Raw genomic sequence first — 57671 nt, 5'->3', positions numbered from 1 at the left:
TGCGTTTTACCTAACCCGGTACCGCCATATAAAAACAATGGATTATACGCCGCTCCCGGATTATCAGATACCTGACGACACGCCGCTAAACCTAACTGGTTAGATTTACCTTCAACAAAATTATTGAAATTATGTTTTGGGTTGACGTTAGAACGGTAACCACCTGGCGATTCATTCTGCACCGGAGAAGAAGGTGCAGGCTCAGAGTGGACTGCTGGTTGAGGTTCTACTGCAGGTTTTGACTTTGGCAAAGTAAAAACAGGTGGCGCAACAGGCTGCGGCGGTGCTGCAACGGGTTTGCTCCCCACTTCAAAATGCAGGCTCGGTGCATCTGCACCACAAAACTCATTAAGTAGACGATTGATGCTATTAAGATATTTATCGCGAACCCAATCTAATACAAATCGATTAGGAGCAAATAATGTCAAAGTATGATCATTTAATTCAGCCTGAAGCGGACGTAGCCACATACTGAATTCTGTCGCAGGGAGTTCTTCTTGAAGGCGTTGAAGGCACTGCAACCATAGCGAAGATGACAAGGTAGACTCCACACTGAATAAACAAAACATAAAAGGAAGATAATTTTATACTCGCTGAACAAGGATCACCAGTAAAGAGATCGCAGATCCAGTGAATAAGATCGAACTTATGCACATAGATCGCACTACAAGATGTAAGATCAGCACAAATTAACCCACCATTACCCACAGCTATATTAACACAGCTAGCACAAAGATAAGTCTTTCATTCCCCGTTAAATGGTATTTTTACTTAAGAATGACCATTTTATCATCGTCAATTATCATCCACAGGGAAAAGTTTTCATTGTGGGTAACCTTTTCTATCAATTTCCTCGCTCATACCATGCAGAAAAGACATGATGACACACGGTAATATGCTAGCAATTAAACAAATAGTTATTTCAAATAACTGTAAATTATTATCTTTATCATTTAATGCCAAGGTAGGATTTATTACACACATAAAACACTACGAATAAAAGGTAAATACCGAATGAAAAACTGGATTAAACCCGCAGTTGTTGCCACAACACTGCTTGCATGTTCTACCACCAGCGTTATGGCAGCAACTACGGTAAAAGTCGGTATGTCTGGACGTTATTTCCCTTTTACATTTGTTAGTAACGACAAATTACAGGGATTTGAAGTCGACCTTTGGCATGAGATTGGTAAACGTAATGACTATAAGGTTGAATTTGTCACCGCAAGTTTCTCAGGGTTGTTTGGACAATTAGAGACTGGACGTATTGATACCATTTCAAACCAAATTACCATTACACCAGAACGCCAAGCCAAATTCTTATTTAGCCAACCTTATGTCATTGATGGTGCGCAATTAGTGGTAAGAAAAGGCAATAATACAATCCACTCGACAGCCGATTTAGATAGCAAAACCGTTGGTGTTAATCTCGGTTCAAACTACGAGCAATTATTACGAGATCTACCTAACGCTAAACAAATCAACATCAAGACGTATGACAGTGGTATTGAACAAGATGTCGCATTAGGACGAACAGATGCCTTTGTTATGGATCGTTTATCTTCCGTTGCAATTATCAAAGATAAACCCTTACCGCTTCAGTTAGCTGGTCAACCGTTTGCAACCATTGAAAATGCGTGGCCGTTTTTAAATACCTCCCACGGTAAATTGCTTCAACAGCAAGTGAATACGGCATTAGCAGCAATGCGCAAAGACGGCACTCTAACGGCTATTTCAACCAAATGGTTCGATAACGATATTACCCAATAAAAATCACGCTCCCACCATTGGCATTTTAGCCCAATGGTGGCTATTTCTAGCTTCCATACCTTCAGTACAACGGATCATCATTATGGGTTTTGATTTTAATTACATGCTGTCGTTGATGCCTATATTGTTGAAATACCTACCAACAACATTATTAATGGCAACCATTGGCGCAATATTCGCCCTCGTAGTCGGCCTTATTCTCGCGTTAATACGGATTTACCAATTACCACTACTCAATACACTGACTCAGCTTTATATAAGTTTCTTTCGCGCTACCCCATTACTGGTACAGCTCTTTTTACTTTATTACGGCTTACCACAGATCATACCAAGCTTAGTCGGGCTAGATGCATTTAGCGCAGCCGTGATTGGTCTTAGTCTGCATTTTGCCGCGTACATGGCTGAAAGTATTCGTGCTGCAATTACAGGGGTTGATCGAAGCCAACGTGAAGCGAGTTTGGCGATTGGTATGACAGAGTGGCAAACAATGCGGCGTATTATTTTACCGCAAGCCACCCGTATCGCCTTACCGTCGTTGATGAATTACTTTATCGATATGATCAAATCCACATCACTCGCGTTTACGCTTGGCGTACCAGAGATTATGGCCAAAGCACAAATGGAAGCCTCATCAAGCTTTAAATTTTTTGAAGCATTCTTGGCTGTTGCAATGATTTATTGGGCTGTTGTGGTAGTGCTTACTCGCTTACAACAACTGGCTGAAACCCGTTTAGACAGGGCATATGTACGATGATAAAGATCAAACAACTTACCAAACAGTTTGGTGAACATACTGTCTTTAGTAACCTTGATTTAGAGATAAAAAAAGGCGAAATCGTAGCAATTATTGGCCCATCAGGTACTGGGAAATCGACTTTTTTACGCTGCCTTAATTATCTTGATAGTGCTAATAGCGGTTCGATCACTATCAATACCACCACGATTGACTGCACACAGCCGAAAAAAAATGAGATTTTAGCTCTTCGCCGCCAAACCGGGTTTGTGTTTCAAAATTACGCCTTGTTTAATCATCTCACAGCGCAACAAAATATCAGTGAAGGATTAGAAGTCGTTAAAGGCCAGAGTAAACAACAAGCTAAAGCACGTGCTTTAGAAATTTTGAGCGATATTGGTTTATCCGATAAAGCCAACGCTTATCCAGCAGCACTCTCAGGCGGTCAACAACAACGTATTGGTATTGGTCGAGCAATGGCATTAGATGCTGAATTATTGTTACTTGATGAGCCAACATCAGCCCTGGATCCCCTATGGGTCAATGAGGTATTAAGCTTGATCAAACAATTAGCGCAACAACAGCAAACCATGTTGATCGTCACCCACGAATTACAGTTTGCCCGAGAAGTCGCCGATAGAGTGATCTTCATGGCTGACGGCGAGTTTGTCGAGCAAGGGCCACCACAACAGATCTTCACTCAACCTAAGGATCCACGGCTACAAGCGTTCTTAACACAAATTGAGATCCAATAAGGATCCTTGAAGTTCGCCTAATAAAAAGTATAATGCAGCGCCCGTTGCCAGTTACACGTATATTTATTGACTCTTTGTTAGTCAGTGATTACAATTCCGCCTCTTTGTTAGAGGTGTTTGACTAATTTAAGTCGAAGACTGGTAACGAACTTAAAAACTGATCAGTTAATTTAAGGTAACAAAATGTCTAAACGTACTTTCCAACCAACTGTTCTTAAGCGTAAGCGTACTCACGGTTTCCGTGCTCGCATGGCTACTAAGAACGGTCGTGCAACAATCAATGCACGTCGCGCTAAAGGCCGTAAGCGTCTTTCTAAGTAATCATCGACGATTATTTTGAAGAACTACGCTTTTTCTCGGGAGTTACGCTTGTTAACTCCCGAACATTATAAAACTGTCTTCCAGCAAGCTCATCGTGCTGGCTCTCCTCACTTAACTATTCTTGCCCGTTCTAACGAACTAAACTGCCCCCGTCTTGGTCTGGCTGTTCCAAAAAAACAGATTAAAACTGCTGTAGATAGAAATCGCTTTAAACGTATTGTGCGTGAAAGTTTTCGTCTGAAACAACATCAGCTTCCAGCAAAAGACTTCGTAGTGATTGCAAAGAAATCAGCTAACGAGTTGAGTAACGAAGAACTCTTCAAGTTGTTAGATAAGTTATGGCATCGCCTGTCTCGCCCTTCGCGTGGCTAGTCGTAGGACTAGTCCGCTTTTACCAACTGGCAATCAGTCCTCTCCTTGGGCCACGCTGTCGTTTCACTCCGACCTGCTCCCAATATGCGATCGAAGCTGTAAAAACGCATGGAGCGTTAAAAGGTTGTTGGTTAGCGGCGAAACGTCTATTAAAATGTCACCCTTTAAATGACGGTGGTTACGACCCCGTTCCGCCAACTAAGCATAACGACAGAGAACATTAACTATGGGTTCCCAACGTAATATTCTGTTAATTGCCCTACTTTTTGTCTCATTCTTATTATTTCAACAATGGAATGCTGACAAAACTCCTAAGCCTCAAAGCCAAGGTGTAGCGCAACAATCGACACAAAGCAGTGATATCCCGTCACATTCTGCTGAAGGTCAGCCACTAACTGATCAAACTAGCTCACAAAACTTAATTACCATTAAAACGGATGTACTGGAATTAACAGTCGATACGCTTGGTGGTGATGTAGTTGATGCTAAACTTCTAAAATACAACAACACACTAGATTCAAAAGACCCGTTTGTACTGCTTAACGATACAGATGGTCATGACTATATTGCACAATCAGGTTTAATCGGCCCGAATGGTGCTGATTCTCAACAAGGTGGCCGTGCGCAATACAGCGTAACAGCAAAAGACTTTGTAATGGGTCCTGAGCAAAATGAATTACGTGTACCGATGACATTCACTAAAGATGGCATCAATTACACCAAAACATTTGTTCTTAAGCGTAATGATTACGCTGTTAACGTTGATTACACTGTTGCGAACAACACTGATAAAGCAGCAAGCGTGCAAATGTATGCTCAGCTTCGCCATAAGCTAAGTGATTCAGGCGGTAGCCTAACTATGCCTACTTACCTAGGTGGCGCATACTCAGCGAACGATACTAAGTACAAGAAATACAGTTTCGACGACATGAAGGATAAGAACCTTGATGTTGCTGCGAACGAAGGTTGGGTTGCTATCATGCAACACTACTTTGTTTCTGCTTGGATCCCACGCGATGGCGCAGATCAAACGTCTCAAGTTTACTCGACCACAAGTAATGGTAACGGCTACATTGGTGTTCGTATGCCAATCGAAACGGTAGCACCGGGTCAAAGTAAAGAAATCAAAGCAACGCTTTGGGTTGGTCCTAAACTTCAGAACGAAATGGCTGCAACGGCGAAGAACCTTAACCTAACAGTTGATTACGGTTGGCTATGGTTTATCGCAAACCCACTACACAAGCTTTTGTCATTTATCCATGGCCTTGTGGGTAACTGGGGTATTGCAATCATCATCCTAACGTTCATTGTTCGTGGTGCAATGTACCCACTAACAAAAGCGCAATACACGTCTATGGCTAAAATGCGTATGCTACAGCCAAAGATCCAAGCAATGCGTGAGCGTTTAGGCGACGACCGTCAACGTCAAAGCCAAGAGATGATGGAACTTTACAAGAAAGAGAAAGTTAACCCACTGGGTGGCTGTCTTCCTATCTTGCTACAGATGCCAATCTTCATTGCACTGTACTGGGCATTAATGGAATCAGTTGAATTGCGTCACGCGCCATTCTTCGGTTGGATCCATGACTTGTCAGCACAAGACCCGTACTACGTGCTACCTATCTTAATGGGTATCACTATGTTCTTTATCCAGAAGATGAGTCCGTCAACAGTGACAGACCCTATGCAGCAGAAGATCATGACCTTTATGCCGGTTATGTTTACTTTCTTCTTCCTGTTCTTCCCTTCAGGTCTAGTACTTTACTGGTTAGTGTCAAACATCGTGACGTTAATCCAGCAAACTATTATTTTCCGTGCCCTTGAGAAAAAAGGCTTACACAGCAGTAAAAAAGCGAAGTAATCTTCTCTAGCACTAAAAGGCGACCCTCGGGTCGCCTTTTTTATTTGCATTACTCGGACTTTAATACGATTATTGTTGGTTAAAATTTAATCTTTATATGGTAGAGCTCAGCACAACATTATGAATCCAGATTTAAATACAGCAGCACTCCCTGATTACGGTTGGTCATCCTTTATCGCCAGTCCTTTACATGAACTTCTTGCCTTCATTCATGGCATCGTGGGTAACTGGGGCGTCGCCATCATTATTCTAACGCTGATCGTCCGTGGCTTAATGTATCCGCTAACTAAAGCGCAATACACATCAATGGCTAAGATGCGTATGCTACAACCGAAAATCCAAGCGATGCGTGAGCGTTGTGGCGACGACCGTCAACGTCAAAGCCAAGAGATGATGGAGTTGTACAAGAAAGAGAAAGTTAACCCATTGGGTGGTTGCTTGCCTTTGCTAATACAAATGCCCATTTTTATTGCGCTTTATACCGTATTGAATCTATCTACAGAGCTGCGTAACGCGCCCTTTTTTGGTTGGATCCAAAACTTATCAGCGCAAGACCCGTACTACGTGCTACCGATTTTAATGGGGATCTCAATGTTCTTTATCCAAAAGAATAGTCCCTCTACTGTCACCGATCCCATGCAACAGAAAATAATGACGTTCATGCCGGTAATATTCACGGTTTTCTTCTTGTACTTCCCAGCCGGACTTGTGTTGTATTGGTTAACCTCCAATATTGTCACCTTGATCCAGCAAACCATTATTTTCCGTAAATTAGAACAACAAGGCTTACACAGTAGAAAAAAGACGAAGTAAGAGAATATTTGCACTGAGGTGGCTTTTTAGTCACCTTTTTTATTTGCCTAATTAGGTGTTACACGCAACACTAGTTTACAATTCCCCTGTTTTTATCAAGCAAAGCCAAGGTTATGAATCAACACATCGATACTATTGTCGCTCAAGCGACACCGCCGGGTCGTGGTGGCGTCGGCATCATCCGCGTTTCAGGCCCTAAAGCCAAAGAGGTTGCGCTTGCTGTTGCAGGTCGCGAGCTGAAGACGCGTTACGCTGAATACCTTCCTTTTAAAAATGAAGATGGCACCGCACTGGATCAAGGCATCGCCCTCTTTTTTAAAGGCCCTAACTCATTTACTGGCGAAGATGTGTTGGAACTCCAAGGTCATGGTGGCCCTGTACTGATGGATATGATGATCCGTCGTATCTTAAAAATTGACGGGATCCGTGCAGCACGCCCAGGTGAGTTCTCAGAGCGCGCCTTTATGAACGATAAGCTCGATTTAGCGCAAGCAGAAGCCATTGCCGACTTAATTGATGCAAGCTCTGAAGAAGCGGCAAAGAGTGCGTTTAAATCACTGCAAGGTGCATTCTCAACCAAAGTCAATGAACTGGTTGAAGCCTTGATCCATTTACGTATCTTTGTAGAAGCAGCAATTGATTTCCCAGAAGAAGAAATTGATTTTCTTTCTGACGGTAAAGTCGGTGGTGATTTAAATGGCATTATCGATCGCTTAAATGCAGTACGTAAAGAAGCCAACCAAGGCGCGATTATGCGTGAAGGCATGAAAGTCGTCATTGCTGGCCGCCCTAATGCAGGTAAATCTAGCCTGTTAAATGCCCTATCGGGTAAAGACAGCGCGATTGTGACAGATATCGCGGGTACGACTCGTGACGTATTGCGTGAGCATATCCACATTGATGGTATGCCACTGCACATTATTGATACCGCAGGTTTACGTGAAGCCTCTGATGAAGTAGAGCGCATTGGTATTGAGCGTGCGTGGGATGAAATTGCACATGCTGATCGCGTTCTGTTTATGGTTGATAGCACCACGACAGATGCGACTGATCCCAAAGAGATCTGGCCTGACTTCATTGAGCGTCTGCCGGCTGATATGGGCTTAACTGTCATTCGTAACAAAGCAGAACTTACCGGTGAACAAGCGGGTATCTGTCATGCCAATAATCCAACTTTAATTCGATTATCAGCACGTACGGGGGATGGTGTAGATGCACTGCGTGAACACCTAAAACAATGTATGGGGTTCTCTGGTACCACTGAAGGCGGCTTTATGGCACGCCGTCGTCACTTAGATGCTCTAGAGCGTGCCGCTGAGCACCTTGCTATAGGTAAAGAGCAACTTGAAGGCTTTATGGCAGGTGAAATCCTTGCCGAAGAGTTACGTCTTGCTCAACAACACTTAAGTGAGATCACCGGCGAATTTACATCGGATGATTTACTCGGTCGTATCTTTACCTCGTTCTGTATTGGTAAGTAAATACTAACCATTAATAACAGAAACAAAAAAGCCTCATATTACTTTGATATATGAGGCTTTTTATTGTTTTTTATCTTAGCTTTTCGGCGCTTTCGGATAATTAATACTGATGTATTCCGGCTCTTCTATTCCCGCTTGCTGGTTCAATACCCGCGTTAACGCAAAGTAGTAGTTCACTAACAAATTAGCAAAGCGTGGTAAGGCTTCAGGTACCTTTTTTCCCGAAGCATCCACTAACACTAATTGGCGTACCACTTTCTTTGCTAAGCTTCGACACTGATGTAACAGCACAACCGAACCTACTCCACGAGGCAAAACAAAGCGTTTATTGTTATCTGTTACCTGATCTCGGAAATGATGGTAATCAGATTTTAGTTTCTCGATATCAGCTTCAAAAATCCCGCATTTACCCCGAATAGAGCCATTAAGATGGAAGATATATGGCTGTAGCCATGCTAATGATTGGCGGATCTCCCCCTCTTCAAGTTGAGATAATGCCAGCCCTGTATAAGTGCATAACTCATCGGTTAGAATTTCAAAATCACACAGGGGGGAGTCTTCAAAGATAAAGGGATAAGCCAGCTCATCAATATCACCTGAGAACTTTAATGTCATTGGTACCACCTAAAGATAACGAATACGGCGATATTAACAGAGTGATACACGACTGTAATTGACAGCATAATCAAAATCGCTAACTATGAGCGCCATCTTTTGTTCGCCCAAGGAAGAGCGACAAGCAGCCTTTATCATGCTTTTCGATGACTATTATGCGCCAATTTTTTCATGCTTTTTCACTGTGCACCGCTTTACTATTCAGCAGCCTAAGTTATGCTGAACAAGCAACAACCTACCCGCTTACAGTAATGGATGCGAGCCAAAAAATGGTCTCTCTAGACCATCCACCATTGCGCGTATCATCAAAAAGTATGTTCAGTGATCAGGTATTAATTGAATTACTGCCACCAGATCATATCAGCAGCTTAAGTCGATTAAGTAACGATCCGACTTACTCTTTGATCGCCAATAAATTACCGACAACGATCCCACTGCTCGATCTCAATGTTGAACGTACTATTGCCAACCAACCAGATTTACTGATTGCAGCCAATTGGAGCGACCCACAAAAAGTGAATATCCTGCGTCAAGCAGGTATCAATGTTTATGTGTTTAATACCGTGTATACATTAGCTGATATTGAAAAAAATATTCTCATGTTAGGTAAATTAGTTAATCAAAACCAACGCGCTCAGCAGTTAGTCGAGACAATGGATCGTAAATTAAAACAACACGTCATCATTCCCAAACATCGACTTACCGCCGTTGAATACACCCCATGGGGCGCATCAAGCAACCGCCAATCAACCATTAATACCATTTTTGAGCAGGCTGGCTTAATCAATGCCATTGCTGCAACCCAAGGGGATAAATACGGTCAAGTACCACTGGCAAAAGAGCAGTTATTACTTATCAATCCTGATGTCATTATTGTTCCTGGAACCTGTGGTAGAGATACCAATGATAGCAGTAACACCTTTCGTCAGGAGTTATTAAACGATCCTTCACTGCAACAATTAAACGCCATTAAACACCATAAAGTGATCTGTTTGCCTCAAGCACTACGTTCAACAGATAGCCAGTATATTGTTGATGCCATTATCTATTTAAACCATCACGTTTATGGCAAACCTCATGCATAAATTAGCAACCTCCTATCAATGGTTACTGACGAGCGTTATCTTTATTGTTACCGTTATAGCCTATCTCAGCTTAGGCTCTGTCTCTATCCCAATAACAGATATCACAGGTCTGCTGTATACTTATCTCGTCCAAGGTAGCCACGCTGCTGCGGAGCAATATCCACTCGCCAATGCTATCGTGCTTCATATTCGCCTCCCTCGAGCTTGTGCCGCCATATTAGCTGGTGGTGCATTAGCCCTTGCTGGTGCTTGTAGCCAAGGACTATTTAAAAACCCTTTAGCTAGTCCTGATATTTTAGGGATCAGTGCAGGTAGCAGTTTTGCTGCTGTTATCGCCATCGTCACTGGGATCAGTGCCACAGCTATAGGTTGGCTACCTCTTTTCACTACCATTGGCGCACTTACTAGCGCTTTATTGGTGTATATGCTCGCGGTTAAATCTCACCAACAAGGGCTATTTATTATCTTGGCAGGTCTCGCAGTATCAAGCTTGCTAGGAGGCTTAACCATGGGCGTATTGTTGACTGCGCAGCAATATGAGATCAGCGAGTTTGTCTTCTGGACAATGGGAGGATTAGACTCTCGCATCTGGCAACAGTTGCTATGGCCCACGCCAATCATTGTTATTGCAGCAATCGTGCTGTTACGGCATGGCCAAGTTTTAAACTTGCTGGCTTTAGGTGAACAAAATGCCCATGGTATGGGCGTTAATGTCAGGCGCAGCCGATTCACATTACTTGTATTAACCACCGTACTCACCGCAATGGCAATTGCGGTAGCAGGCCCAATTGGCTTTATCGGTTTAATCGTACCGCATTTGGTTCGCCTTATTTTAGGGCCAGATAATCGACGTTTATTGCCATTTTCAGCTATTTTCGGCGCCTTATTTTTATTACTGTGCGATCTTCTTGCACGGACCGTGATCGCTCCCAATGAATTAAAAACAGGGATCATTACCGCCGTTATTGGTGGCATTTATTTTATTGCCCTATTGATCCGTAGTCAGTACAAAGGGATAGCTCAATGAGTACGATCATTCAAGCCAAACACCTTTCTTTTAAGCAAGGAAACAAGCCGTTATTAACGGATATCAATTTCACAATTGGCGCAGGTGAACTGGTTGGGATTATTGGTCCAAATGGTGCAGGAAAAAGTACATTATTAAAGTGTTTAGCAGGATATTTGACGCCGTCATCTGGCGAGATATTTCTCAAAGAAGAACGACTTTCCTGTTATCGTCACCAACAACGTGCACAGCACATGAGTTATCTCCCCCAACATACAGAGCCAGCGTTCGCTTTTTTAGTCAAAGATGTAATTGGTTACGGCCGCTATAGCCACAGCAACCCAATAAGCGACAAAGAATTTAATAGAATCATCCATCAATTAAATATTGAAAAGCTATTAAATCAACCACTTAACCAGCTATCAGGAGGAGAACAACAACGAGTACACTTTGCTCGTTTATTACTTCAAAACGCTGATTGTATGTTACTGGACGAACCCACAGCCAGCCTAGATATCGGCCATGAATCTGAGCTAATGAATATCCTCGCAGCGCAATGCCAACAAGGAAAAACGGCGCTGGTGGCAATTCACAACCTCAATACTGCACTTGAGTTCTGCGATCAGTTATTACTTTTGCAGCAAGGTGAATTAATTGCCTTTGATACCCCAGATAACGTATTGACCCCTTCTCGATTACATCAGCTATACCAAAATAACATCACTATTTGCCGCCATCCGGAATCAAATAAACTTTATCTAACGCCACGAAGAAAATAGATCCTTCCTTTTTATAATAAAACGACAGGATCGGCCTTTTTATTTCGATCATAAGCCTGTGATTAAAATATCAAGATCATGTGGGTAAGATCATCAGCGTTATGTTACCCACAGCAATATGATCCCTAGCCTAAGATCTTCTATCTACTTTATAACTCGACTTTTTCTTATAAAATACCCACATTTTTTCCTCTTAATTAAGAGTTAATTTGCTGGTGGATATCAGTTAGCCATAGATAAGTGAATAAAATGGCGATAACCTACAGCAAAGAGTGTCTAATTGATGATAAAAATCATCGAAACTAACGATCAACACGAGCTAGATCTTTGCTAATTCAAAGGCTCTAGCTTTTTCTATCTATATAAAGGATAACTATGAGCTCACTTAGCCTTATTACCGGTAGTACTTTAGGTGGTGCAGAATATGTCGCCGATCATTTAGCAGAATTGCTCGAAGATAATGGCCACCAAGTTGAAGTCATCAACCAAGCAGAGTTTTCAGAGCTCGATCAAAACACTATCTGGCTAATCATTTGCTCTACTCACGGTGCTGGCGACTATCCTGATAACTTTTTGCCATTTGTAGAACAACTCACTCAACAACAACCCACACTTAACGGTGTTAAATTTGCGGTTATTGGGCTTGGTGATAGTAATTACGATACCTTCTGCGCGGCAGGTAAGAAAATAGAAGGATTATTACTTTCTTTAGGTGCAAACCAGATCGGTGAACGTCTTGATATTGATATTTCAGAGACACCAGTGCCTGAAGAGCCTGCTGAAGCATGGTTTGATAACTGGAAAAACTTAATTACTGATTAAAAAACCATCAACAGTTACTCAATTTCCAGCTTATTTCGATCTTTTTTCTGTGGATAACTATAGATCTAAACGGTGATCAACCCATAGTTATCCATTTAATAACTTATATGCCTTCCTCCCCCTGTGCATAAGTGGCTTTTTTGATCCCAGCCTATCCCCGATCAGATCCAAGCTCCTGCACAAGAAATGATCCTCCTTAAATGCATGATCATTAGGATCATTTGTCGGTTATCCACACGATCGTACGATCCTAATAGTAGATCTAACAGAAGATCTCTTTAAAAAGATCTTATATATATTTAAAGAGCGTAATTAAACTGATCAAATGATCTTGATGAAAGATTCTCTCTTGCACAGAAAAAGGATAGAATGTCCGCCCTTTGCTCGAGTTAACTCACTGGCTATTTAAATACCTGAGGAAGTTCCATGTTTTACCAGGAAAAATTTGATGTCATCGTTGTGGGTGGTGGTCATGCAGGCACAGAAGCCGCATTGGCAGCAGCCCGAATGGGACAAAAAACCTTACTGTTGACCCATAATATCGATACGTTGGGCCAAATGTCGTGCAACCCAGCTATCGGCGGGATCGGGAAAGGACACCTGGTTAAAGAAGTTGATGCCCTTGGTGGATTAATGGCGCAAGCCATTGATAAAGGTGGTATTCAATTCCGTACACTGAACTCATCGAAAGGTCCTGCAGTACGTGCTACTCGCGCCCAAGCTGATCGTGCATTATACAAAGCTGCTGTTCGTAACGTTCTAGAAAACCAAGAAAATCTAATGATTTTCCAACAAGCCGTTACTGATTTAATTGTTGAAAATCATCGTGCTGTTGGTGTTGTAACGGAAATGGGCCTAAAGTTCCATGCCAAAGCCGTTGTGTTAACTGTTGGTACTTTCCTTGGTGGTAAGATCCACATTGGTATGGAAAACTACAGTGGCGGTCGTACCGGTGATCCTGCCTCGAATGCTCTAGCGGATCGTCTACGTGAATTACCGTTACGTGTTGATCGCTTAAAAACGGGTACTCCTCCACGTATTGATGCACGCAGTGTTGATTTCAGTGTGCTTGAAGAGCAGCACGGTGATAACCCAACTCCAACATTTTCATTCATGGGTAAGTCGTCGGATCATCCACGTCAAATCCCATGTTTTATTACTTACACAAATGAACGCACACATGAAGTGATCCGTAATAATTTAGATCGTAGCCCAATGTATGCGGGTGTTATTGAAGGAATTGGTCCACGTTACTGTCCTTCGATTGAAGATAAAGTGATGCGTTTTGCGGATAAAAATAGTCACCAGATCTTCATTGAGCCAGAAGGCTTAACGACCAATGAATTATATCCAAACGGGATCTCCACCAGCTTACCGTTTGATGTACAAATGCAAATTGTTCGTTCAATGCAAGGCTTTGAAAACGCAACTATTATGCGTCCAGGTTATGCGATTGAATATGATTTCTTCGACCCTCGCGATCTAAAACAAACTTTCGAAAACAAATATATCGATGGTCTGTTCTTTGCTGGACAAATTAACGGTACGACAGGTTACGAAGAAGCGGCAGCACAAGGCTTAATGGCGGGTATGAACGCCGCGCTTCAAGTTCAAGATAAAGAAGGCTGGAGTCCTCGTCGTGATCAAGCGTACATGGGCGTATTGATTGATGATCTATCAACGATTGGTACTAAAGAACCATACCGTATGTTTACTTCTCGTGCCGAATACCGCTTATTGCTTCGTGAAGACAATGCCGATTTACGTTTAACCCCAATGGGTCGTGAGTTTGGCTTAGTTGATGATGCACGCTGGTCTCGTTTCAATCAAAAAATTGAAAACATGGAACTTGAACGTCAACGCCTGAAAGATATTTGGATCAATCCTAAGTCGGATCATGTTGATGAATTAAATAAAATCCTTAAAGCACCGATCGCTCGTGAAGCGAGTGGTGAGGATCTTCTTCGTCGTCCTGAAGTGACTTACGAACAACTGACAAGCATCGAAACATTTGCACCAGCGCTTGACGATATTGAAGCGCGTGAGCAAGTTGAAATTCAGGTGAAATACCAAGGTTATATTGATCGCCAGCGTGATGAAGTTGAAAAATCACTGCGTCATGAAACCACTAAGCTGCCATTTGATATTGATTACAGCAATGTTAAAGGTTTATCGAATGAAGTCGTGGTAAAACTGAATGATGCAAAACCTGAATCAATTGGTATGGCATCACGTATTTCAGGTATTACCCCTGCTGCGATTTCGCTGTTATTGGTTTATTTGAAAAAACACGGCTTATTAAAAAAAGGCGAATAAGGACTAAACAATGAAACAACGATTAGTACAACTTATCGCCCAAACTGAACTGCAGGTCACAGAACAGCAACTTGACCAGCTGATCGGTTATGTAGAACTGCTGCACAAATGGAATAAAGCGTATAATCTGACATCAGTCCGTGATCCTAACGAAATGTTAGTTAAACATATTATGGATAGTATTGTAGTCAGCCAATATTTAGATGGCGCTAGTTATATTGATGTCGGTACAGGACCGGGACTGCCAGGTATTCCGTTGGCTATCATGTGTCCTGATAAATCATTTACCTTGTTAGATAGCTTAGGTAAACGCATTCGTTTTATTCGCCAAGTGATCCATGAGCTAAAAATTACCAATGTGACGCCGGTACAAAGTCGCGTTGAAGAGTTTGAAGCTGGTGATGGCTTTGATGCAGTGTTAAGTCGAGCGTTTGCTTCAATGGCTGATATGGTTAACTGGTGCCACCATCTACCAAAATCAGGTGGTCAGTTCCTCGCATTGAAAGGCCAATATAACGAGCAAGAAGCGGCAGATTTGCCTGAATGGTGCTCAGTTATAGAAGTGAAATCTTTACAGGTTCCTGATTTAGAAGGTGAGCGTCATCTAGTAGTCTTGACGGCAAAGGATTAATTGTTGAGGTTTTCTTGTGGGAAGAATCATAGCGGTAGCAAATCAAAAAGGTGGTGTGGGTAAAACTACCACCTGTGTAAATTTAGCAGCATCCTTGGCTGCAACCCAACGTAAAGTGTTAGTGGTTGATCTTGATCCGCAAGGTAATGCAACCATGGCCAGTGGGGTTGATAAATACCAAGTTGATGCCACCGCTTATGATCTTTTGGTCGAGGAAACACCATTTAATGTCGTTGTTATAAAAGAAACGACGGGAGGCTATCATTTGATAGCCGCCAATGGTGACGTCACTGCCGCTGAAATAAAATTGATGGAAGTGTTTGCGCGTGAAGTACGTCTACGTACTGCACTTGCTAAGGTTCGTGATGACTACGACTATATTTTTATCGACTGTCCCCCTTCGCTAAACTTACTCACCATTAATGCCATGACAGCTTCTGACTCCGTATTAGTGCCGATGCAATGTGAGTATTTTGCTCTTGAAGGCTTAACGGCATTAATGGATACCATTAGTAAGTTAACAGCGGTTGTTAATAGTGAACTGAAAATTGAAGGTTTACTGCGCACCATGTTTGATCCTCGCAACAGGTTAGCTAACGAAGTTTCTCAACAATTGAAAAAACACTTTGGCGACAAAGTGTATCGTACCGTTATTCCCCGTAATGTCCGTTTAGCAGAAGCACCAAGTCATGGTCGTCCTGCGATGTATTACGATAAGTACTCTAGTGGTGCGAAAGCTTATTTAGCACTGGCGGGTGAAATGATCCGTCGTGATGAATTAGCATTACAAACGGTGACTTCTGAGGACGCATAAGGCTTTTCATGAATTTTAATAAACGTGGTCTAGGCAAAGGTCTTGATGCCTTGCTTTCTACCAGTGCTGTCGCACAAGCCAAGCAACAAAACCAACAACAAGTAGCACTTTCGACTTCAAACATTGATAGTGAATTACGTGAACTTTCGATAGAACTACTGCAATCAGGTCAGTTTCAGCCTCGTAAGTCGATGGCTGATGATACGCTTGCGGAGCTTGCAGAATCTATTCGAGCTCAAGGGATCATTCAACCTATTGTTGTTCGTCGTTTAGCTGATCAAAGTTTTGAAATTATTGCAGGTGAGCGTCGTTGGCAAGCGGCTAAAATCGCGGGATTAACGACGGTACCTTGCCTAGTTAAAAGCGTTGATGATCGCGCGACAATTGCTATTGCATTAATTGAAAATATTCAACGTGAAGATCTCAATGTAATAGAAGAAGCCGTTGCTTTAGCACGACTACAGCAAGAGTTTTCACTGACTCACCAGCAAATTGCTGAAGCAGTGGGTAAATCACGTGCTGCAGTATCTAACTTATTGCGTTTAAACCAATTAAGCGAGCCTGTAAAACAATTAGTCGAACAGAAAAAACTCGAAATGGGTCATGCAAGGGCTTTATTATCCTTAGATGAAGCGCAACAGTTAGCTGCTGCACAAAAAATTATCACTAATTTGTTAACTGTACGCGAAGCTGAAAAACTGGTTAAAACACTTTTACATCCAACTGAACCCAAAGAGCCTACACCAAAAAGTGAGCAAGTTACTTTGCTACAAAATAGGCTTACTGAGCAATTGGGTACTAAAGTGGCGATTAATCAAACAAAAAGTGGCAAAGGCAAAATTGTTATAAATTTCGATCAGCAAGAAAAGTTAGATCAGATACTCCAAATGTTAGAGCAAAAACTGTGATTCTAACGATGTAAACGATGAAAAAATACAATATCTGAGTGATCAAGTTAGAGTGTTGTAAAATCTGCAGACTTTTTTACTTTTATTTGATTGCAATCAATTTTATGAGCCGTATAATTTTCGCTGTTTTCCCAAGCACGGATCGTGTAAAGGAATGGACTCGAGGAACGAATACATGGTATCGACGCTAGCTAAACCGGGACGCCAATTGGCAAAACGGTTGTTGTTACTACAATCTGGCGTCGTGATAGCAACGGCATTAACGGCAGTTTTTGCTGTCAATGTTGACTGGGGGATCTCTGCATTAATTGGTGGCGGTATCTTTGTGATAGCCAATACCGTCTTTGCAATATTTGCCTTCATGTTTAGCGGTGCCAGGAATGCACGGCTAGTCATGGCGTCATTTTATGGCGGAGAAGTGCTTAAAATTCTAATCACAGTCATCCTTTTTGCCATTGCTTACCTGTATATGGGAGTGGAACTTGTTCCCCTCAAACTAACCTATTTGCTGGCCCTTGGTATTAATATTTTTGGACCGGTTTTATTCATTAACAACAACAAATAGGATGAGTTATGGCTGCGCCAGGTGAAGCGCTAACGTCTGCAAGTTATATCACTCACCACTTGACCAACTTATCGACTGATAAATTGGGCTTGGCGAGTGAAGGTAGCTTCTGGGCGGTAAACATAGATAGCCTTATATTCTCTGTTTTGACCGGTTTAGCTTTTTTATGGCTATTTCGTTCAGTAGCGAAAAAGGCATCATCAGGAGTTCCAAGTAAAGTTCAATGTTTTGTTGAAATGGTGGTTGAATTCGTTGATACCAACGTAAAAGATACTTTCCATGGACGCAATCCACTTGTTGCTCCATTAGCACTAACTATTTTCTGCTGGATTTTACTGATGAATATCATGGACCTTGTGCCAATTGATTTCATTCCGTATGCCGCACAAAGCGTGGGTATCCCTTATATGAAGGTGGTACCAAGTGCTGACGTTAACATCACCATGGCAATGGCGCTGGGCGTATTCGCATTAATGATTTACTACAGCATTAAAGTGAAAGGTCTTGGCGGTTTTGCTAAAGAACTGGCTCTTCACCCGTTCAATCACCCTATCATGATTCCGTTTAACCTACTTCTTGAAGTGGTATCGCTACTAGCGAAGCCTATCTCACTAGGTATGCGTCTATTCGGTAACATGTTTGCAGGTGAGGTGGTGTTTATCCTAATCGCGGCGTTAATGCCGTGGTGGGCTCAATGGCTAGGCTCGGTACCGTGGGCAATTTTCCACATCCTAGTCATTACAATTCAAGCATTCGTATTCATGATGTTAACTATCGTGTACCTATCTCAGGCACATGAAGACAATCATTAACGATTATTTGTAACATTTTTATTATTTTGGCACTTTAGCCGACAACTATAAACTGGAGATAGTGATGGAAACTTTACTAAGCTTTTCTGCAATTGCCGTGGGCATTATTGTAGGTCTTGCTTCCCTTGGTACAGCGATCGGCTTCGCACTTCTAGGTGGTAAGTTCCTTGAAGGTGCTGCACGTCAACCTGAAATGGCTCCAATGCTTCAAGTTAAGATGTTCATCATCGCTGGTCTACTTGATGCGGTACCAATGATCGGTATCGTAATCGCGCTGCTATTCACATTCGCAAACCCATTTGTTGGTCAGCTAGCTGGTTAATAAATCGTAATGTCAGCTTGTCTCAAGCTGACATTAAGTAGCAAATGGACTCTAGCAACCCTTTTAAAGGAGATGCGTTGTGAATATGAATGCAACTTTGCTGGGTCAAGCTATCGCTTTCTTCCTCTTCGTGGTGTTCTGCATGAAATATGTATGGCCACCGATTATGGAAGCGATTGAAGAACGTCAGAAAAAAATTGCTGACGGCTTGGCTGCCGCAGATCGCGCAGCTAAAGACCTTGACCTTGCACAAGCGAATGCTTCTGATCAACTAAAAGAAGCGAAACGTGCTGCGAGCGAGTTGATCGAGCAAGCAAACAAGCGTAAAGCTCAAATTATCGATGAAGCGAAAACGGAAGCACAAACTGAGCGTGAGAAAATCCTTGCGCAAGGTATGGCTGAAATTGAAGCGGAACGTAATCGTGCTCGTGATGAGTTAAGAAAACAAGTTGCAACTCTAGCTGTGATTGGTGCTGAGAAGATCATTGAGCGCTCCATTGATGTGGATGCTCAAGCCGATATTCTTAACAAAGTCACTGCAGAACTGTAATTAAAGGGGCAAGCATATGTCACAAATGACTACAATCGCACGCCCCTACGCTAAAGCAGCTTTTGACTTTGCGGTCGAGACGAACCAACTAGCACAGTGGGCAGAAATGCTGAACTTTGCTAGTGAAGTAGCAAAAAATGACACTATGCAGGATGTACTGGATAGCGGATTTGCTGCGGATAAGCTAACTGAAATTTTTGTTTCAGTATGCGGTGAGCAACTCGATGAATTCGGTCAAAACCTTCTAAAGGTGATGGCTGAAAATGGACGCCTTAAGGCGCTACCTGATGTCTGTGATGAATTCATGCTGATGAAACATGAGCATGAGCACACCATCGAAGCGACAGTAATTTCTGCTATTGCTTTAGATGATAATCAACTAGATGCCATTAGCGTGAAACTTGAGCAGCGTTTAGCGCGTAAAGTGATGCTGACTTGCAGTGTAGACGAGACCCTGATTGCCGGGGTTGTAATTAGAGCTGGAGACCTTGTTATCGATAACTCTGTACGGGGCAAATTGAACCGTCTGAGCGATACTTTGCAGTCTTGATTTGGGGAATTGGAGCATGCAACTTAATTCCACGGAAATTAGCGCACTGATCAAACAACGTATTGAAAACTTCAACGTTGTAAGTGAAGCGCGTAACGAAGGTACTATCGTTTCTGTAAGCGACGGTATTATTCGTATCCATGGCCTTGCTGACGTAATGCAAGGTGAAATGATTGAACTACCAGGCGGACTATTCGCACTAGCACTTAACCTTGAGCGTGACTCGGTAGGTGCAGTTGTAATGGGCCCTTATGCTTCTCTACAGGAAGGCATGAAGGTAACCGGTACTGGTCGTATTCTTGAAGTACCTGTAGGTCCTGCGCTACTTGGTCGTGTTGTAAACACACTAGGTCAGCCTATCGATGGTAAAGGTCCAATTGAAACAGAGACATTCTCTCCTGTTGAAGTAATTGCACCGGGTGTAATCGATCGTAAATCTGTTGATCAACCAGTACAAACTGGTTACAAAGCAGTTGACTCAATGATCCCAATCGGCCGTGGTCAGCGTGAGCTTATCATCGGTGACCGTCAGACTGGTAAAACAGCGATGGCTATCGATGCCATCATCAACCAGAAAAACTCTGGTATCTACTCTGTGTATGTGGCTATTGGCCAGAAAGCTTCAACTATCGCTAACGTAGTTCGTAAGCTGGAAGAGCACGGCGCACTGGAAAACACTATCGTAGTTGTAGCATCAGCATCAGAAGCTGCTGCGCTACAATACCTAGCACCATACTCTGGTTGTGCGATGGGTGAATACTTCCGTGACCGCGGCGAAGATGCACTGATCGTATACGATGACCTGTCTAAGCAGGCTGTTGCTTACCGTCAAATCTCACTATTGCTTAAGCGTCCACCTGGCCGTGAAGCATTCCCTGGTGATGTTTTCTACCTTCACTCACGTCTTCTAGAGCGTGCTTCTCGTGTAAGCGAGCACTACGTTGAGAAATTCACTAATGGTGAAGTGAAAGGTCAAACAGGATCGCTAACGGCACTACCGATTATCGAAACCCAAGCGGGTGACGTATCGGCATTCGTACCGACTAACGTTATCTCTATCACCGATGGTCAGATCTTCCTACAAACAGAGCTATTCAACGCTGGTATTCGTCCTGCTGTTGACCCAGGTATCTCTGTATCGCGTGTAGGTGGTGCTGCCCAAACCAAGATCATCAAGAAACTGTCGGGTGGTATTCGTACCGCACTTGCACAGTACCGTGAACTTGCAGCGTTTGCACAGTTCTCGTCTGACCTTGATGACGCAACTAAGAAACAGCTAGATCATGGTCAGAAAGTAACTGAACTGATGAAGCAAAAACAATACGCGCCAATGTCTGTATTTGAGCAAGCGGTTGTTATCTTTGCAGCTGAAAAAGGCTACTTGAATGATGTTGAGCTAACTAAGCTTGCTGATTTCGAAGCAGCTTTACTTTCTTACGCGAAAGGTCAGTTTGCTGAGCTTGTAGCTCAGATAGATGAAACGGGTGCTTACAACGATGAAATCGCTGCGCAGTTTGCAAAACTGCTAGAAGATTTCAAAGCGACCCAGACTTGGTAATTGGTTGGTGATCGCTTGCGATCACCTTCTAACGGAGAGTAACGATGGCCGGCGCAAAAGAGATTCGTAACAAGATCGGTAGTGTTAAAAACACGCAAAAGATCACTAAAGCGATGGAAATGGTGGCTGCTTCTAAAATGCGTAAAACGCAGGAAGCAATGGAGTCATCACGTCCATACGCACAAACTATGCGCAAAGTGATCGGTCATATCGCCCTTGGTAGCCTCGAGTATAAGCATCCTTATCTTGAAGAGCGTGAAGCCAAGCGCGTTGGTTACATCATTGTTTCAACTGACCGTGGTTTGTGTGGTGGCTTGAACATTAACTTGTTCAAAAAAGCGATCACCGATATTAAAACATGGTCAGATAAAGGTGCCGATGTTGATTTAGCGCTAATTGGTGCTAAAGCAACAGCATTCTTTAATAGCTACGGCGGTAACGTAGCAGCTCAAGTATCAGGCCTTGGTGACACACCAAGTGTTGATGAGTTGATCGGTACCGTTGGCGTTATGCTGAAGAAATATGATGAAGGCCAACTGGATCGCCTGTACGTGGTTTACAACCAGTTTGTAAATACCATGGTACAGCAACCAGTGATTGATCAATTGTTGCCTTTGCCTAAGTCAGAAGACGAAGAAATGCAGCGCAACCATTCTTGGGATTATATTTATGAGCCCGAGCCTAAACCGCTACTGGATACCTTATTGGTTCGCTATGCCGAATCACAAGTGTACCAAGGTGTGGTTGAGAACCTTGCAAGTGAGCAAGCGGCACGAATGGTAGCGATGAAAGCTGCAACAGATAATGCAGGGGATCTGATTGATGAACTGCAACTTGTGTACAACAAAGCCCGTCAGGCTGCGATCACACAAGAACTGTCAGAAATCGTTTCTGGCGCATCTGCTGTTTAAGGCAAAGAATTAATAAGTTTAGAGGATTAACGATGGCTACAGGTAAGATCGTACAGATCATCGGTGCGGTAGTCGACGTAGAGTTTCCACAGGACTCTGTACCACAGGTATACGATGCCCTTCATGTTGATGCGAAAGAGAACGGTACACTAGTACTGGAAGTTCAGCAGCAACTTGGTGGCGGTGTTGTTCGTGGTATCGCTATGGGTACTTCTGATGGCTTACGTCGTGGTTTGTCTGTTGAAAACACAGGCCGCCCAATTGAAGTGCCAGTAGGTACAGCGACTTTAGGACGTATCATGAACGTTCTTGGTCAACCTATTGATGAGTGTGGTGAGATCGGTGAGCAAGAGCGTTACGCTATTCACCGTGAAGCACCAAGCTATGAAGATCAGTCAAACGTAACTGAACTCCTAGAAACAGGTGTTAAAGTTATCGACTTAATCTGTCCATTCGCTAAGGGTGGTAAGATCGGTCTGTTTGGTGGTGCGGGTGTTGGTAAGACCGTTAACATGATGGAACTTATCAACAACATCGCCCTAAAACACTCAGGTTTATCTGTGTTTGCAGGTGTTGGTGAGCGTACTCGTGAAGGTAACGATTTCTACTACGAGATGCAGGAAGCAGGTGTTGTAAACATCGAAAAGCCTGAAGAATCAAAAGTAGCAATGGTTTACGGTCAGATGAACGAGCCACCAGGTAACCGTCTACGTGTTGCATTGACTGGCCTTACAATGGCTGAGCGTTTCCGTGACGAAGGTCGTGACGTACTGTTATTTATCGATAACATCTACCGTTACACCCTTGCAGGTACTGAAGTATCAGCACTACTAGGTCGTATGCCATCTGCAGTAGGTTACCAGCCTACTCTTGCAGAAGAGATGGGTGTACTTCAGGAGCGTATCACGTCAACGAAGTCTGGCTCTATCACGTCAGTTCAGGCGGTATACGTACCTGCCGATGACTTGACTGACCCATCACCAGCAACAACCTTTGCTCACTTAGATGCAACAGTTGTACTTTCGCGTCAGATCGCATCGCTAGGTCTATACCCTGCGATCGACCCATTGGATTCAACATCACGTATGCTTGATCCATTGGTAGTAGGTCAAGAGCACTACGACATTGCACGTGGCGTTCAGAGTCTACTTCAACGTTATAAAGAGCTAAAAGACATCATCGCTATTCTTGGTATGGACGAGCTATCTGAAGAAGATAAGCAAGCTGTATCACGTGCACGTAAGATTGAACGTTTCCTAACTCAGCCTTACCACGTAGCAGAAGTCTTTACTGGTGACCCAGGTATCTACGTAACGTTGAAAGACACACTACGTAGCTTCAAAGGCTTATTAGCGGGTGAATACGACGATATCCCAGAGCAGGCATTTATGTACTGTGGTGCGATTGAAGACGTATTAGAAAACGCGAAGAAGCTGTAAGCTAATTAGGAGGCGACATGGCAGCGATAACTTTCCATTTGGAAGTAGTCAGTGCTGAGAAACGTCTGTTCTCTGGTCGTGCTGAAAATATTCAAGTAACGGGTAGTGAGGGTGAGCTAGGTATTCATGCCGGTCACACGCCACTACTTACTGCTATCACCCCTGGCATGGTACGTATTACCAAACAAGGCGGTGAGGAAGATGTGATTTATCTTTCTGGCGGTATGCTTGAAGTTCAGCCTTCTGCAGTGACGGTATTAGCCGATACAGCTATTCGTGGTGTTGATTTAGATGCCGCGAAAGCAGAAGAAGCTAAGCGTCAAGCTGAGGAGCGTATCCATAATCAGCATGGCGATATTGACTTCGCACAGGCAGCCAGTGATTTAGCGAAAGCCATTGCTCAGCTTCGAGTGATTGAATTAACTAAACGCGCACGCTAGTCTGACGCTAAAGTAATATAAAAAGCGACCATTAAGGTCGCTTTTTTTATGGCTAAAAATCTTACTAATTGATGTTGTTCGGGGATATTTATTTTTACAAAAATGATTTTCTATTAAGACTTTTGCGAGGTATACCTGTTATTTCTTAGTGAGAATTAAACAATTACGCTTAAATCCAGTAAAACTTGACGGTACAATACCAATTAAATAACAAATTTATGCATCAAGAAGGACATCCCATCATGAGCTTCAGTGCTGTGATTTTAGCTGCGGGAAAAGGCACCCGCATGTATTCTAACTTGCCAAAAGTACTTCATACTTTAGCTGGAAAGCCGATGGTCAAACATGTGATTGACACATGTAATGATCTTGGTGCGAAAAATATTAATTTAGTTTATGGCCATGGTGGTGACACCATGCAACAAGTATTGGCTCAAGAGTCAGTAAATTGGGTACTACAAGCCGAGCAATTAGGAACAGGACACGCGGTTAATCAAGCGACCCCGAATCTTGCTGATGATGAAAAAGCATTGATTTTATACGGTGATGTGCCACTGATTAGTGCACAAACGTTAGAAAATCTACTTGATGCTCAGCCTGATGGTGGCATTGCCTTACTAACTGTTGTTCTTGATGATCCAAGTGGTTACGGTCGTATTGTGCGTCGTAATGGTCCCGTTGTTGCGATCGTAGAGCAAAAAGATGCCACTGAAGAGCAAAAGCTTATTAAAGAAATCAACACTGGTGTCATGGTTGCTAATGGCGGCGATCTTAAGCGTTGGTTAGCAGCGCTTAAAAATGATAATGCGCAAGGTGAATATTACCTAACAGATATTATTGAGATTGCCCATGATGAAGGTCGTGCCGTCGAAGCGGTCCACCCTGTTAGCCCTATTGAGGTTGAAGGTGTAAATAACCGTATTCAACTTGCACGCCTTGAGCGAGCTTTCCAAGCTCAACAAGCTGAGCGTTTATTAGAGCAAGGCGTAATGTTGCGCGATCCTGCTCGTTTTGATTTACGTGGCGAATTACAATGCGGTACCGATGTTGAAATTGATGTTAACGTGGTGATTGAAGGTAGCGTGAGCATTGGTGATAACGTCGTTATTGGCGCAGGTTGTGTGCTTAAAGATTGTGAGATTGATGATAACTCAATTATCAGCCCATACAGTGTGATTGATGGTGCAACGGTTGGTGAAGCCTGTACAGTCGGTCCATTTGCTCGCTTACGCCCAGGTACGGAACTTCAAGCTCAAGCACATGTGGGTAACTTTGTAGAAATTAAGCAAACACGTTTAGGTGAAGGCTCTAAAGCGGGCCATTTAACTTACCTTGGTGATGCTGAGATTGGTGCCAACGTCAATATCGGTGCTGGTACCATTACTTGCAACTACGATGGCGCGAACAAATTTAAAACTGAAATTGGCGATGATGTATTTGTTGGCTCTGATACTCAACTTATCGCCCCAGTTAAAGTTGCAAGCGGTGCAACCATTGGTGCCGGTGCAACGATTAATCGTAATGTCGGAGAAGGTGAGTTAGTGATCACTCGCGCACCCGCACGAACGATTCAAGGCTGGAAACGTCCAACTAAGAAGTAATGTTCAATTACGTTATCATTTTTAAAGCAGGAGTTTTCCTGCTTTTTTTATTCTTTATCTCCTATATCCATCCCTATATTCCTCTAGCTTTTTCCATTCCTATAGTTATTTCGAGAGAAAAATTATACCGAATCTGCATATTTGTTATTGATCGATTAATTTTTAAAACGCTATACTAAGTTTCAAATCGAAACTTAAAGTGTCATTTCAAAATTTATGTCTAAACGTAATACGCAACAACGACGTCATGCTATTGCTGCTATGGTTGGTATTGAAGGTGAAGTTAGTGTGGATACACTTGCTAGTCACTTCTCGACCTCTGAGGTCACAATTCGTAAAGATCTCGCGGCATTAGAAAGTTCTGGCTTATTACTGCGCCGATACGGTGGCGCCATTGCTATGCCGAGCGAGATAGTTGCAACTGACTCAGAAGAAAAGGTTTCAGAACGAAAGTTAGCGATTTCTGTTGCTGCTGCTGATCTGATCCGAGATCACAATCGCATTATCGTTGATTGTGGCAGTACAACAGCAGCATTAATTAACCTACTAAGCACTAAACAGGGCTTAGTAGTGATGACTAATTCTTTACAAGTCGCGAATGCACTGAATGCACTTGAAAATGAACCGACCTTATTGATGACGGGCGGTACATGGGATCCGCATTCGGAATCCTTCCAAGGCAAAGTTGCAGAATCCGTATTGCGTTCATACGACTTTGATCAGTTATTTATTGGTGCTGATGGTATTGATATTACGCGTGGCACAACCACCTTTAATGAGCTGACAGGGTTAAGTCGAGTAATGGCTGAAGTTTCTCGTGAAGTGGTGGTAATGATTGAGTCTTGTAAGGTTGGACGAAAAATTCCGAATTTAGAGTTAGCGTGGCAAGGGATCGATACTTTAATTACCGATGATGGCATGAGTGATGCTGATACTGTCTCGATAGAACAACAGGGTGTGCGAGTGATTCGTGCCTGTAGTGAACAATAATAAGTTGTAAAGGATAGCAGTTATGTGTGGGATTGTAGGTGCGGTAGCACAACGTGATGTAGCAGAGATCTTAGTAGAAGGCTTACGTCGACTAGAGTATCGAGGGTATGACTCAGCAGGTCTTGCCGTTGTTGATGAGCAATGTCAATTACAACGTTTACGACGTATGGGGAAAGTTCAAGCCTTAGCTGATGCCGTTAATGAGACGCAAGTTATTGGCGGAACGGGGATCGCGCATACACGTTGGGCAACACATGGCGAGCCCTCAGAAGCTAACGCCCACCCTCATGTCTCTGGTGAACATATAGCGATTGTTCATAATGGAATTATCGAGAACCACCAAGCATTACGTGAGCGATTACAACAACGAGGTTATATTTTTCATTCTCAAACCGATACTGAAGTGATTGCACATTTAGTAGAGTGGGAACTGCGAACTGCCGATTCTTTATTAGCCGCAGTGAAGCAAGCTGTTACTCAACTTGAAGGCGCTTATGGTACCGTGGTGATGGATAGTCGTGATCCGGAACGTTTGGTTGTTGCACGTTCTGGTAGCCCGCTGGTGATTGGTTTGGGTGTGGGCGAAAACTTTATTGCCTCTGATCAATTGGCTTTACTGAATGTGACTCGTCGCTTTATGTTTTTAGAAGAAGGTGATGTTGCCGAAGTCACCCGTCGTGATATTCGAGTGTTTGATCAACAAGATGAGTTGGTTGAACGCGAAGTCACCGAATCTAATATTCAGCATGATGATACGGATAAAGGTCATTATCGTCATTACATGCAAAAAGAGATCTTTGAGCAGCCAAGCGCTCTGATCAATACCATGGAAGGCAGGATCCGCAACAATCGTGTGATCTTGGAAAGTTTTGGTAATGAAGCGAAAACGATCTTTGATCATGTTGAGCATATCCAAATTATTGCTTGTGGTACCTCCTATAACGCTGGCATGGTGGCACGTTACTGGTTTGAATCTATTGCAGGAATTAGCTGTGATGTTGAAATCGCCTCTGAGTTTCGCTACCGCAAATTTGTTACCCGTCCAAATAGCTTATTAATCACCCTTTCTCAATCAGGTGAAACGGCAGATACCTTAGCGGCACTACGTTTGGCAAAAGAAAAAGGCTATATGGCTGCGATGACAATTTGTAATGTTGCAGGCTCATCTTTGGTACGTGAATCTGATTTAGCTTTTATGACCCGCGCGGGTGCTGAAATTGGGGTTGCATCAACGAAAGCATTTACTACGCAGTTAGTTGCGTTATTAATGCTTGTAACTGCGTTAGGTAAGCAGCAAGGTGCGATTGATAATGAGCAAGAAGAAAAGATCGTTCATTCATTACAGCAACTACCAAGCTTTATTGAGAAAGCATTAACGCTTGATAAGCCGATTGAACTATTGGCTGAAGAATTCAGCGATAAACAGCACGCATTATTTTTAGGTCGTGGTGAGTTCTACCCTATTGCTGTTGAAGCCTCACTTAAATTAAAAGAAATCTCGTACATTCATGCTGAGGCTTATGCGGCAGGTGAATTAAAGCATGGCCCACTTGCGTTAGTTGATGCTGAAATGCCAGTGATCGTGGTGGCACCTACCAATGATTTATTAGAAAAACTCAAATCCAATATCGAAGAAGTACGTGCTCGAGGTGGTTTACTCTATGTTTTTGCCGATAGTGAAGCAGGGTTTGAAGAGACCGACGGCATGAAAATTATGACCATGCCGAGTGTAGATGAAATCATTGCTCCGATTTTTTACACCATTCCGATGCAGTTGTTGTCGTATCACGTGGCTTTAATTAAAGGAACTGATGTCGATCAGCCTCGTAATTTAGCCAAAGCTGTGACTGTTGAGTAATGTAAAATGAGAAAAGACGCAACTTGCGTCTTTTTTATCGGTATTCTCGATATAATTTACCGTGTTGCGAAATAAAAAAATGTCTGATTATCCATACGATGTGCGATTCAAATTAAGAATAAAAGTCTGCTTTGATTTTATCTTATTGAATATTAAGAATTAAAAAAAATGAAAAATTGGCTCATCATCTGCACTGCAACAAATAGTGAAGCGTTCTTCACTATCTGATTGGAGAAGGTGTATGACAGAGCCAAAGACAAAGATTGCCGCTAGGATCAAGGAGGCTCGTGAATGGAAAGGATTAACCCAAGTACATATGGCCCAGCAGTTGAAAGTTGCTCGCCAAACGTATCTTGATCTAGAAACCGGAAAAACAGAGCCTAAAGTACGATTATTGTCTGAGATCTCGGAGATCACCGAGCGGCCATTAACTTGGTTTGTTTATGGTGATGAAGGGATAGAAATTTTGGAAAGTGAGTACAAGGAAGAGATTGATCGCTTATTGCAATTTTTTAGTCGCTTGCCACATTCTGCTCGTCACGTTATTTTGCAGCAATGCATCAACTTAGCGAGTTTCATGGCGGAATATACTCGTGCCCTAACACATAAAAATAAGTAGCCAAATCACGATAGTCATCAATGCCTACCTAACTGTTCATTTTGATCTTTTTGTTGTCTAGTTTTGGTGACAGTGAATATGGCGCATCACATTTTTGTACTAGTCCCCATAGACATCTATTTTAGCGAAGAATAGTTTAAGCAAAGTTTATGTGTTTAGTGCGGTATAAATGTCGATGATGAGTGAATATAGTGTTGAGCGTGAGATTAATAACGCTATGACAGAAATAGCGCATATTGCACAAAAGATTCGAGAAGCGAGAGAATGGAAAGGGCTCACTCAAGTGAGTATGGCTAAGCAGCTAGGTGTTGCTCGTCAAACTTACCTTGATGTAGAGTCAGGGAAAACAGAGCCTAGAATATTAATGCTAATGAATATAGCGAAGATAACAGGGCGTCCTTTGCATTGGTTTATTTCAGACGACAATACACCCGAATACGGTGATATCAATCGATTATCGCTAATGTATGCACAGGTACCTTCTCCTTTACGCCAAAAAATGATCGAACAAAATATTAATTTGATTTCCTGTTGCCTTGAATATGTTTCAGACAGTCGTTAATCATATTGATTGTTATAAAAAAGCAGCGATTACGCTGCTTTTTTTGTTATGGATGTTCATTATTGAGCAAGAAAAAACTTATAGGCTGGATTTTCTGTTTCGTCTTTCCATTGATAACCAAGTTCGCGTAAATGGCTAGTAAATGACAGTAAATCTTTGTCTTCTAGCTCAAAGCCACATAATACACGACCATAATCTGCGCCATGATTACGATAATTAAATAAGCTAATATTCCAATGACAACCAAGGGTGTTTAAAAAGCGAATAAGTGCACCTGGGTATTCAGGAAACTCAAAACTATATAAACGTTCTTTAAGCGGTTTTGATGGTCTGCCACCAATCATATAACGAACATGAACTTTCGCCATTTCGTCATCAGATAAATCGACTACCGGATATCCACCTTTTCGCAGATCTTTTATGATGCCATCAAGTTCTTCTTGGCCTTGCATTAAACGCACACCGACAAAAACATTGGCCAGTGCATCATCGTTATAACGGTAGTTAAACTCAGTTACTGCTCGCCCCCCAATTAAATGGCAGAAATCAAGAAAAGCACCCGGACGTTCAGGGATTGTAACGGCTAATAACCCTTCACGTTTTTCACCTAACTCGCAACGCTCTGAAACATAGCGTAGACCATGAAAATTCAAGTTTGCGCCTGATAAAATAGCGGCAAGTTGCTGATCGCGGATTTGGTGCTGCTCGACGTATTTTTTTAGTCCAGCCAGAGAAAGTGCCCCTGAAGGCTCAGCAATCGCGCGCGTATCTTCAAAGATATCTTTAACCGCCGAGCAAATTTCATCACTACTTACTGTCACCACATCATCAAGGTATTGCTGACATAAACGGAAAGTCTCGCTGCCTATTTGCTTAACCGCTACCCCATCTGCAAACATACCCACTTGATCTAACGAGACAGGTTTACCTGCATCAAGGGCCGCTTTTAAGCAGGCAGAATCTTCAGCTTCAACACCAACGACTTTAATTTCAGGTAATAATTGCTTTAGCAATACCGCAACGCCTGCGGCTAAACCACCACCGCCAACGGGTACAAAAACACAATCCAAATGACCGTTTTGTTGGACTAATTCAATACCGATAGTGCCTTGCCCTGCGATCACCGAAGGGTGATCGAAAGGCGGAATAAAGGTATAGCCGTGTTGTTGCGCTAATTGTTCAGCATAGCCTTTCGCTTCATCAAAGTTACTGCCATGCAGTACGACAACACCACCAAAACTACGTACCGCATCCACTTTGATATCAGGTGTGGTACGTGGCATGACAATCGTGGCTTTAACACCGAGTTTCTGACTTGATAAAGCAAGACCTTGCGCATGATTACCTGCAGAGGCTGCAATCACCCCCGCAGCTTTTTGAGGCTCAGTCAGCTGCGACATCATGTTATAAGCGCCGCGTAACTTAAACGAGTGGACCGGCTGGCGGTCTTCCCGTTTAAGTTGGATCTGATTTGCAATCCTTGCACTCAGACGAGACATATTTTGTAATGGAGTGACTTGCGCCACCTCATAAACCGGCGCTCGAAGGATATTGCGAAGATAGTCGGCTCCGCTAAGTAGCTCTTCATCCGTGGCCTGTTTCACTTCGCTCATGGTGATTATCCTTCTAGTTTAGATTTATCGCGCACTGCGCCTTTATCTGCACTGGTGGCGAGGTTGGCATAGGCTTTTAGGGCAAAAGAAACCTGACGTTCACGATCAACAGGTTTCCAACCGCGTTGGTTCGTTGCTTCACGACGTGCTGCGAGGGTTGCATCATCGACATTTAGTTTAATGCTACGGTTTGGAATATCTATCGCGATAATATCGCCATTTTCGATCAGGCCAATCGTGCCACCGTTTGCCGCTTCAGGCGAAACGTGACCAATAGATAGGCCACTGGTACCGCCAGAGAATCGACCGTCAGTGATCAACGCACACTCTTTACCAAGTCCCATAGATTTAAGGTAAGTGGTCGGGTACAACATTTCTTGCATACCAGGGCCACCTTTAGGTCCTTCATAGCGAATAACCACGACATCGCCTGCTTTCACTTTACCGCCAAGGATCCCTTCTACAGCGGTATCTTGGCTTTCAAACACCACGGCAGGGCCTGTAAAGGTTAGGCAACTTTCATCAACACCTGCAGTTTTAACAATACAGCCATCAAGTGCCATATTGCCTGACAGTACAGCAAGGCCGCCATCTTGGCTAAAGGCAAACTCTTTACTACGAATGCAGCCATTTTCTCGATCATCATCAAGGGTTTCCCAACGGCAATCTTGCGAGAATGCTTGCGTGGTACGGATACCTGCAGGACCTGCGCGGAAGAACGTTTTAATTTCTTCTGAATCCGTTACTTTAATATCGTAGTGTTTGAAGCTTTCGGCAAAGGTTTCACCCAGAATATTGTGACAATCGTTATGGAAGAGACCTGCGCGATCAAGTTCACCTAAAATACTGTAAACGCCACCTGCTCGGTGAACATCTTCCATATGATATTTCGGTGTTGATGGTGCAACTTTACATAGGTGTGGAACAATACGAGACATGCGATCAATATCGGTCATGGTGAAATCAATTTCACCTTCTTGCGCTGCGGCTAAAAGGTGTAAAACGGTATTGGTTGATCCCCCCATTGCAATATCTAATGCCATCGCATTTTCGAAGGCTTTCTTATTGGCAATGTTACGTGGCAGTGCTGATTCATCATCTTGCTCATAGTAGCGCTTCGTCAGTGCCACAATGCGTTTACCTGCATTAATAAATAGCTGCTCGCGATCTGCGTGTGTTGCCAGCATCGAACCGTTACCCGGCTGGCTTAAGCCTAATGCTTCGGTTAAACAGTTCATTGAGTTCGCCGTGAACATACCAGAGCACGAACCACAGGTAGGACAGGCGGAACGTTCGATCTGCTCACTTTGTTCATCTGACACTTTAGGATCGGCACCTTGGATCATTGCATCAACCAAATCGAGTTTGATCACTTGCTCTGAAAGCTTGGTTTTACCTGCTTCCATTGGTCCGCCAGAAACAAAAATAACCGGAATATTTAAGCGAAGTGACGCCATTAACATTCCCGGGGTGATTTTGTCACAGTTTGAGATACATACCATCGCATCGGCACAGTGGGCATTCACCATGTACTCAACAGAATCTGAAATGAGTTCACGAGATGGTAGTGAATACAACATCCCACCGTGACCCATTGCGATACCATCATCAACGGCAATAGTATTAAACTCTTTGGCAATACCGCCCGCTTCTTCGATTTGCTTAGCGACTAATTGACCGAGGTCTTTTAAGTGGACGTGACCGGGAACAAATTGGGTGAACGAGTTCACCACGGCAATAATCGGCTTACCGAAATCTTCATCTTTAACGCCAGTTGCGCGCCATAAGGCACGAGCGCCAGCCATATTTCGGCCATGGGTAGTGGTTGCTGAACGGTATTTAGGCATAACAGAAAATCCTTTTTAGAGCACTGTCGCTAATGTATTAGCGACAGCTTTGTATGTGTTGGTTTGGTTATGAAGGGGCAATTATTTTTGTGGGTAAACGTAATCTAACCAGCCCCATTTATCTTCTGTTTCACCATTGAACAGACCGAAGTAAGCAGCTTGCAGCTCTTTGGTGATAGGACCTCGCTTACCTTCACCTACGGTAATTTGATCAACGCTACGTACTGGCACAATCTCAGCAGCGGTACCTGTCATGAAGATCTCATCGGCAAGGTAAAGTGCTTCACGGGCAATGTTTTCTTCACGTACTTCGTAACCACGTTCTTTGGCTAGGATCATGATAGTGTCACGGGTGATGCCTGGTAAAATTGCGCTAGTCGTTGGTGGTGTTGAAAGAACACCATTACGAATGACAAAGATATTTTCGCCAGCGCCTTCCGATAGGTAACCATCAACACTTAATGCGATCCCTTCTGCGTAACCATGGCGACGTGCTTCGCTACCAACCAGTAGTGATGATAGGTAGTTACCGCCTGCTTTTGCAGCTGTTGGAATGGTATTTGGCGCAGCACGGTTCCAGCTAGAAATCATTGCATCGACACCGTTTTCTAGCGCTTCTTCACCTAAGTAAGAACCCCAAGGGAAAGCGGCAACAATCAAATCCATTTTTGTATCAACGGGAGGGCAAACGCCGAGGCCAACATTACCTACATAACCCAATGGACGAATGTAAGCGGAATCGAGTTTATTTACTCGGATCGTTTCACGGCAAATTTTCATTAGCTCATCGCAGCTGTATGGGATCGGGAAGCGATAAATTTTTGCCGAATTTTTTAGTCTTACCATGTGTTCTTCATGACGAAAAACGGCTGGGCCTTTTGGCGTGTTGTAGCAACGGATCCCTTCAAATACTGAAGTGCCATAGTGCATTGCGTGGGTTAAAACGTGAACATTAGCATCAGCCCAAGGCACTATCTCACCGTTAAACCAAATGTAATCTGCTGTATTTGCCATGTTGAATTCCTTTCTAAAATTTAATCCAGTAACTGTAGGGGGGAAGTCTCTACACTGATGATGTCCCACAGTTTTTCAATTTGGTTGATAAGCGTCGATATAGGACGAGTACTATCGACGATAATTTCGATTCTGGCTATCTTGCTGTGATGATTTTGTGTTGCATCGACTTTTTTTATGATGAAGCCTCGATGGCGGATCACACGTAAAATTCGCTCAAGTAATACAGGCTTATCATTAGCGGTAATGTTGAGTAAATATCTTTCCATTAGGTGTTCTCCAGCATATCTTGGTTTGCAGCACCCGGTGGAACCAGTGGCCATACATTTTGTTCTTCATCAATCAACACATGCAACAAGTAAGCGGTTTTACTGGCGAGCATTTCTTCCAGTGCAGGAGCCACTTCTTCTTTGCGAGTAATGGTTTTTCCTGGGATATCAAACGCCTTAGCTAACATTACAAAATCAGGATTATCATCTAGGATGGTTTCGCTGTGGCGACCATCAAAAAACAGCGACTGCCATTGACGTACCATACCTAAGCGTTGGTTATTGATAAGTACCATTTTGACGGGAATACTACGGCGCTTTAACGTTCCCAATTCTTGTACATTCATCATAAACGAACCATCACCAGAGATCAGAATAGATTGATCATCAGGACGGGCAACACTGGCTCCCATTGCTGCAGGTAAACCAAAGCCCATCGTGCCAAGGCCTGCTGATGTAATGTAGTTTTGTGGCTCACGAGGTTGAATATGCTGTGCGGCCCACATTTGGTGCTGACCAACATCGGTAGATACCATGCTGCTATCTGGCATCACATCTGACAATTGCTTAAGCAGTAATGGTGCGTAAATCAGATCGCCAGGATGGTCATAGCGCCATTTGCCAATTTTACGAACATGTTCGCTGTGAGTGAGCCAACGGCTGATATCTTGGCTTAGCTCTAACTGAGGCAAAATAGTATTAATATCGCCACGTAATGGCGCATCAGCATGACGTAATTTACTAAATTCAGCGGCATCAATATCAATATGAATCACTTTTGCGTGTGGCGCAAAGGTATCCAATTTTCCGGTTACGCGATCATCAAAACGGGCGCCAACTACAATTAATAAATCTGCTTCTTGTACCACTAGATTGGCCGCTTTTGTACCGTGCATACCAAGCATGCCAAGATAATGTGGGTCATGGCGTTCGATAGAGCCTAAGCCTTTTAAGGTACTGACCGAAGGCATTGGATTAAGGCTTAAAAATTGACGTAAAGTATCGGTAGCATGGGCAATTTGTACCCCACCACCAACATACATTACGGGGCGATGACTTTGATCTAACAACTGTTGAGCTACAGTGATAGCTTCACTGTTGACCGTTGGAATAGCAGGCGGATCAATAGGAGGCAGTAATTCGGTTGGCGCTTGTGCAAGCTGTACATCTTTGGCTATATCGACAATGACAGGGCCAGGACGACCGGCTTTAGCAACTACAAATGCTTCAGCAAGGGTTGGCGCAAGATCATTGACATCTGTTACCAGATAGCTGTGTTTGGTACATGATAAAGACATCCCAATCACATCCATTTCTTGGAAGGCATCGGTTCCAATATGGGTGCTGGCAACTTGTCCTGTAATCGCAACTAAGGGGACTGAATCCATAAAGGCATCAGCAAGTCCTGTGACGAGGTTTGTGGCACCCGGACCTGATGTTGCCATACAGACAGCAACATCTTGGGTGGATCGAGCCATACCAATAGCAGCCATTGCTGCTCCTTGTTCATGGCGGCAGAGGATATGCTCTACTCCACCATCATATAAAGCGTCATAAATTGGCATGATGGCACCGCCTGGGTAACCAAATACGGTTTTGATACCCTGCTGATGCAGCGCTTTTACGACTAATTCTGCCCCTGTCATCGCAGCTCCTTGCTTGCTTTGCGAGATCTATTTGAGATGATAACGATTACTCAAATCCATTTGTTGAAAAAAGCCCCCGAACTTCTCAGTGCGGGGGCTTTTTGTTTGCGTCTTTTGCGCTACTTTGCGCCAGCAAATCCCCGCTGCGGTGACATAATCACCACAATGACATTAATAATGAGTACGAGAGATGTTGTTAAGCGCATGTATATTTGTCCAACTTTTGTTGTCTAGTTGTTGCTATATGTTAGTGGTAACACAGACGTCTATCGCATGACAAGCAAAAACTGTGGTTTTTTTAGCAAACGAGCTGCATTTACAGGCATCTTATGAAACCAAAAATAAATATTTCATTAACGAATGTTTTTGTATCTCAGTGAGGTGATGGTTCATGACGCTTGCGATTGTTCATAGTCGAGCTTGTGTGGGTGTGCAGGCTCCACCTGTGACAGTAGAAGTCCACTTAAGTAATGGGTTGCCAAGTTTTACATTAGTTGGGTTACCTGAAACCACGGTAAAAGAGGCTAAAGATCGGGTTCGAAGTGCAATTATTAATGCGAATTTTGAGTTCCCATCACGGCGTATCACTGTCAATTTAGCCCCTGCTGATTTACCTAAAGAAGGTGGGCGATTTGATTTACCTATTGCGCTAGATATTTTGGCGGCATCAGGCCAGATCCCAACAGATAAATTAGCAGAGCATGAGTTTATTGGTGAATTAGCATTATCAGGAGAGTTGCGACCTGTAAAGGGGGCGCTGCCTGCTGCTTTAGCAGCGTTAAAGGCGAAACGTTGCTTTGTGGTGCCTGACAGTAATGGCGATCAAGTGGCTCTTGTCGGTAAAGAGGTTCATAAATCGGCATCCAGTCTATTAGCCGTTTGTGGTTATTTATGTGGCCAACAACAATTAGCATTAAATTTTAGTGAGCAGATTAAAGAAACAACGGCTCCTTTAGATCGAGATATGCAAGATATTATCGGTCAGCAGCAAGGTAAACGTGCGTTAGAAATTGCCGCTGCTGGCGGTCACAATATCTTGTTCCTAGGACCACCGGGAACGGGTAAAACCATGCTGGCATCAAGATTGTGCGACTTATTACCGCCGATGAGTCATGAAGAAGCGTTAGAAACAGCAGCTGTTACCTCACTCACACCACAATCGTTACATCAAGGGAATTGGTTAAGAAGACCTTTTCGTACGCCACACCATTCGAGCTCTATGGCAGCATTAGTGGGTGGGGGCTCGGTACCTAAACCAGGAGAAATATCGTTGGCGCACAATGGGCTTTTATTTCTAGACGAGATGCCTGAATTTGAACGTAAAGTTTTAGATTCTTTACGCGAGCCATTAGAGTCGGGTCATATTGTGATTTCTCGTGCGACCAGTAAAACAACATTTCCTGCGCGTTTTCAATTGATCGGTGCGCTGAATCCAAGCCCTTCTGGATACTATGACGGTAACCAAACACGTACCAACCCGCAGGCGATATTACGTTATTTAAGTCGGTTAAGTGGCCCATTACTTGATAGGTTTGATATGTCGATTGAGATCCCAGCCCTACCCCGAGGAACGTTAACTAAAGGGGGAGATCGAGGTGATTCAACAGTAACGATTAAAGCACGGGTAGATTATGCTCGTCAGCAAATGTTAACTCGCAGTGGTAAGGTGAATGCCTTGTTATCGACGCGAGAGCTAGAACAGTATTGCCCACTACAACAAGCTGATGCGGCATTTTTAGAAAATGCGCTTCATCAGTTAGGTTTATCGGTACGAGCTTATCATCGAATTATTAAAGTGGCGCGCACAATAGCTGATTTGGCGGGAGAGCCTGATATTTCTCGAGGGCACTTAGCGGAAGCGTTAGGGTATCGTGCAATGGATAGGCTGCTTAAGCAGATTAATAGCCAAGTTATATAAAAAAGTATCGTTATTTGGATAATAAAAAAGGGCATCACAGCCCTTTTTTATTTTTAGATGAGATTACTTTTTCAGTAAGTAGTTTACTAACTCAAAGTATTCGTCAGCCGATTTAATTTTACCTGTTTGTACAAGGTACTTGTTGTTAACCACAACCGCTGGCACACCTGTTAGGCCTGCATCCTCAAAGGATTTATCAAAACGGCTTACCATTGAATTTACTGCAAAGCTATTAAATGCACCATCAAATTCAGCCGCAGGAACTCCCTCATCAATGAAGATTTGACGCACTTCTTCTTCATTACGTGGTGGCTTGTTCATGGTGTGGATACGGTTAAAGAACACCGGTATCATTTTATCTTGAACACCTAATACGACAGAGGTAGCGAAGGCTTTACTCATCACTTTACCCATTGGGCCACCCATGAATGAAACATGCATTTTTTGTAACTTTGCATTTTCAGGCAATTTAGTTTTTAGCTGTTTGATCATAGGTTCAAACTGATAGCAATGCGGGCAGTATAAAGAGAAGTACTCAGTCACAATGGGTGTTTCAGATTTTGGTAGATCGAGAACTTTGTAGTAATCACCCTCAGTAAATTTAGCAGCGTGCACTGAAAATGATAGTAACGCCGCACTAGCTAGCGTGAGTAACTTCTTGAACATTGATATAACTCCCTGATTATCCTTATCACGGTTATAAATATAACCTGAATTTTTATGTTAATACGTTTTTGTGTTTACCACTGTGGCATGAGTTGTAATGGTGCATCATGTAGCGAGGCAATTTGTTCTTTGAATGCAAGCACTTGCCCTTCCCAGTATTTTGCATCAGCAAACCAAGGGAATGCACGGGGAAATGCAGGATCTTGCCAGCGTTTTGCTAACCATGCCATATAATGCACCATTCTAAGACCGCGTAAAGGCTCGATTAGTTGCAATTGACGTTGATCAAAATCTGCAAATTCACCATAAGCTTCAAGTAAAGTATCCAGTTGGGCTAATTGATCGGCGCGCTCACCGTTTAATAGCATCCATAAATCTTGGATGGCTGGACCATTACGAGCATCGTCAAGATCGACAAACATCGGGCCATCACGCCATAAAATATTACCTGGGTGACAGTCGCCATGAAGACGAATCGCTTGCCAATCGGTAGACCAATGCTGTTCGAGGTTTTTAATCAGTAGATCAAGATCGGCGAAAAAGACGTTCTTAAGGTGATCGGGTATAAACTGACTGTGCTCTAATAATTTTCGAGGCTGATAGACGTATTCATCCAGACCCATGGTTGGACGATGTTGAAAAGGCTGGCGTTGCCCCACTAGATGAATGCGACCTAAATAGCGACCGACCCATTCTAATTGGTCGAAATTATCGACTTCAAATTGTCGACCGCCGACACTTGGGAATAAAGCAAAACGATGACCATTAAAGTTATGTAGTGTTTTCCCATTGATATTTATAGGTGCGGCAACAGGAATTTCATTGTCAGCCAATTCTTGTGTGAATTGGTGCTCTTCTTCAATTTGCTCATCACTCCAACGCTCTGAGCGATAGAATTTGGTGACATAACGTGCGCCATCTTCCGCTTTAAACTGGTAGACCCGATTTTCATAACTATTGAGAGCCAGTAATCCTGATTCTGCACGAACATCAATGCTATCTAAGGCATCAAGTAGCAAATCAGGTGTGAGATTCGAAAAACAAAAATCGTTTTTTTCCATGAAACAGCCTTAAAGACGGAAATTAAGGCTGCAGTTTACCTTAATCTTGAGATAACGAGAATTCAGGGGTTAATTTGCCACCTAATTTAATGTATGTCGTCATTAGTTTAGTGAAGGCTACCAATAAATCGACTGTCGGCGCTGAGTGCTAATTATTAATATGTACCACGCTTTGTTAATCACATAATTGTAACGTAAGGCGATGATTAGACCTAAAATCAGTGCTGAACTTGGTAGTTTGGGCACAAAAAAGCCAGTGAATATTCACTGGCTTTTAACGTTAAATCATAGTGAGGTTATTTAATAATACCGCGAGCGCGTAAGATTGCGGTTTTGAAATCATCTTCGCAGTCTTTTGCAAGCCCAGGGATCATGGCGTCTTTGTCACTGTTACGCATCTTCAAGTGATAAATCAGTACATCATCAGTGAGTGACTCTAATGGGCCGTTATACTTTGCTTCTTCAGCCAGTTTTAATAAAAACTCCACTAAATTTAGATCAGGATCTTTTTGCCATTCAGGATGAAGCAGTTCGATGAGTTCATTGACGCGATGCGTTTTCATAGTGACTCCGTAGTTGAGGCTGAGTGATCGTTATCACGATCAAATTGTCATAGTTTTAATAGGGATAAATTATAACAAAGCACACGGGGTTACAATCTGTTGTATGGCGCTGTAATGACAAAACGAAGTAAAAAAGCAGCAAAAGCTGCTTTCTTTCGATCGTTTTATTACTATTACGCGATATTTTGCTTGGTGATTGATGGCAGTATTTGCGTGCCTAACTCATTACGCTTTAACTTTATATCGTTATTCGTTAATGAAATCTCAACAACGGCTGTCTGTTTCGTTTTAAAATGTGGAGCATGAGCCGTTGCGCGAAGGCGTGAAGGGCTACGAGGGGTACTTACATACCTGACGGGAGATGCTGGTCGCATATAATCACCTGTTGTCAGGCTCGTCCATGGCCAGATGTTAGCAAGCTGATCGCTGAAGGGAAAATTCCCTACTGGGTTTACCCCATCCATCAGTATATCGCTTGGTTGTTAATCAGTTTGCGCCGAGAATAACAATAGCAATTTTAAAAGTCGAGTAAAAAGTAGCCGCTAAAATGCTAAGATTGAAGCATTAAGAGGGATGATTCAACATGCTGAAAAAAAAGGGCAGTAAAAGTGCTTTAGCTTGGTGTATTCAGATCCGTTTATGTTGTAATACGATGTTTGTGTTACACAGCCCATATCTTATGGAATAACTACATTATAAAAGAAGCCTTTGGAGAGGATGTATGGAACAAGAGCAGCAACGCATTGTTGCCAACCGAAACTTATCTTATCGATTAGCTGAGTCTATAGGCCGTCGTATTTTGGCGGGAGAAACAGCGCCTGGTGATATTTTACCGGGTGAAGTCGAATTAGGTGATATGTATGGTGTAAGCCGTACTGCTGTTCGTGAGGCAATCAAAATGTTGGCTGCCAAAGGAATGGTATTGCCTCGGCCACGTATTGGTACACGCGTAATGCCGAAAAAGAATTGGAACTATCTTGATCAAGATTTACTCGCTTGGTTAGATTTTGATGCCGATTCTGAATTATTAGAGGAATATCAACAAGCGCGCTTAATGTTAGAGCCAGAAGCGGCAGCATTAGCAGCTATTCATGCAACAGATGAAGAGCGAAAAGAGCTACAAGAGCTGTTGACTGAAATGCATGAAATGGGCGATAACTTTGATCAAGAACGTTGGATTGAAGTCGATACACGTTTCCATCAACTGATTTATTTTGCCTCAGGAAATCATTTTATTAGTCCGTTTGGTAATTTGTTTAAAGCGGTATTTGAAAACTACTTCCGTGTTGTTACGCGTGAACGTATTTTAAAACTTGATGCTCACCAACAAATCGTTGATGGCATTCTTGCTCGCGATCCAGATGCTGCTCGACAAGCCACCTTGTCATTACTGCAAAAATAATAATTAACGGAGTATTGCTTATCTATCACGAGCGCTCCGTTTTTATTACGCATATTTTTATCCCATCATTATAAATATCACGATTCTTGACTTGCTTATTTTCAGCTTACAAGTGTAAGCTGAGTAGTATAGTTATAGCAGCATAATGTTATGTTGGCGTGAGGTAGTTGAGTGATGAGTAAATCGGTGACAACTGAACAAGGGTACTCAGTTGCAGAAGAAGTTGCGAACAGTATAAGCCATGGGATCGGGCTGTTATTTGGCTTGTTTGGGTTATATTTACTTCTTGAGAAAGCATTTTCTGTTAATGCTGATACGTTAAGTATTATCAGCTATACCGTGTATGCGGTGAGTATGATATTGCTCTATTTAGCTTCTACTCTCTACCACTCGATTTCATCTCCTAAAGCGAAGCGCGCGTTAAAAACGTTCGATCATTGTGCGATTTATCTTCTTATTGCTGGTACTTATACGCCTTTTTTATTGATTTCTTTGCGTACACCATTAGCCATTGGTTTGATGAGCGTGATTTGGGGACTGGCGATAATAGGTATTATTGCCAAAATTGCATTTGTTTATCGATTTGAGAAATTATCACTGATCACTTATTTAACCATGGGTTGGTTATCGCTAATTATGATTTATCAATTAGCACTTATTTTATCGACGGGTGGTTTAGTGCTACTTGCTTTAGGTGGTGTGATTTATTCACTAGGAGTGATTTTTTACGTCAATAAGCGTATTCCGTATAACCATGCTATTTGGCATTTATTTGTATTAGGTGGCTCTATTTGCCACTTTTGTGCGATTTATTTCTACGTCAAACCTATGTAGATCATCGTGATAGAATGAATAAAAAAGGGAGCGCAATGCGCTCCCTTTTTGTTTTTAGTGTTATTAGTCTCGCCAAAATGCAGGTGAAAAAACCACTAACACAGTCAAGATTTCTAAACGCCCCATCAACATACCTAAACTCAAGGTCCACTTCGATAAATCAGGCAAACTCGCGAAGTTACCTGTTGGACCGATAATGCTACCCATGCCTGGCCCCACATTAGCAACAGCAGTGACAGCACCGGTAATGCTGGTGATGGGATCAAGTCCTTGCAGACCCAATATCGCAGCAATGAAGATAATGGTCATGATAAAGGTCAATACTAATGCGACAACCGAGCGCACAATATCGTCAGTGACAGGTCTGTCATTGTAGCGTTGGACAAATAGCGCTGATGGGTGGATAGATTGCATAATTTGCTTGCGTAGTAAGGCAAACGCGATCTGGAATCGAAAGATTTTTATTCCGCCACTGGTGGAGCCTGAACAAGCACCTACCAATAAAGTGAAGGCGAAAATAATGCTTGGTAATGGCCCCCATGAGGTGAAATCACCCAAGCCAAACCCTGTGGTTGTGACAACAGAGATGATGTTGAAAAATGATAATCGCAGCGAATCCATCAACGAATAGTCTTTATTGAAGAACAAGCATGCCGCCACAATTAAACTGGCAACGGTCACAAACAAGGCATAGCCTTTTACTTGAGCATCACCAAATAAGGTTTTTGGATGGCGTTTTTTCAAGGCTTGGACAAACAGTAAAAATGGCAAGCCGCCAGCAAACATGAAGACCGTAGCAACCCATTGTGCACTGTGCGAGAAGTGATTCATTGAACCATCAGAGGTGGAGTAACCGCCAGTCGAAATGGTGGTGAAAGCATGGTTAATGGCATCAAATGTATTCATCCCTGCAAACATGAACGAGATAATGCAAAGCAAGGTTAACGTCAGATAAACATTAACGATATTCTTTGCAACGTTCTTGGTTCTTGGTGAGCTTTTATCTGACCAATCTGATGACTCAGTTTGGAATAAACGCATACCACCGACGTTCAGCATCGGGAGGATTGCTACTGCCATCACGATAAAGCCAACCCCACCTAGCCATTGCAGTGTTGATCGCCACAGCAAAATACTGGGTGCCATATCATCTAAACCACTTAAGACAGTAGAGCCCGTTGTGGTGATCCCTGACATGGTTTCAAAGTAAGCATCGGTAAAACTAATGTGATTAATAAATACAAAAGGTAAGGCTGCAAAAGCACTGGCGACAGTCCAAACTAAGGTGGTGATCAAGAACATGTCTCGCACGCTAAGCTTAAACTCTGGGGTTTTACCTAAAGTTAAAAATAAAAAGGCAACAGAATGGGTGATCAGCACCGCGGTGGCGAAATCAATAAACCCCTCTGTACCAGTAAAAAAGGCGACTAATGTCGGCACGTACATGAACAGGGCTAGCTTAGACAGCACTAACCCTAGTACAAACAGTATGGGACGATAATTAACCATGATCAGTTACAAGAAGAAAGGACTAGGTTGGAAGAGACGTTCAACATCAGGGATGTACTTCTTATCAACAAGGAACATCACCACGTGATCGTTTTGCTCGATGACGGTACGGTCATGGGCGATTAACACCTCTTCACCACGGACAACTGCACCAATTGTGGTACCCGGTGGTAATTTAATATCGCTGATTGCACGACCAACGACTTTAGAAGTACTGGAATCACCATGAGCGATCGCTTCAATGGCTTCGGCAGCGCCGCGACGTAATGATGATACATTAACGATATCGGCTTTTCGCACGTGGGTTAATAGCGCTGAAATTGTCGCTTGTTGCGGTGAAATCGCAATATCAATCGTACCGCCTTGCACCAAATCAACGTAAGCGCCGCGCTGGATAAGTACCATCACTTTCTTTGCGCCCATGCGCTTAGCAAGCATGGCTGACATGATGTTGGCTTCATCATCGTTAGTCACCGCAATAAATACATCGATCTGCTCGATATGTTCTTCGCTGAGCAATTCCTGATCTGAGGCATCACCACAAAATACGATGGTATTTTGTAGCATTTCAGACAAGTTCTCAGCACGATCTTGATTACGTTCAATCAGTTTGATGCTGTAGCTTTGCTCTAAACGACGAGCTAAACCAGCACCAACGTTACCACCACCAACAATCATCAAGCGCTTATAAGGTTTTTCTAGGCGCTGAAGTTCACTCATTACTGAACGAATATGGTTACTTGCGGCGACAAAGAAGACTTCATCATCGGCTTCAATGATCGTTGTACCTTGTGGACGAATCGGTTTACCTTGACGGAAAATCGCCGCTACGCGGGTATCGATATGTGGCATGTGTTCACGCAATGCAGATAATGCATTACCAACCAGTGGACCGCCATAGTAAGCTTTTACCGCAACAAGGCCTACTTTCTCTTCTGCAAAGCTAACAACCTGTAATGCGCCTGGGTATTCAATCAGTTTTTCAATGTAATCGGTCACCAATTCTTCTGGGGCGATTAAGTGATCAACAGGAACCGCATCAGATTGAAACAGTTGTTCTTTTTCTCGTAAATATTCAGGTGAACGAATACGAGCAACACGGTTAGGCGTATTGAAAAGAGAGAACGCAATTTGACATGCGATCATGTTAGTTTCATCGGAGTTCGTGACAGATACCAACATATCAGCATCTTGTGCCCCTGCTTCTCGTAACGTACGAGGGTGACTGGCAAAGCCTTGTACAACTCGAAGGTCGTATTTGTCTTGCAGCTCACGTAGACGCTCGGGATCCTTATCAACGATAGTGATATCGTTATTCTCACCAACCAAGTTTTCAGCAAGGGTACCGCCAACTTGTCCGGCACCGAGAATAATAATTTTCATAGTCTATGCCTGATGTAAATGCCTGTAGAGATCAGCTGTAAGTACAACGTTCTGATCGGCGTTATAAAATATGAAAAAGCGGAATCTTGAGAGCAAGTTCCGCTTTTATTTAATAATGATTACTCTGCTTTTGTTAGTACAGCGTAGTAAAAACCATCCATCGACTCTTCACCTGGCAGAATTTGACGACCAGGTTTTGCTGGATCGTTGCCAATTAATGTCGCATCTGACGTTCGTGCTAAAAACGCTTTTACCTGATCGCAGTTTTCTTGTGGCGTAATAGAGCATGTTGCGTAAACTAACGTACCGCCCGGTTTTAATTGCAGCCACATTGCGTCAAAGATCTCTGCTTGAAGCGTTGCCAATGCCGCAATATCTTCGCCACGACGCAGCCATTTAATATCTGGGTGACGACGAATAACCCCCGTCGCTGAACATGGCGCATCTAACAAAATACGATCAAATTTGTCACCTTGCCACCATTGTTCTGGGTAACGGGCATCAGCGCACAATACGGTTGCATCAAGCTTCAAACGTGCCAAGTTTTCGTGTACACGTTTAAGGCGATTTTCATCACAGTCAATCGCAACTACTTTGGTTGATGGTACATGCTCCATGATATGGGCGGTTTTACCACCAGGGGCTGCGCAGCAATCAAGAATTAACTCACCCGCTTTAGGCTGTAAATAATCCACCGCTAACTGAGCGGCAGCATCTTGTACCGAGACCCAGCCATCACTAAAGCCAGGAAGTTTAGTAACATCGCATGGCGAAACTAAACGTAGCGCATCTGCGGCCTGTGGGTGTAACTCGGTTGCAATGTCTTCGGCATCTAATAAAGCGCGGTAGGCATCGCGAGTATTGTGTTGGCGATTAACACGTAGCCACATTGGCGCTTTGGTGTTATTCGCTTCACAGATATCAGCAAATTGCTCGGGATAGCTTTCTTTTAATAACTTTAATAGCCAGCTTGGATGACCATATTTACCCGCATCATGGCTGATAGCTTTGGTATCGAGCTCTTCTTGCTGACGCTGATAATTACGTAAAATTGCGTTAATAAGCCCGCGAAGTTGTGGCTTTTTAAGTGTTTTCGTTGCATTTACCGTTTCAGCTACTGCGGCATGTGCTGGAATTCGCATGTACCCGAGTTGATATAAGCCCACTAAAATTAAGTGGTGGAATACGCGTTGCTTACCTTTTAACGGCTTATCCATTAACGCTTGGGTAATAGACTCTAAGCGAGGAAGCCAGCGAAGTACGCCATAGCAGATCTCTTGCAATAAAGCGTGGTCACGCTCTCTGATATCTTGTTGCGCGGCTGGAAGCGCGGCGGATAATGACTGCCCTTGATCGACGACCTGGTAAATAACTTTGGCCGCTGTGGCTCTTACATTCATAGCTGTTTCCTGAACTCGCCGTTAGTGCTGGCGATAACAATGTGGAACTTAAAAAGAAAAGCCAGTGACTAAACACTGGCCTTGATATTTATAACTGAGCGCCAGATTCAAACCATTCTCGACGAGAATTAAGCAAATCTGCTGCTGTCATCGCTTTCTTACCTGGCGGTTGAAGTGATAATAAGCGTAATGCACCATTACCTGTCGCAACTAGGATACCTTGCTTATCAGCAGATAAAATTGTACCAGGTGCTTTACCTTGATTGTCAGTTTCAACAGCCGCTTGCCAAACTTTGATGTTTTGCTCGGCAACGGTGAAGTAACTCATTGGCCACGGGTTAAATGCACGAACACAGCGTTCAATCGCCGCGGCATCCATTGACCAATCAATTAACGCTTCTTCTTTACTCAGCTTCTTGGCGTAATTCGCTAGCTCATCGTCTTGCTTAACGGCTACGGCAGTGCCATTAGCAATAGCAGATAAGCAATCAATTAAGGCATCAGGGCCAAGATCAGCTAATTTTTCGTACATGGTAGCGCTAGTGTCTGTCGCTTCAATTGGCAAGGTTGCCACTTTTAGCATGTCACCTGTATCAAGGCCGATATCCATCTGCATGATAGTTACGCCAGTTTCTGTATCTCCCGCCCAAATAGAGCGTTGGATCGGCGCAGCACCACGCCAACGTGGAAGAATAGAACCGTGTACATTAATACAACCTAAACGTGGCGTATCTAATACTTCTTGCGGTAATAATAAGCCGTATGCCACCACAACCATGATATCTGCTTCAATGGCAGCTAATTCTTGTTGTGCTTCTTCATTGCGTAATGAAGCGGGTTGATAAACCGGAATATCATGTTCAAGCGCGATATTTTTAACTGGGCTTGCCGTTAGTTTTTTACCACGACCAGCTGGGCGATCAGGTTGAGTGTAAACAGCAACAACTTGGTGCTGTGAAGACAACAACGCCGCCAAATGACGGGCGGCGAAGTCAGGAGTACCAGCAAAAACGATGCGTAATGGTTTGCTCAAGGTAACCTCTAAATAATTAGTTTTTTGCGTTATGGCGTTTAATTTTTTCTAGTTTCTGTTTAATACGCTGACGTTTTAAAGGTGATAAGTAGTCAACAAACAGCTTGCCAGCTAAGTGATCTAATTCATGTTGTACACAAATTGCCAATAAGCCATCAGCTTTGAAGCTGTATTCTTTACCGTCACGATCCAGCGCAGTAACACTTACGCCTGCTGCACGTGGCACAAAACCTCGTGCGGTAGGAACCGATAAACAGCCTTCTTCGATACCATCTTCACCGTGTTCTTCAGTGATTTCAGGGTTCACTAGTACCATAGGTTGGTTACGTTCTTCTGATACGTCAATCACCACAATACGTTGGTGAATATCAACTTGGGTTGCTGCGAGGCCAATACCTTCTTCGTCGTACATGGTCTCCAACATATCATCGATCATTGTTTGGATTTCAGGTGTTATCGCCTCGACTGGTTTAGCTACAGTACGTAGGCGTTCATCAGGAAAGGTTAGAACGTGTAATACAGACATAAGGACTCGAATTCGTTAACGGAAACTAAAAATAAAACGCTGTTGGTCTAATTCTAGTCATTTTAAAGATCAAATAACAGTACCGAATTTTTTGTCATAGGTGAAAGACAAAGAATGAAAAAGCGTTCGTCAGTATTTTATTAGCAAAGTGATTAGTGTTAGCCGTAAGCAAAATTGACGCTATTGAGTTGCAACAGTTATCTATAAATAGTGACGTGAACCGAAAAGCGCTTTTAGCTCTTTGTTAAACAGTCGACATATCAATAAGCTAATGCCAGTCTGAGACAATAAACTTATTCTATTTGTTGTAAGGCGGAGCCTTACGATTCGGTTGTGTTATCCAAGGAAGCGATCTCATGAAGCAATTGGGCATTATTCTTAGCTTTATGCTTTTTATCCCCTCTCTGTTTGCTGCGCCATCTCCATTACTTAAAAAAGATATACCAGAAGTCTACATCGTTAAGAAAGGTGATACGTTATGGGATATTTCTGGCGTGTTTCTCGAAAATCCATGGTCATGGCCACAATTGTGGGAAAAGAATAGCTACATTAAAAACCCTCACCTTATTTACCCAGGTGATCGCCTCCATCTTATCTGGGTTAATGGGCAGCCAAAACTGAGTTTGAAAAAGCATGTAAAACTTTCGCCAAAAGCGCGAGTTATTCGTGATCCTATTACGACACTACCGGGATACTTAATGTTGGAGTACGTGGCTGAAAATAAATTAATCAGTCAAGAATCAGCCAAAACACAACCGCAAGTGTTAGGCGCAAGCGATGAACGTGGTTACTTGTCTGTCGGTGATATTGTATGGGCAGATCAGCCTTTAGCACCGACAACACAATGGCGTGTTTACCGTATTGAAGAAACGTTTACACGTAATGATTCAGTAACGGATACAAAACCGGAAGTTGATGCAAAGGTCATGACATTAAAGGAAATTGCTGATTTAACCGTCACTGCAGCCGATGATAAAACCAGTCAATTACGGGTTGATACTTACCGTCAGGAGATCAGTCAAAACGATATTTTATTACCATTATTAGTGAGCGGTGAGCCTAACTTATCGTTTTCACCCTCAACACCGCCAGAGTCGATGACAGCAAATGTGATCGGGCAACTTGAAGGGCGTAGCTACATTTCTAGCTTTGATGTTGTAGTATTAGATCGTGGGCATTTAGATGGTGTGGAATCAGGCTTTGTATTTGATTTATATAAACAAGGCGCGAAAGTGCAAGGTAAAAAAGGCAGTTACCATTACAAAGATAATCCATTAGCTGGCTCTACCCAATTGGGGGATGTCTCTGTGGGTAAATTAATGGTGCTTCGTCCTTATGAGTACTTTAGTTTAGCTGTGGTGATGCAAAGTTTAGAACCATTCAAGCCGGGTGTTATTGCTGTTCCACCAACGCGTTAAGATCTCAATGAGTGAATCACTCTACCCATGGTTAGTATTAGCGATGACCCCGAATTTAGGTGGTCATCGCATCAATAAACTTTTACGTCATATTTCGGCACAACAATGTGTTAGCTCTTCATTTGAACAATTGTGTCAGCTGGGTTTAACTCACCAACAAGCCACTGCAATTACTTCACCCAATCAACAACGTATCGATCAAGCGTTGCGTTGGCAGCAACATCCTGATCAACATATTTTGACTCTAGATTCTCCTACCTACCCTTATTTACTTAAACAAATATCATCTCCACCACCACTGTTATTTGTCCGCGGTGAGGTAGCTTATTTAGCCCAACCACAAGTGGCGATTATTGGTAGTCGCGCCGCTTCCATTGATGGTCGAGAGGCGGCATTTAATTTCGGTTATGCACTAGGGCAAGCGGAGTATGTGGTCACCAGTGGACTTGCTTTAGGAATTGATGGACAAGCCCATTTAGGGGCGTTGAAGTCCGGCGGTGCTACCGTTGCGGTATTAGGCTCTGGTTTAGATCAGGTTTACCCAGCTCGCCATCGTCAGTTAGCTAATGAAATTGTAGAGCAAGGCGCATTGGTTTCTGAGTTTTGGCCTGATGAAAAACCGCGTCCACAAAATTTTCCGCGTCGCAATCGAGTGATCAGTGGTTTGTCGACAGGCGTATTAGTAGTTGAAGCGGCAGAAAAAAGCGGTTCACTCATCACTGCACGTTATGCGTTAGAGCAAGGAAGAGAAGTGTTCGCCCTTCCAGGCTCTATCTATAATGCGCAAAGTCGAGGCTGTAACGCATTGATAAAATCTGGTGCTAAACTGGTAGAAAGCCCCGCAGATATCTTCAATGAAGTCGGAACCTTAACTGAGTGCGCAATAAATAACCAAATAGGCTTGCCTTTGCCACAACCTGAAAATGAAGAATTGCCATTTCCAGCTCTGTTGGCTAACGTAGGCACCGAAGCAACACCCGTAGATGTAGTTGCTGAACGCTGTGAACAGCCTGTCCATGAAGTATTAATCCAACTTTTAGAGTTGGAATTACTGGGCTTGGTCATTGCAGTACCTGGTGGTTATGTCAGAACGAGGAGGAGCTAGTCATGATGGACATTCTTATGTACCTGTTTGAAACTTACATCCAAAGTGATGCTGAGTTGATGTTTGATCAAGATGAACTTTCCGAAGAGTTAATTCGTGCTGGGTTCCATCAAGATGATATTTATAAAGCGCTTAATTGGTTGGAACAACTCGCAGCATTACAAGAAACTGAACATACTCCTTATGTAAATAACTGCGCAGCAACATCAATGCGTGTATATACCGAGCAAGAGATGATCCGTATGGATGTCACTTGTCGCGGTTTCTTGATGTATCTTGAGCAAATCCATGTGCTAAATGCCGATACCCGTGAAATGGTGATAGATCGGATCATGGAGCTCGATACCAATGAATTTTCATTAGATGATTTGAAGTGGATTATCTTAATGGTGCTCTTTAATGCCCCCGGTAATGAAACAGCGTATAGCCAGATGGAAGAGTTGCTATACGGTGCGGAAGACGGTGCAGTGCATTAAAATTAGCGGGCCTTAAAGTGGCCCGTTATTGTACCTATGCTATTTGTCGCGATAGCGTGTAAAACGCGATATTCCTTTTTAAGCGAGCAGTAATGACAACCAATAATCCACCATTGTTCTCTGCCCATGAGCAGGCGTTATCACATACACCGTGCCCACAATGTGGTGGCGAATTAGTGATGCGATTTGGTAAGCGTGGTCCTTTTCTTGGTTGTGATCACTATCCGAGCTGTGACTATATTCAGCCACTAAACCACAACGATGGACATGTAGTGAAAGAGCTAGATATGCCTTGTCCTGAATGTGAGAGCCCATTGGTACTTCGCCAAGGTCGTTATGGGATGTTCATTGGATGTTCAGCATACCCTGCTTGTCACTATTTAGCCTCAACGGAAAAGAAAGCAGAGAATACCGATGTTGGATGTCCTGAATGTCATAAAGGCCATCTAACTGAGCGTAAATCCCGTTACGGCAAAGTGTTTTATGCCTGTGATCAGTATCCAAGCTGTCGCTTTGCTGTGAATAACAAACCAATTGTCGGCACGTGCCAACAATGTGGTTTTGGTTTGTTAATTGAAAAAAAATTAGCCAGTGGTGTGAAACTGCAATGTGCAGATAGAAAATGCCATGCTTATCAAGATCTTGATAGCGCTGATAAAACAGCATAAAAAAAGCCTGCTCAGACGCAGGCTTTTTAAATTGGAGTAAATATTAACGAGGCAGTGCGGGGAAATCGTTTTTATCCAGTAAGCTTGATAACATGATCAAACGATACTGCAATTGCTCTGGTGTATCCGCACACACGTTGATGTGCCCCATTTTACGTCCCGCTCGTTTTTCTTTACCGTACCAGTGTACATGGCAACCTTCTTGGGCATAAATCGCATCAGGAACGCTATCTAAACCTAAGATATTGATCATCGCACTTGGACGAGTAATTTGAGTACTACCAAGTGGAAAATCACATACTGCGCGTAAGTGGTTTTCAAACTGACATGTTTCTGCACCTTGCTGCGTCCAGTGGCCTGAGTTATGAACCCGTGGTGCGATTTCGTTTACCAATAGTTCTCCATCGAGATCGAAAAACTCGATACCTAACACGCCGACATAATCAAGGCTATTAGCGACGGCACGGAACATATTATCAGCTTGCGCTTGCAGTGGTGAATCACCCACAATCGCAGTTGATAAACTCAGTACGCCATCAGTATGGACATTCTCAGTTAAGTTAAATACCTGAATATCACCACTGCGATTACGGGCACCAATCAATGATACTTCGCGTTGAAAAGGAATAAATTGCTCAGCAACAATGGCCTGATTAGGAGAATCAGCAATACATTGTGCCATTTCAGGCCAAATATCATCAATCTGTGCGCTTTCTTTTAAGCGCCACTGCCCTTTACCGTCGTAGCCACCTAATGCACTTTTTAACACCAGCGGTAATCCGATTTTTTCAATTGCAGTAAGAAGATCTGAACGTTCAGTGATTTCATGGTATTTAGCATTACACACGCCAGCATTATCCAATAACGCTTTTTCTAGACGACGATCGCCACCGGCTTTGATTGCTTCTGGCGTTGGGAAGAACTTCTTGCTGGCAGCACAAATATCTAAAATATTGTGAGGAATATGTTCAAACTCGGCAGTGATCGCATCAACGTCATTAATCGCTTCAACGAGCGAGTTCGATATTGCTTGTTGGGTAAGAGGATGAACCACTTTATCACTCTCTACATCATAAGCGATCACATTGATGTTAAGAGGAGCGCCAGCCAGTGCCATCATACGGGCAAGTTGGCCAGCCCCAAGGACTAGCACATTATTCATTATGCATCCTCTGCTGGATTTGGGTTGCTTAATACCGTTTCTGTTTGCTCTTTGCGGAAAGCATCAATAGCGGCCAGTACTTGCTCATCTTGAGTGCCGATAATTTGTGCGGCTAAGAGACCTGCATTGGCAGCCCCTGCATCACCAATTGCTAAGGTACCAACAGCAATACCTTTGGGCATTTGAACGATAGAAAGCAATGAATCCATTCCTTTTAGTGCACGTGATTGCACTGGTACGCCTAATACAGGCACGCTAGTGAAAGCCGCTGTCATCCCCGGTAAGTGAGCTGCACCGCCAGCACCTGCTATGATCACTTTAATGCCACGCTCTTGTGCACTTTCAGCGTATTCGGCTAATAAATGTGGCGTGCGGTGAGCCGAAACGACCTTTGTCTCATAAGGAACATTGAAACGATCAAGCATCTCAGCCGCATGTTGCATGGTTGGCCAATCAGATTTTGAACCCATGATAATTCCAACTTTCATCTCATTCTCCTTCAGGTCATAACTTAACATCGTGTTGATGGCTGCATTATACGGTGATTTAGCTCAAAGGAAAACGTTTGCGTCATGAATATTGACTGTCTTATAACCTAGCATGGAGTTGTGACTAAGGAGTAGGTAGAATGAAATTGAGAAAGTAAAACAACAATATTTGCTGAACAAATAATGAGGATACTGTGGAGAATTTTGCTCAAGTTGTCGCGGCCTTAAAGCAAGGTGAAGTGATCGGGTACCCAACCGAAGCGGTGTTTGGTGTTGGTTGTGATCCGGATAATCAAGAAGCGGTTGAAAAACTATTAGCGATCAAACAGCGCCCAGTTGAAAAGGGCTTAATTTTGATCGCTGCGAATTACGAACAGCTGCTGTCATATATTGATGAAAGCCTGTTGACCGAACAACAGAAACAAACCGTGATGGCAACATGGCCAGGGCCTGTAACTTGGGTAATGCCGACTAAGCCTAATGTACCCTCGTTTTTAACGGGGCAATTTACCACGATCGCGGTACGTGTGAGTGATCACCCACTTGTGCAACGCTTATGCTTGGAATTTGGTAAGCCTATCACCTCAACCAGCGCAAATTTAACAGGTCAAGAGCCTGGCCGAACAGCGCAAGAAGTTGAACAACAGTTAGGACATTGTTTAGCTGCAATCCTGCAAGGAGAAACAGGTGGACGTTCCAACCCTTCCGAGATACGTGATGCGCTTAATGGCAATATCTTCCGTCAAGGGTAAGGGGTAAATAGTATGGATAGCCAAGTAGATAAAAGTGCAGTTAAAGCCTTTTTGTTGGATTTACAAGATCGTATTTGCCAAGCATTAGAACAACAAGAAACAACCGTCGCGTTTGAACAAGACCAATGGCAGCGTGAAGAAGGTGGCGGTGGTCGTAGTCGTGTATTACGTGATGGCGAAATCTTCGAGCAAGCAGGTGTGAATTTTTCTCATGTTTATGGTGCTGAAATGCCAGCTTCTGCAACAGCACATCGCCCAGAATTAGCAGGTCGTCGTTTTGAAGCGATGGGCGTGTCATTGGTTATTCACCCTCGCAACCCCTATGTGCCAACTTCTCATGCCAATGTTCGCTTCTTCATCGCAGAAAAAGACGGTGAAGCTCCGGTTTGGTGGTTTGGTGGTGGCTTTGATCTTACCCCTTTCTATCCTTTCGAAGAAGATTGCCAACACTGGCATGATACAGCTAAACAGTTGTGTGCGCCGTTTGGTGATGATGTTTATCAAGAACACAAAGCATGGTGTGATAAATATTTCTTCTTACCGCATCGTAATGAAACCCGCGGTGTGGGTGGTTTATTCTTTGATGATCTCAATCAATGGGGATTTGATAAGAGCTTTGCTTATATGCAAGCGGTCGGTAATGGTTTTATCAATGCCTACATGCCTATAGTACAACAGCGTTATTATCTACCCTATGGTGAACGTGAACGGGAGTTTCAGTTATACCGTCGTGGACGCTATGTCGAATTTAATTTGGTATATGATCGTGGCACATTGTTTGGCTTACAGAGTGGCGGAAGAACGGAATCAATTTTAATGTCGATGCCACCATTAGCGCGTTGGGAATACTGCTATGAACCAGAGCCTAATTCAGCAGAAGCGCGACTATATCAAGATTATTTAAAGCCACGAGAGTGGTAATCAATTATTGAGCTCAGATCACGGAGTGATAGAGCCTTCTTAATATAAAGAGAGAATTCGTATATGGATAAGTACGTCGTATTTGGTAACCCGATCGGACAAAGTAAATCTCCGTTCATTCATACCTTATTTGCTCGTCAAACGAGTCAACAGATGACATATACCAGTCAACTTGTTGCCATTGATGGTTTTGTGCAAGCGGCAGACACGTTTTTTAATGATGGTGGTAAAGGTTGTAACATTACGGTGCCATTTAAAGAGCAAGCTTATCAATATGCGACCAAGCTAACTGAACGTGCTCGTTTGGCTGGTGCCGTAAATACACTTAAGAAATTGGATGACGGTGGTGTATTAGGTGATAACACTGATGGTGAAGGCCTTGTTCAAGATCTGATAAATCAACAGGTCGAATTAAAAGATCAACGTATCTTATTGTTAGGCGCCGGTGGTGCTGCTCGTGGTGTGATTTTGCCATTATTAGCACAGCAACCTAAACAATTGGTTATAGCCAACCGTACAGTAAGCAAAGCACAACAACTGGCAGAGCTATTTTCTTCTTATGGTAATGTTGTTGCACTAAAGCAAGCCGAACTCGAAAGCCAAACCTTTGATGTGATCATCAATTCAACGTCAGCCAGCCTATCTGGGGATGTGCCAGCGATATCTCCAACGGTGATTGGTGAGAATACCACGTGCTATGACATGGTGTATGGCTCAGCAATAACCTCTTTTAATGGTTGGGCGAAAGAGCATGGCGCAGTAAAAGTGTTAGATGGGTTAGGAATGCTTGTTGGACAAGCGGCAGAAAGCTTTATGTTATGGCGCGGGCTTCGTCCGGGAGCTAAACAAGTACAACGTGAATTGCGCCGAACTTTACAAGAGTAAAAGTAATGAACCAAGATATTCTATTTTCAGATATTCAATCATGGGATGCTGTTCGACAAGCCGTTAACTTCCCAGCTCAGCAAGGCGGTGCACTGATCATCTGTTGGGTTACCTTAAACTGGCTACAACAGCACAGCGGTAAAGCCTTAAATAACGAAGCTGATATCCTCGCTGAATTTTCTTCAATGCGTTTTGATCTTGAAGAGTTGGCTGAAGTGATGATTGAAGATGAATCATTTGATGATGACGGTGATATCGTTATCGAGTAACAGTACATAATAAAGTAAGCCCTATCATAAGATGAGGCTTACCTTGTTATCTCTATTTATAGGTCGCAGAGATATTCATTCTTTAAAATGACATAATTATTGGCAGAGCGAGGTAAGAATGCTTTTTCTTTTTCCGTTAATGAGCGTGTTTGTTTAACAGGGCTACCAACATATAAAAAGCCCGAAACTAAACGTTTATTCGGTGGAACTAAACTTCCTGCACCAATGATGACATCATCTTCAATAATAGCCCCATCTAAAATAATCGCGCCCATCCCCACTAAAACACGATGACCGATTTGGCAACCATGTAACATGGCTTTATGTCCCACTGTCACATCATCACCAATAATAAGAGGAAACCCATTAGGATTATCTTCACTTATACGGCTGACATGAAGCACTGTCCCATCTTGGATATTAGTACGCTTACCTATAGTGATGTAATTAACATCGCCACGGGCAGCAACTAAAGGCCAAATACTGCTGTCATCATCACAGCGAATATCCCCCACTAAAACACAAGATGGATCAACATAGACATTATTTCCCAGTGTTGGATGAATATTTTTATAGCTGCGTAATGAGGAAGTCATAGTAATACCTATATCGGGGACGGATTTTTAACCAAGAGTAACGAAATAGACGTGTGAATTGTAGTCAATCAGTAGCACTCTGATCGTTATTTGTTCGAGTGGTTAAATATGTCAGAATTATTTCAACTTAGCCCTTGCTAATGTGATCGAACTCTCTATAATGCGACCTCACTGACACGGAGCGAGCCACTGGCTAGCGACGAAATCAGTATTGTTCTTTAACAATTTGACCATGCAATCTGTGTGGGCACTCGTTGAAAAGTTAAGTCGAAAGATTTATCAATGATACTAGTGACCAAAACGATAGAAATATCGGCACAGTCAATTCAAATATCCTAACTAGCTTCTAGTTAGCGGTATTTTAACAGTATTCATTGAGCCGGTCGAA

The 57671-nt window shown here is 43.1% G+C and carries 60 protein-coding genes and 1 pseudogene (1 of these 61 running past the window's edge); 42 read left to right on the top strand and 19 right to left on the bottom strand.

The annotated features are described in order from the left end of the window. Positions 1 to 539, bottom strand: partial view of a chromosomal replication initiator protein DnaA gene (gene dnaA / locus CTN01_RS20430; RefSeq protein ID WP_045084637.1) — the beginning only. 865 nt of this gene lie to the left of the window's left edge; 539 of the gene's 1404 nt are visible here — the first part of the coding sequence; its start codon is at positions 537 to 539; its stop codon lies beyond the left edge, outside the window. A 475-nt stretch (positions 540 to 1014) separates the two neighbouring features. Here dnaA and CTN01_RS20425 point away from each other — a divergent pair, with 475 nt between their 5' ends. The 9 genes and pseudogenes from CTN01_RS20425 (at position 1015) to mnmE (ending at position 8106) form a co-directional block, all read left to right on the top strand. Next, positions 1015 to 1770 (top strand): amino acid ABC transporter substrate-binding protein, encoded by a 756-nt coding sequence (locus CTN01_RS20425; protein WP_045128912.1) that lies wholly within the window; start codon positions 1015 to 1017, stop codon positions 1768 to 1770. 82 nt (positions 1771 to 1852) lie between these two features. Continuing rightward, positions 1853 to 2524, top strand: a complete 672-nt coding sequence (locus CTN01_RS20420; protein ID WP_045150129.1) for an amino acid ABC transporter permease — start codon at positions 1853 to 1855, stop codon at positions 2522 to 2524. Next, positions 2521 to 3258, top strand: coding sequence for an amino acid ABC transporter ATP-binding protein (locus CTN01_RS20415; RefSeq protein ID WP_045150128.1), 738 nt, complete (start codon positions 2521 to 2523; stop codon positions 3256 to 3258). Before CTN01_RS20420 ends, CTN01_RS20415 begins: the two co-directional genes overlap by 4 nt. Positions 3259 to 3441: 183 nt before the next feature. Next, entirely contained in the window at positions 3442 to 3579 is a 138-nt protein-coding gene (gene rpmH, locus CTN01_RS20410) for a 50S ribosomal protein L34 (protein WP_005372258.1), read from the top strand. A gap of 15 nt (positions 3580 to 3594) precedes the next feature. Continuing rightward, positions 3595 to 3951: a ribonuclease P protein component gene (gene rnpA / locus CTN01_RS20405; RefSeq protein ID WP_005372259.1), complete on the top strand. Its 357-nt coding sequence runs from the start codon at positions 3595 to 3597 to the stop codon at positions 3949 to 3951. Beyond that, the gene (gene yidD / locus CTN01_RS20400) at positions 3918 to 4175 is read left to right on the top strand and encodes a membrane protein insertion efficiency factor YidD (protein WP_005372265.1); all 258 of its coding nucleotides are present in this window, start codon (positions 3918 to 3920) and stop codon (positions 4173 to 4175) included. Before rnpA ends, yidD begins: the two co-directional genes overlap by 34 nt. 2 nt (positions 4176 to 4177) lie before the next feature. Beyond that, entirely contained in the window at positions 4178 to 5812 is a 1635-nt protein-coding gene (gene yidC / locus CTN01_RS20395; RefSeq protein ID WP_045150127.1) for a membrane protein insertase YidC, read from the top strand. 153 nt (positions 5813 to 5965) lie between these two features. Then, positions 5966 to 6625 (top strand): annotated as a pseudogene (gene yidC / locus CTN01_RS20390) (membrane protein insertase YidC); the annotation flags it as partial. 113 nt (positions 6626 to 6738) lie between these two features. Continuing rightward, on the top strand, positions 6739 to 8106 hold the full coding sequence (gene mnmE / locus CTN01_RS20385) for a tRNA uridine-5-carboxymethylaminomethyl(34) synthesis GTPase MnmE (RefSeq protein ID WP_005372275.1): 1368 nt from the start codon (positions 6739 to 6741) through the stop codon (positions 8104 to 8106). 75 nt (positions 8107 to 8181) lie between these two features. Here the strand turns inward: mnmE and CTN01_RS20380 are convergent, their stop codons facing one another. Next, on the bottom strand, positions 8182 to 8721 hold the full coding sequence (locus CTN01_RS20380) for an adenosyltransferase (protein ID WP_045150126.1): 540 nt from the start codon (positions 8719 to 8721) through the stop codon (positions 8182 to 8184). Positions 8722 to 8876: 155 nt separating this feature from the next. Here CTN01_RS20380 and CTN01_RS20375 point away from each other — a divergent pair, with 155 nt between their 5' ends. From CTN01_RS20375 to CTN01_RS20270, 22 genes are all read left to right on the top strand, one after another. Then, complete coding sequence (locus CTN01_RS20375; protein WP_244156102.1) at positions 8877 to 9806, top strand: ABC transporter substrate-binding protein; 930 nt, start codon at positions 8877 to 8879, stop codon at positions 9804 to 9806. Then, on the top strand, positions 9799 to 10833 hold the full coding sequence (locus CTN01_RS20370) for a FecCD family ABC transporter permease (protein WP_045150124.1): 1035 nt from the start codon (positions 9799 to 9801) through the stop codon (positions 10831 to 10833). The genes CTN01_RS20375 and CTN01_RS20370 overlap by 8 nt, the downstream gene beginning before the upstream one ends. Next, positions 10830 to 11591: an ABC transporter ATP-binding protein gene (locus tag CTN01_RS20365; protein ID WP_045150123.1), complete on the top strand. Its 762-nt coding sequence runs from the start codon at positions 10830 to 10832 to the stop codon at positions 11589 to 11591. Before CTN01_RS20370 ends, CTN01_RS20365 begins: the two co-directional genes overlap by 4 nt. Positions 11592 to 11966: 375 nt before the next feature. Continuing rightward, positions 11967 to 12413 carry an FMN-binding protein MioC gene (gene mioC, locus CTN01_RS20360; RefSeq protein WP_045150122.1) on the top strand — a complete coding sequence of 149 codons (447 nt, stop codon included), beginning with the start codon at positions 11967 to 11969 and terminating at the stop codon, positions 12411 to 12413. A 426-nt stretch (positions 12414 to 12839) separates the two neighbouring features. Further along, positions 12840 to 14729, top strand: coding sequence for a tRNA uridine-5-carboxymethylaminomethyl(34) synthesis enzyme MnmG (gene mnmG, locus CTN01_RS20355; RefSeq protein ID WP_045130848.1), 1890 nt, complete (start codon positions 12840 to 12842; stop codon positions 14727 to 14729). 10 nt (positions 14730 to 14739) lie between these two features. Further along, positions 14740 to 15360, top strand: coding sequence for a 16S rRNA (guanine(527)-N(7))-methyltransferase RsmG (gene rsmG, locus CTN01_RS20350; protein WP_045128903.1), 621 nt, complete (start codon positions 14740 to 14742; stop codon positions 15358 to 15360). Positions 15361 to 15376: 16 nt separating this feature from the next. Beyond that, positions 15377 to 16174, top strand: a complete 798-nt coding sequence (locus CTN01_RS20345) for a ParA family protein (RefSeq protein WP_045150121.1) — start codon at positions 15377 to 15379, stop codon at positions 16172 to 16174. 8 nt (positions 16175 to 16182) lie between these two features. Beyond that, entirely contained in the window at positions 16183 to 17082 is a 900-nt protein-coding gene (locus CTN01_RS20340; protein ID WP_045130847.1) for a ParB/RepB/Spo0J family partition protein, read from the top strand. 175 nt (positions 17083 to 17257) lie between these two features. Next, positions 17258 to 17647 (top strand): F0F1 ATP synthase subunit I, encoded by a 390-nt coding sequence (locus CTN01_RS20335; protein ID WP_006647566.1) that lies wholly within the window; start codon positions 17258 to 17260, stop codon positions 17645 to 17647. 8 nt (positions 17648 to 17655) lie between these two features. Then, positions 17656 to 18459, top strand: coding sequence for a F0F1 ATP synthase subunit A (gene atpB, locus CTN01_RS20330; protein WP_006647567.1), 804 nt, complete (start codon positions 17656 to 17658; stop codon positions 18457 to 18459). 64 nt (positions 18460 to 18523) lie between these two features. Continuing rightward, the gene (gene atpE, locus CTN01_RS20325) at positions 18524 to 18781 is read left to right on the top strand and encodes a F0F1 ATP synthase subunit C (RefSeq protein ID WP_005372317.1); all 258 of its coding nucleotides are present in this window, start codon (positions 18524 to 18526) and stop codon (positions 18779 to 18781) included. A gap of 79 nt (positions 18782 to 18860) precedes the next feature. Further along, a complete protein-coding gene (gene atpF / locus CTN01_RS20320) occupies positions 18861 to 19331 on the top strand; it encodes a F0F1 ATP synthase subunit B (protein ID WP_005372318.1) in 471 nt (156 codons plus the stop codon). A 16-nt stretch (positions 19332 to 19347) separates the two neighbouring features. Beyond that, entirely contained in the window at positions 19348 to 19881 is a 534-nt protein-coding gene (gene atpH, locus CTN01_RS20315) for a F0F1 ATP synthase subunit delta (protein WP_045130846.1), read from the top strand. Between the two features lie 16 nt (positions 19882 to 19897). Further along, the gene (gene atpA / locus CTN01_RS20310) at positions 19898 to 21439 is read left to right on the top strand and encodes a F0F1 ATP synthase subunit alpha (protein ID WP_005372324.1); all 1542 of its coding nucleotides are present in this window, start codon (positions 19898 to 19900) and stop codon (positions 21437 to 21439) included. Between the two features lie 44 nt (positions 21440 to 21483). Continuing rightward, complete coding sequence (gene atpG, locus CTN01_RS20305; RefSeq protein ID WP_005372328.1) at positions 21484 to 22350, top strand: F0F1 ATP synthase subunit gamma; 867 nt, start codon at positions 21484 to 21486, stop codon at positions 22348 to 22350. Positions 22351 to 22382: 32 nt separating this feature from the next. Further along, entirely contained in the window at positions 22383 to 23789 is a 1407-nt protein-coding gene (gene atpD / locus CTN01_RS20300; RefSeq protein ID WP_005372331.1) for a F0F1 ATP synthase subunit beta, read from the top strand. Positions 23790 to 23806: 17 nt separating this feature from the next. Beyond that, the gene (locus tag CTN01_RS20295) at positions 23807 to 24229 is read left to right on the top strand and encodes a F0F1 ATP synthase subunit epsilon (RefSeq protein WP_005372333.1); all 423 of its coding nucleotides are present in this window, start codon (positions 23807 to 23809) and stop codon (positions 24227 to 24229) included. A 242-nt stretch (positions 24230 to 24471) separates the two neighbouring features. Further along, positions 24472 to 25830 carry a bifunctional UDP-N-acetylglucosamine diphosphorylase/glucosamine-1-phosphate N-acetyltransferase GlmU gene (glmU, locus tag CTN01_RS20290; protein WP_005372335.1) on the top strand — a complete coding sequence of 453 codons (1359 nt, stop codon included), beginning with the start codon at positions 24472 to 24474 and terminating at the stop codon, positions 25828 to 25830. Between the two features lie 216 nt (positions 25831 to 26046). Continuing rightward, positions 26047 to 26820: a DeoR/GlpR family DNA-binding transcription regulator gene (locus CTN01_RS20285; RefSeq protein WP_045150120.1), complete on the top strand. Its 774-nt coding sequence runs from the start codon at positions 26047 to 26049 to the stop codon at positions 26818 to 26820. Positions 26821 to 26842: 22 nt separating this feature from the next. Continuing rightward, a complete protein-coding gene (gene glmS, locus CTN01_RS20280) occupies positions 26843 to 28678 on the top strand; it encodes a glutamine--fructose-6-phosphate transaminase (isomerizing) (protein WP_045150119.1) in 1836 nt (611 codons plus the stop codon). A gap of 241 nt (positions 28679 to 28919) precedes the next feature. Then, the gene (locus tag CTN01_RS20275) at positions 28920 to 29297 is read left to right on the top strand and encodes a helix-turn-helix transcriptional regulator (RefSeq protein WP_005372339.1); all 378 of its coding nucleotides are present in this window, start codon (positions 28920 to 28922) and stop codon (positions 29295 to 29297) included. A gap of 169 nt (positions 29298 to 29466) precedes the next feature. Then, on the top strand, positions 29467 to 29859 hold the full coding sequence (locus tag CTN01_RS20270) for a helix-turn-helix transcriptional regulator (protein WP_052666710.1): 393 nt from the start codon (positions 29467 to 29469) through the stop codon (positions 29857 to 29859). A 59-nt stretch (positions 29860 to 29918) separates the two neighbouring features. On the opposite strand, the gene ilvA is transcribed toward CTN01_RS20270, so the two are convergent. From ilvA to ilvG, 5 genes are all read right to left on the bottom strand, one after another. Continuing rightward, positions 29919 to 31472 (bottom strand): threonine ammonia-lyase, biosynthetic, encoded by a 1554-nt coding sequence (gene ilvA / locus CTN01_RS20265; RefSeq protein WP_005372343.1) that lies wholly within the window; start codon positions 31470 to 31472, stop codon positions 29919 to 29921. 5 nt (positions 31473 to 31477) lie between these two features. Further along, a complete protein-coding gene (gene ilvD / locus CTN01_RS20260; RefSeq protein ID WP_045150118.1) occupies positions 31478 to 33319 on the bottom strand; it encodes a dihydroxy-acid dehydratase in 1842 nt (613 codons plus the stop codon). Positions 33320 to 33400: 81 nt separating this feature from the next. Continuing rightward, entirely contained in the window at positions 33401 to 34333 is a 933-nt protein-coding gene (gene ilvE, locus CTN01_RS20255; protein WP_045150117.1) for a branched-chain-amino-acid transaminase, read from the bottom strand. A gap of 20 nt (positions 34334 to 34353) precedes the next feature. Beyond that, positions 34354 to 34602: an acetolactate synthase 2 small subunit gene (ilvM, locus tag CTN01_RS20250; protein WP_005372349.1), complete on the bottom strand. Its 249-nt coding sequence runs from the start codon at positions 34600 to 34602 to the stop codon at positions 34354 to 34356. Then, a complete protein-coding gene (ilvG, locus tag CTN01_RS20245; protein WP_045150116.1) occupies positions 34602 to 36248 on the bottom strand; it encodes an acetolactate synthase 2 catalytic subunit in 1647 nt (548 codons plus the stop codon). The genes ilvM and ilvG overlap by 1 nt, the downstream gene beginning before the upstream one ends. A gap of 391 nt (positions 36249 to 36639) precedes the next feature. On the opposite strand from ilvG, the gene CTN01_RS20240 reads away from it, so the two are divergent. Beyond that, a complete protein-coding gene (locus CTN01_RS20240) occupies positions 36640 to 38166 on the top strand; it encodes a YifB family Mg chelatase-like AAA ATPase (protein WP_045150115.1) in 1527 nt (508 codons plus the stop codon). A 63-nt stretch (positions 38167 to 38229) separates the two neighbouring features. Here CTN01_RS20240 and CTN01_RS20235 read toward each other — a convergent pair whose 3' ends face one another. The 4 genes from CTN01_RS20235 to CTN01_RS20220 all read right to left on the bottom strand — a co-directional run bounded on the left by CTN01_RS20235 (position 38230) and on the right by CTN01_RS20220 (position 40920). Then, positions 38230 to 38832, bottom strand: coding sequence for a thiol:disulfide interchange protein DsbA/DsbL (locus tag CTN01_RS20235; protein ID WP_045150114.1), 603 nt, complete (start codon positions 38830 to 38832; stop codon positions 38230 to 38232). 74 nt (positions 38833 to 38906) lie between these two features. Then, on the bottom strand, positions 38907 to 39893 hold the full coding sequence (locus tag CTN01_RS20230; protein WP_005372360.1) for a serine/threonine protein kinase: 987 nt from the start codon (positions 39891 to 39893) through the stop codon (positions 38907 to 38909). A 296-nt stretch (positions 39894 to 40189) separates the two neighbouring features. Then, on the bottom strand, positions 40190 to 40456 hold the full coding sequence (locus CTN01_RS20225) for a YihD family protein (protein ID WP_005372361.1): 267 nt from the start codon (positions 40454 to 40456) through the stop codon (positions 40190 to 40192). 173 nt (positions 40457 to 40629) lie between these two features. After that, entirely contained in the window at positions 40630 to 40920 is a 291-nt protein-coding gene (locus CTN01_RS20220) for a hypothetical protein (RefSeq protein ID WP_236688065.1), read from the bottom strand. A gap of 257 nt (positions 40921 to 41177) precedes the next feature. Here CTN01_RS20220 and CTN01_RS20215 point away from each other — a divergent pair, with 257 nt between their 5' ends. Continuing rightward, entirely contained in the window at positions 41178 to 41858 is a 681-nt protein-coding gene (locus CTN01_RS20215) for a FadR/GntR family transcriptional regulator (RefSeq protein ID WP_045084612.1), read from the top strand. A 174-nt stretch (positions 41859 to 42032) separates the two neighbouring features. After that, the gene (gene trhA, locus CTN01_RS20210) at positions 42033 to 42692 is read left to right on the top strand and encodes a PAQR family membrane homeostasis protein TrhA (RefSeq protein ID WP_045128892.1); all 660 of its coding nucleotides are present in this window, start codon (positions 42033 to 42035) and stop codon (positions 42690 to 42692) included. Between the two features lie 63 nt (positions 42693 to 42755). On the opposite strand, the gene CTN01_RS20205 is transcribed toward trhA, so the two are convergent. From CTN01_RS20205 to def, 5 genes are all read right to left on the bottom strand, one after another. Beyond that, complete coding sequence (locus tag CTN01_RS20205; protein WP_005372366.1) at positions 42756 to 44201, bottom strand: TrkH family potassium uptake protein; 1446 nt, start codon at positions 44199 to 44201, stop codon at positions 42756 to 42758. Positions 44202 to 44207: 6 nt separating this feature from the next. Beyond that, positions 44208 to 45584, bottom strand: coding sequence for a Trk system potassium transporter TrkA (gene trkA / locus CTN01_RS20200; RefSeq protein ID WP_045150113.1), 1377 nt, complete (start codon positions 45582 to 45584; stop codon positions 44208 to 44210). A gap of 119 nt (positions 45585 to 45703) precedes the next feature. Next, on the bottom strand, positions 45704 to 46984 hold the full coding sequence (gene rsmB / locus CTN01_RS20195) for a 16S rRNA (cytosine(967)-C(5))-methyltransferase RsmB (protein WP_045150112.1): 1281 nt from the start codon (positions 46982 to 46984) through the stop codon (positions 45704 to 45706). A gap of 88 nt (positions 46985 to 47072) precedes the next feature. Next, positions 47073 to 48017 (bottom strand): methionyl-tRNA formyltransferase, encoded by a 945-nt coding sequence (gene fmt / locus CTN01_RS20190; protein WP_045150111.1) that lies wholly within the window; start codon positions 48015 to 48017, stop codon positions 47073 to 47075. A 16-nt stretch (positions 48018 to 48033) separates the two neighbouring features. Then, positions 48034 to 48543 carry a peptide deformylase gene (gene def / locus CTN01_RS20185; protein ID WP_045150110.1) on the bottom strand — a complete coding sequence of 170 codons (510 nt, stop codon included), beginning with the start codon at positions 48541 to 48543 and terminating at the stop codon, positions 48034 to 48036. Positions 48544 to 48899: 356 nt separating this feature from the next. Here def and CTN01_RS20180 point away from each other — a divergent pair, with 356 nt between their 5' ends. The 4 genes from CTN01_RS20180 to CTN01_RS20165 all read left to right on the top strand — a co-directional run bounded on the left by CTN01_RS20180 (position 48900) and on the right by CTN01_RS20165 (position 52210). Further along, the gene (locus tag CTN01_RS20180) at positions 48900 to 49961 is read left to right on the top strand and encodes a LysM peptidoglycan-binding domain-containing protein (RefSeq protein ID WP_045150109.1); all 1062 of its coding nucleotides are present in this window, start codon (positions 48900 to 48902) and stop codon (positions 49959 to 49961) included. Positions 49962 to 49968: 7 nt separating this feature from the next. Then, a complete protein-coding gene (gene dprA / locus CTN01_RS20175) occupies positions 49969 to 51066 on the top strand; it encodes a DNA-processing protein DprA (protein ID WP_045150108.1) in 1098 nt (365 codons plus the stop codon). Positions 51067 to 51068: 2 nt separating this feature from the next. Next, positions 51069 to 51542: a DUF494 family protein gene (locus CTN01_RS20170; protein ID WP_005372379.1), complete on the top strand. Its 474-nt coding sequence runs from the start codon at positions 51069 to 51071 to the stop codon at positions 51540 to 51542. 92 nt (positions 51543 to 51634) lie between these two features. After that, positions 51635 to 52210 (top strand): DNA topoisomerase family protein, encoded by a 576-nt coding sequence (locus CTN01_RS20165; protein ID WP_045150107.1) that lies wholly within the window; start codon positions 51635 to 51637, stop codon positions 52208 to 52210. 43 nt (positions 52211 to 52253) lie between these two features. Here the strand turns inward: CTN01_RS20165 and CTN01_RS20160 are convergent, their stop codons facing one another. Next, positions 52254 to 53372 carry a 5-(carboxyamino)imidazole ribonucleotide synthase gene (locus CTN01_RS20160; protein WP_045150106.1) on the bottom strand — a complete coding sequence of 373 codons (1119 nt, stop codon included), beginning with the start codon at positions 53370 to 53372 and terminating at the stop codon, positions 52254 to 52256. After that, positions 53372 to 53860, bottom strand: a complete 489-nt coding sequence (purE, locus tag CTN01_RS20155) for a 5-(carboxyamino)imidazole ribonucleotide mutase (RefSeq protein ID WP_005372382.1) — start codon at positions 53858 to 53860, stop codon at positions 53372 to 53374. The genes CTN01_RS20160 and purE overlap by 1 nt, the downstream gene beginning before the upstream one ends. Positions 53861 to 54054: 194 nt before the next feature. Between purE and tsaC the strand changes: the two genes are divergently transcribed. The 4 genes from tsaC (at position 54055) to CTN01_RS20135 (ending at position 56687) form a co-directional block, all read left to right on the top strand. Then, on the top strand, positions 54055 to 54612 hold the full coding sequence (gene tsaC / locus CTN01_RS20150) for an L-threonylcarbamoyladenylate synthase type 1 TsaC (protein ID WP_045150105.1): 558 nt from the start codon (positions 54055 to 54057) through the stop codon (positions 54610 to 54612). A 12-nt stretch (positions 54613 to 54624) separates the two neighbouring features. Next, the gene (gene hemF, locus CTN01_RS20145; RefSeq protein WP_045084602.1) at positions 54625 to 55533 is read left to right on the top strand and encodes an oxygen-dependent coproporphyrinogen oxidase; all 909 of its coding nucleotides are present in this window, start codon (positions 54625 to 54627) and stop codon (positions 55531 to 55533) included. A 63-nt stretch (positions 55534 to 55596) separates the two neighbouring features. Further along, complete coding sequence (aroE, locus tag CTN01_RS20140) at positions 55597 to 56418, top strand: shikimate dehydrogenase (protein ID WP_045150104.1); 822 nt, start codon at positions 55597 to 55599, stop codon at positions 56416 to 56418. Between the two features lie 5 nt (positions 56419 to 56423). Next, positions 56424 to 56687 carry a DUF1488 family protein gene (locus tag CTN01_RS20135; protein ID WP_045150103.1) on the top strand — a complete coding sequence of 88 codons (264 nt, stop codon included), beginning with the start codon at positions 56424 to 56426 and terminating at the stop codon, positions 56685 to 56687. Between the two features lie 56 nt (positions 56688 to 56743). Here CTN01_RS20135 and CTN01_RS20130 read toward each other — a convergent pair whose 3' ends face one another. After that, positions 56744 to 57283 carry a gamma carbonic anhydrase family protein gene (locus tag CTN01_RS20130; RefSeq protein ID WP_045150102.1) on the bottom strand — a complete coding sequence of 180 codons (540 nt, stop codon included), beginning with the start codon at positions 57281 to 57283 and terminating at the stop codon, positions 56744 to 56746. Positions 57284 to 57671: the final 388 nt, after the last annotated feature.

Source organism: Photobacterium angustum (assembly GCF_003026365.1).
In the GTDB taxonomy this organism is placed as follows: domain Bacteria; phylum Pseudomonadota; class Gammaproteobacteria; order Enterobacterales; family Vibrionaceae; genus Photobacterium; species Photobacterium angustum.
This window is presented reverse-complemented; position numbering and strand designations above follow the sequence as displayed.

Excerpts from the sequence above, each read along its gene's own strand:
- CTN01_RS20425 (WP_045128912.1), top strand. The coding sequence starts at position 1,015 with ATGAAAAACTGGATTAAACCCGCAGTTGTTGCCACAACACTGCTTGCA.
- CTN01_RS20420 (WP_045150129.1), top strand. The coding sequence starts at position 1,853 with ATGGGTTTTGATTTTAATTACATGCTGTCGTTGATGCCTATATTGTTG.
- CTN01_RS20415 (WP_045150128.1), top strand. The coding sequence starts at position 2,521 with ATGATAAAGATCAAACAACTTACCAAACAGTTTGGTGAACATACTGTC.
- rpmH (WP_005372258.1), top strand. The coding sequence starts at position 3,442 with ATGTCTAAACGTACTTTCCAACCAACTGTTCTTAAGCGTAAGCGTACT.
- yidD (WP_005372265.1), top strand. The coding sequence starts at position 3,918 with ATGGCATCGCCTGTCTCGCCCTTCGCGTGGCTAGTCGTAGGACTAGTC.
- yidC (WP_045150127.1), top strand. The coding sequence starts at position 4,178 with ATGGGTTCCCAACGTAATATTCTGTTAATTGCCCTACTTTTTGTCTCA.
- mnmE (WP_005372275.1), top strand. The coding sequence starts at position 6,739 with ATGAATCAACACATCGATACTATTGTCGCTCAAGCGACACCGCCGGGT.
- CTN01_RS20380 (WP_045150126.1), bottom strand. The coding sequence starts at position 8,721 with ATGACATTAAAGTTCTCAGGTGATATTGATGAGCTGGCTTATCCCTTT.
- CTN01_RS20375 (WP_244156102.1), top strand. The coding sequence starts at position 8,877 with ATGCGCCAATTTTTTCATGCTTTTTCACTGTGCACCGCTTTACTATTC.
- CTN01_RS20370 (WP_045150124.1), top strand. The coding sequence starts at position 9,799 with ATGCATAAATTAGCAACCTCCTATCAATGGTTACTGACGAGCGTTATC.
- CTN01_RS20365 (WP_045150123.1), top strand. The coding sequence starts at position 10,830 with ATGAGTACGATCATTCAAGCCAAACACCTTTCTTTTAAGCAAGGAAAC.
- mioC (WP_045150122.1), top strand. The coding sequence starts at position 11,967 with ATGAGCTCACTTAGCCTTATTACCGGTAGTACTTTAGGTGGTGCAGAA.
- mnmG (WP_045130848.1), top strand. The coding sequence starts at position 12,840 with ATGTTTTACCAGGAAAAATTTGATGTCATCGTTGTGGGTGGTGGTCAT.
- rsmG (WP_045128903.1), top strand. The coding sequence starts at position 14,740 with ATGAAACAACGATTAGTACAACTTATCGCCCAAACTGAACTGCAGGTC.
- CTN01_RS20340 (WP_045130847.1), top strand. The coding sequence starts at position 16,183 with ATGAATTTTAATAAACGTGGTCTAGGCAAAGGTCTTGATGCCTTGCTT.
- CTN01_RS20335 (WP_006647566.1), top strand. The coding sequence starts at position 17,258 with ATGGTATCGACGCTAGCTAAACCGGGACGCCAATTGGCAAAACGGTTG.
- atpB (WP_006647567.1), top strand. The coding sequence starts at position 17,656 with ATGGCTGCGCCAGGTGAAGCGCTAACGTCTGCAAGTTATATCACTCAC.
- atpE (WP_005372317.1), top strand. The coding sequence starts at position 18,524 with ATGGAAACTTTACTAAGCTTTTCTGCAATTGCCGTGGGCATTATTGTA.
- atpH (WP_045130846.1), top strand. The coding sequence starts at position 19,348 with ATGTCACAAATGACTACAATCGCACGCCCCTACGCTAAAGCAGCTTTT.
- atpA (WP_005372324.1), top strand. The coding sequence starts at position 19,898 with ATGCAACTTAATTCCACGGAAATTAGCGCACTGATCAAACAACGTATT.
- atpG (WP_005372328.1), top strand. The coding sequence starts at position 21,484 with ATGGCCGGCGCAAAAGAGATTCGTAACAAGATCGGTAGTGTTAAAAAC.
- atpD (WP_005372331.1), top strand. The coding sequence starts at position 22,383 with ATGGCTACAGGTAAGATCGTACAGATCATCGGTGCGGTAGTCGACGTA.
- CTN01_RS20295 (WP_005372333.1), top strand. The coding sequence starts at position 23,807 with ATGGCAGCGATAACTTTCCATTTGGAAGTAGTCAGTGCTGAGAAACGT.
- glmU (WP_005372335.1), top strand. The coding sequence starts at position 24,472 with ATGAGCTTCAGTGCTGTGATTTTAGCTGCGGGAAAAGGCACCCGCATG.
- CTN01_RS20285 (WP_045150120.1), top strand. The coding sequence starts at position 26,047 with ATGTCTAAACGTAATACGCAACAACGACGTCATGCTATTGCTGCTATG.
- glmS (WP_045150119.1), top strand. The coding sequence starts at position 26,843 with ATGTGTGGGATTGTAGGTGCGGTAGCACAACGTGATGTAGCAGAGATC.
- CTN01_RS20275 (WP_005372339.1), top strand. The coding sequence starts at position 28,920 with ATGACAGAGCCAAAGACAAAGATTGCCGCTAGGATCAAGGAGGCTCGT.
- CTN01_RS20270 (WP_052666710.1), top strand. The coding sequence starts at position 29,467 with ATGTCGATGATGAGTGAATATAGTGTTGAGCGTGAGATTAATAACGCT.
- ilvA (WP_005372343.1), bottom strand. The coding sequence starts at position 31,472 with ATGAGCGAAGTGAAACAGGCCACGGATGAAGAGCTACTTAGCGGAGCC.
- ilvD (WP_045150118.1), bottom strand. The coding sequence starts at position 33,319 with ATGCCTAAATACCGTTCAGCAACCACTACCCATGGCCGAAATATGGCT.
- ilvE (WP_045150117.1), bottom strand. The coding sequence starts at position 34,333 with ATGGCAAATACAGCAGATTACATTTGGTTTAACGGTGAGATAGTGCCT.
- ilvM (WP_005372349.1), bottom strand. The coding sequence starts at position 34,602 with ATGGAAAGATATTTACTCAACATTACCGCTAATGATAAGCCTGTATTA.
- ilvG (WP_045150116.1), bottom strand. The coding sequence starts at position 36,248 with ATGACAGGGGCAGAATTAGTCGTAAAAGCGCTGCATCAGCAGGGTATC.
- CTN01_RS20240 (WP_045150115.1), top strand. The coding sequence starts at position 36,640 with ATGACGCTTGCGATTGTTCATAGTCGAGCTTGTGTGGGTGTGCAGGCT.
- CTN01_RS20235 (WP_045150114.1), bottom strand. The coding sequence starts at position 38,832 with ATGTTCAAGAAGTTACTCACGCTAGCTAGTGCGGCGTTACTATCATTT.
- CTN01_RS20230 (WP_005372360.1), bottom strand. The coding sequence starts at position 39,893 with ATGGAAAAAAACGATTTTTGTTTTTCGAATCTCACACCTGATTTGCTA.
- CTN01_RS20225 (WP_005372361.1), bottom strand. The coding sequence starts at position 40,456 with ATGAAAACGCATCGCGTCAATGAACTCATCGAACTGCTTCATCCTGAA.
- CTN01_RS20220 (WP_236688065.1), bottom strand. The coding sequence starts at position 40,920 with ATGGATGGGGTAAACCCAGTAGGGAATTTTCCCTTCAGCGATCAGCTT.
- CTN01_RS20215 (WP_045084612.1), top strand. The coding sequence starts at position 41,178 with ATGGAACAAGAGCAGCAACGCATTGTTGCCAACCGAAACTTATCTTAT.
- trhA (WP_045128892.1), top strand. The coding sequence starts at position 42,033 with ATGAGTAAATCGGTGACAACTGAACAAGGGTACTCAGTTGCAGAAGAA.
- CTN01_RS20205 (WP_005372366.1), bottom strand. The coding sequence starts at position 44,201 with ATGGTTAATTATCGTCCCATACTGTTTGTACTAGGGTTAGTGCTGTCT.
- trkA (WP_045150113.1), bottom strand. The coding sequence starts at position 45,584 with ATGAAAATTATTATTCTCGGTGCCGGACAAGTTGGCGGTACCCTTGCT.
- rsmB (WP_045150112.1), bottom strand. The coding sequence starts at position 46,984 with ATGAATGTAAGAGCCACAGCGGCCAAAGTTATTTACCAGGTCGTCGAT.
- def (WP_045150110.1), bottom strand. The coding sequence starts at position 48,543 with ATGTCTGTATTACACGTTCTAACCTTTCCTGATGAACGCCTACGTACT.
- CTN01_RS20180 (WP_045150109.1), top strand. The coding sequence starts at position 48,900 with ATGAAGCAATTGGGCATTATTCTTAGCTTTATGCTTTTTATCCCCTCT.
- dprA (WP_045150108.1), top strand. The coding sequence starts at position 49,969 with ATGAGTGAATCACTCTACCCATGGTTAGTATTAGCGATGACCCCGAAT.
- CTN01_RS20170 (WP_005372379.1), top strand. The coding sequence starts at position 51,069 with ATGATGGACATTCTTATGTACCTGTTTGAAACTTACATCCAAAGTGAT.
- CTN01_RS20165 (WP_045150107.1), top strand. The coding sequence starts at position 51,635 with ATGACAACCAATAATCCACCATTGTTCTCTGCCCATGAGCAGGCGTTA.
- CTN01_RS20160 (WP_045150106.1), bottom strand. The coding sequence starts at position 53,372 with ATGAATAATGTGCTAGTCCTTGGGGCTGGCCAACTTGCCCGTATGATG.
- purE (WP_005372382.1), bottom strand. The coding sequence starts at position 53,860 with ATGAAAGTTGGAATTATCATGGGTTCAAAATCTGATTGGCCAACCATG.
- hemF (WP_045084602.1), top strand. The coding sequence starts at position 54,625 with ATGGATAGCCAAGTAGATAAAAGTGCAGTTAAAGCCTTTTTGTTGGAT.
- aroE (WP_045150104.1), top strand. The coding sequence starts at position 55,597 with ATGGATAAGTACGTCGTATTTGGTAACCCGATCGGACAAAGTAAATCT.
- CTN01_RS20135 (WP_045150103.1), top strand. The coding sequence starts at position 56,424 with ATGAACCAAGATATTCTATTTTCAGATATTCAATCATGGGATGCTGTT.
- CTN01_RS20130 (WP_045150102.1), bottom strand. The coding sequence starts at position 57,283 with ATGACTTCCTCATTACGCAGCTATAAAAATATTCATCCAACACTGGGA.